The sequence below is a fragment of the Kluyvera cryocrescens NBRC 102467 genome, assembly GCF_001571285.1.
Lineage (GTDB): Bacteria > Pseudomonadota > Gammaproteobacteria > Enterobacterales > Enterobacteriaceae > Kluyvera > Kluyvera cryocrescens.
In genome coordinates this window covers 56,720-114,390 of sequence record NZ_BCTM01000013.1, presented here as the reverse complement: position 1 = coordinate 114,390, position 57,671 = coordinate 56,720, and the positions used below count along the sequence as shown (strand labels likewise).

Sequence of the window (57,671 nt, the reverse complement as noted above, 5' to 3'; positions counted from 1 at the left end):
CGCATGGCTGGCTTCATATTCTTCAAGCGCCAGAAATTCCTGCGTAATCGCCGCTTCGCTGGCATCGGACATAAAATGACGCAGCGTACTCAGCGCCGGTTTACCGTGCAGATAATGACGTACAGCCTGCGCGCTATAGCCCCTGCGAACCGCCCACGCGCTCCATGACGCCTCCACAAATTCCAATGAATTGACCAGCGTGCCGTCTAGGTCAAATAACAATCCACGAAAATGCATATAGCCCCCACTCTGAATCAATCAATATCCTTTATTTCTAGCTCAGCGGAGGTATCGCAATAAATATAAAAAATGTCCTTTTCATAGTAATTTCGTCACCCAAAGGTGATTCCCCTCCGTTTAAATACATTTTTATGATTACGGTCACAAAATAAATATCAGGCCTTTATTTTCGAGCAAACGTCACTTTTTTTCTATTCAAAGTCAGTGGCTCACGGTCAAGGATATATACATGACACGCAGGCACCATCCTGCAAACAAAATTAGCCCGCAGTCGCATACAGTTTTGGGAGTGGTTATGTCGGAATTAATAACTTATAAGTGTGAGCTTAAGGATGGGATCCACGCCAGACCGGCTGGACATATTGAGCGTCTATGTAATTCTTTTCAGGCCGAAGTGTGCTGGAAAAATATTCGCACGGGGCTAGAAGGACGCGCCAAAAGCGCACTTTCTCTCGTCGCCACCGATACTTTGTTTAATGACGATTGTGAAATCACCATAACGGGTGCCGACGCGGCTCAGGCAGCGTCTAAACTCGCTGCGCTGCTCAACAAACTGCCGCAGTTTGAAGTGACCACAAATGAGGAAACACAGGCCCCAGCGGGTTATCTTCCTCGCTCTCTGCGCGAAACGCAGCCCAATTACATTCAGGGCTCACGCATCAGCGGCGGCGTCGCTATTGCTCGCCCGCTGGTTACTCAGGCCCTGACATTTGATGACATCATGGCGCGTGCGCCGATGCAAACCCACCCGGCGGCGCAGGAAAAGCAGAGCTTAAAAACAGGGATTGGAATATTAAAACAGGCCAAACTTGATGCACTCGAAAGCAAAGTTGGCGTTGAGCACGATATTATCCAGGCACATTTATCAATTATTACCGACACCGCTTTTCAAAGTGCCATTATTCATTTTATCGACAATGGTGAAAATAACTGGCGCGCGGTTGTTCTGGCCGCCATGGATTTTTGCGAAATACTCAACCGCTCGTCCAGTAAGTATATTAAAGAAAGAACGCTGGATGTCTTAGATATTACCGTTCAGCTCCTCACCACTCTCTACGGGGAAAATGCGCTGCCACCAAGCGGGCTGCAATTGACCGCGCCGTCGATTATTTTTGCCGATAGCCTGACGCCAAGCAAATTTCTGAGCATTGATAAACAGCTATTGGCAGGGATGGTGCTTTCCGCCACTGGGCAAACCTCGCACACGGCAATTCTCGCCCGCTCGTTGGGGATCCCCACGTTAACCGATATTCCCTTTACCGCACTCGACCTCGATCCTCAGCAGGAGATGATTATCGACGGTGACCCAGGGATCCTAATTATCGCCCCTAACAATCAGGTGCTGCGCTATTACCGCAATGAGATGGCCGTACAGAAAACCATGCAGCAGCAAATGCTGGCTAATGTCCATCAACCGGCAGCCACTGCCGATGGTCATCCTGTGGAAATCGCCGCCAATATCGCCAGTTTTGAAGAAGCCGACGCCGCGTTCGAAATGGGGGCGGAAGGCATTGGCCTGTTTCGTACCGAAATGTCCTTTATGGACCGGGAAACCCCGCCGGACTACGCCGAACTGAGTGATTTGTATACCCGCGTCGTGCTGCGTGCTGAGGGCAAGCCGGTGATCTTCCGCACCTTTGATATCGGCGGCGATAAGCCGGTCGACTACCTTCAGCTCGGTGAAGAAGAAAACCCATTCCTCGGCTATCGCGCGGTGCGTACCTATCCCCGCTACCGCGATCTTTTCGCCATGCAGATGAAAGCCATCCTCAGCGCCTCTGCCGTTGGCAACGCCAAAATCATGATCCCGATGATTGCCAGCGTTGAGGAAGTTCTCTGGTGCCGTGAGGTGCTGGAATCGGTTAAACAGTCGCTGCGCGATGAGTCCCTGCCCTTCAACGATGCTATTTCGCTAGGCGTGATGTTGGAAGTCCCTTCGGTGATCTTCGCCATTCCTGAGATAGCCGAACATGTCGATTTCTTTAGCGTTGGTAGCAATGATCTGACGCAGTACTTTTTTGCCGCCGATCGCGGCAACACGCAGGTGTCGAGCGTTTACGACAACTTTGCGCCGTCATTTTTACGCGCACTACAGCAGGCAATCGATGAAGTGCATCGCGCGGGTAAATGGATTGGCCTGTGCGGAGAACTGGGAGCCAGCAAAGACTTTCTGCCGCTTCTCGCCGGGATGGGGTTTGATGAACTCAGCATGAGCAGTAGCGCTATCCCGGGCGTTAAGCACGCGCTGCGCGAACTGAATTTCGCCCAGTGTCAGCAACTGGCGCAAAACACGCTTGCCCTCACCCGTTCCAGCAACGTGAAAACGGCGCTAAAAAATCCGTCGGTGAAAGCCACCAGCAAGAAAGCGATCATTGCGCCGGAATTTATTCTCTTCCATCTGGATGTCGCCGACAAAAATGAGGCGATAAAACAGATGACCGATAACCTGTGGCTACACCACCGTACCGATAGCCGGGAGCGTCTATGCGATGATATCTGGACGCGCGAGGACTCCTTTTCCACCGCCGTCGGCTATGGCTTTGCCATCCCACATACCAAGTCGGATCACATTACCGACTCCACCATCAGCATGGCGACGCTGGCGCAGCCCATTACCTGGGGTGATCAGCAGGTAGAAACCGTTTTTATGCTGACGGTCAGTAAATCCGCCGCCCCAAACGAGCATATGAAATATTTCTCTACGCTTGCCCGAAAATTAATGAAAGAGGATTTCCGTCATGAAATAAAAAATGCCGATAGCGTCGACGTACTCTACAACCTGATGACCAGAACCTTAGACGTATAAATTCACGGTCAGATATTAGCCTTAACAAAAACAGCCAAATTATAAGACTCAGGAGTCACTCATGAAAATTGTCGGAGTTGCTGCATGTATTACCGGTGTTGCTCATACCTATATGGCGCAAGAGGCCATTGAACAGGAGTGCAAAAAACGCGGTTACGACGTGAAAGTTGAAACCCAGGGTGGCATGGGCATCGAGAACGAATTAAGCGAAGACGAAATTGCTGAAGCCGACGTAGTTATTCTGGCTATCGCGATTGGTATTGAAGGCGTCGAGCGCTTTGAAGATAAAGAAGATGCCGGATTGGTTATTTCACTCAACCCAGCTGAAGTCGTGCGCGACCCTGCCGCTATTATCGACAGGGCTGAGAAGCTGGCGAGTTAATTAAGCACCCTTCCCGGATTAATTTCGGCATCCGGGTCGGGAAATATACCCTAATTTAATTTCTGCGCCCCGTCATTTCTATCACCAGACAATAGGGTCTGGGGGATCGCTACACCTTTATTAAGGTCAGCACCCGATAAAAATACGCAGGCCAGGAGGAAATAAAATGTCGGATAAAATGAAAGCCGTTAAGGACGACCTGGTCAAAGCATTCAGCACCGGCGTCTCCTATATGATGCCCGTGGTGGTGGTCGGTGGTATCTGTCTGGCACTGTCGCTGGTCGGCGGTGAACCGGTCGCGGGCAAAGGGATGGTGGTCACCAACCCATTCTTATTAAACCTCGGCGCTATCGGTAGCGCCGGGCTGGGGATGATGATCCCGGTCCTTGCCGCCTATATTTCCTATTCTATCGCTGGCAAACCGGGCCTGACGCCGGGGCTGATTACCGGCTTTATGGCCAGTACCCCGCTCGGCGCCGATCACGTGGTAACCGGCTTCCTTGGGGCGATGCTGCTCGGCATTCTCAGCGGCTATGTCGCCAAATGGGTGAAAACCTGGAAGGTTGGCAAAGCGTTAATGCCGGTTATGCCGATTCTGATTATCCCTATCGTGTCGACCTGCCTTGTTGGCATGCTCTATCTGTACGTGCTGATTGGGCCGATTGGTGCCGCCATGAAATGGCTGGTGTCGATGCTCTCCAATATGCAGGGCAGCAGCGGTATTGTGCTGGGCTTAATTCTTGGCGCCATGGCCGCGTTCGATATGGGTGGCCCGGTCAATAAAACGGCCACTGCCTTTACTTTGGCTCTGATGGCTGAAGGGATTTATGGCCCGAACGGCGCTTACCGCATCGCCTGCGCTATTCCACCGCTGGGTATCGCGCTCTCCACCTTTATTTCTCAGCGCAAATGGGCCGAGGATGAACGGCGCATGGGCACTTCCGCCGCCTTTATGGGCTTAATCGGTATTACCGAAGGCGCAATTCCCTTCGCGGTGAAAAACCTTAAAACAGTATTACCGTCAATTATTATCGGCAGCGCCGTAGGAGCGGGCCTGGCAATGGTTCACGGCGTCGAATCCATGGTTCCCCACGGCGGATTAATTGCCATCGCCGGCGTGAATAAAGCACCGCTGTGGTACGTCCTCGATATGCTTATTGGCGTCATCGTGACCGCCATCTGCCTACATATATTACGTCCAAATATTAGCGAGCCGGTTAAAAAATCCGACGCTAAAAAAACTGTCACTTCAGATATGAATAAAGCCTAAGGAGTTATCATGAAAAATACCATGAAGCAGTACGTCGATTATATCGTTAAGGGTGGTAAGTCCACGATGCTGGGTATTGGCCCAATGTCTCCGGCGCTTATTCAGGCGTGTTTTGAATTAGGTAAAGAAAAAGATCTGCCGCTGATGTTCATTGCCAGCCGTAATCAGGTCGATGCCGATGAATTTGGCGCAGGCTATGTCAACAACTGGGATCAGTTCCGTTTTGCCGCCGACCTGAAAGCCATGGCGGACAAAGTCGGCTTTGATGGCGACTACTTCCTTTGTCGCGACCACGGGGGCCCATGGCAGCGCGATAAAGAACGTAAAGACCATATTCCGGAAGCGCAGGCGATGGAACTGGCGCGTCGCTCTTATCAAATTGACATGGACGCAGGCTTCGATCTGTTGCATATCGACCCGACCAAAGACCCGTATGTGATGGGGAAAGTGATTGATATTGAGCTGGTATTAAGCCGCACCGTTGAGCTTATTCGTTTCTGCGAAGAGTATCGTAAGAAAAACAACCTGAAAGAGTTCTTCTACGAAGTGGGGACGGAGGAGACCAACGGCGGTCTGACCGATATCAGCGCCTATGAAGGGTTTATTGTTGAGCTGAACAAGCGCCTGAATGATGAAGGTCTGCCGCAGCCGCTGTTTATCGTCGGCCAGACCGGCACTCTGACGCGCTTGACCAAAAACGTCGGCCACTTCAACGACACCCAGTCGGCGGAGCTGTCAGCTATCAGCACTCGCTACGGCGTGGGCTTGAAAGAACATAACGGTGACTACCTGCCGGATGAAATTCTGCTTAAACACCCAGGGCTTGGGATCACCGCCATGAACGTCGCGCCGGCCTACGGCACCATTGAAACCCGCGCCTATCTGAAGCTGGCTGAAGTGGAAAAAGATCTGGCGGCGAAAGGCTTCATTAAGTCCGCTTCTGATTTGAAAACCGTGCTGACCCGCGAGTGCGTTCTGAGCCACAAGTGGGAAAAATGGATGACCGACGAGCATAAAAATAAGTCTGAAGAGCAAATCTTTAGCGAACCCGCGCTGCTCAAAGAGATCCTCGAACTTAGCGGTCACTACAATTACGAAAAACCGCCGGTCGTCAAAGAGATGCAGACCATGTTCGCCAACCTGAAATCCTTCGGCGTTGAACCTGAGCGTTACGTGATTAATAAGATCAAAGACATGATTCAGAACGAAGCCGAGTGCTTTAACATGCCGGGCCTGACCACCCGCGTCGCTCAGGCAAAATAATGAAAGAGTAATCATAAGGAGGGGCCCCTCCTTATGATTTAAACCGAACACAATTAGGTACAGGTTATGAATCAGCTTGAACAGTTAAAGCAGCACACCATTATTGTTGCCGACAGCGGGGATATCGACAGCATCATGGCTTATCAGCCGGAAGATGCCACCACCAACCCTTCGCTTATTTATAAAGCGGCTCAGCTCCCGCAATATCAAAACCTGATAAAAGAGACCGTCGCCGCCGTGAAATCTCGCGCTCAGGACGCAAAGCTCCTGCCGGCGACAATCGCTGACCATCTGGCCGTCAGCATTGGCGCGCTGATCCTGAAAAGCATACCGGGAAGAATTTCCACCGAAGTGGATGCCCGACTCTCTTATGACACTCACGCCAGCATCCGTAAAGCGCGTGAGTTAATTGCCCTTTACGCGGAACAGGGAGTGGCAAAAGAACGCGTGCTGATTAAACTCGCCGCCACCTGGCAAGGTATTCGCGCCGCCGAAGTGCTGGAAAAAGAAGGGATTCACTGTAACCTGACGCTGCTCTTTTCCTTCGCCCAGGCTCGTGCCTGCGCTGATGCAGGGGTATTTTTGATCTCACCGTTCGTCGGGCGAATTTCCGACTGGTATAAGAAAAACAACCCCGCAACGACCTATACCGTTGAGAACGACCCAGGCGTGGAGTCGGTGCGCGCTATCTACCATTTCTACAAAAAATATGGCTATCAAACCGTCGTGATGGGCGCCAGCTTCCGCACGCCGGAGCAGGTTTTAGCCTTAAACGGCTGCGACCGGCTGACCGTTTCGCCGCAGCTATTAGCTCAGCTACAGCAGCGCGATACGCCAGTAGCGGTGCAGCTTCAGCACGCCGGTGAGGCGCAGGAAAAACCGGCGGCTATCGGCGAAGCGGAGTTTTACTGGGCGCACAACCAGGATGCGATGGCGGTAGAAAAGCTGGCCGAAGGCATCCGCCTGTTTGCCGTCGACCAAAATAGCCTGGAAGCGCTGCTCACTGAATATCTTTGACCGTCGTGAAGCCTTTGCGAAGTTGCCGCTCGCAGGTAAAATAACGCGCTGACCCCGGTATCCTTGCCGGGGCATTTCCGCTAGAGGATCTATGGAAACACGACGCGACGAACGAATTGGCCAACTCATTCAGGCACTGAAACGTAGCGATAAGCTGCATTTAAAAGAAGCGGCCGCGCTGCTTGGCGTTTCCGAAATGACGATTCGTCGCGACCTCAACAGCGAAAGCGGCCCGGTTGTACTGCTGGGTGGCTATGTGGTGCTGGAGCCGCGCAGCGTGCCCCACTACCTGTTAAGCGATCAGAAAACGCGTCTGGTTGATGAAAAAAAGCTGGCGGCCCGCCATGCGGCAAAGCTACTGAAAGCGCATCAGATGGCCTTTTTCGACTGCGGCACCACCACGCCGTGGATCATTGATGCCATCGATAACGACCTGCCGTTTACCGCCGTCTGCTATTCACTCAATACTTTCCTGGCACTACAGGACAAACCCCACTGTCGTCCGATCCTCTGCGGCGGCGAGTTTCACGCCAGCAACGCCATCTTTAAGCCCATTAGCGAGCAGGATACGCTGTCGCATCTGTGTCCGGACATCGCGTTTTATTCCGCGGCGGGCATTGATATTGAGATGGGGGCAACCTGCTTTAATCTGGAGGAGCTGCCGGTGAAGCATTGGGCAATGCGCCAGGCGCGCTATCACGTGCTGGTCGCAGATCACAGTAAGTTTGGAAAGGTACGTCCGGCGCGGATGGGGGATTTAACGCGCTTTGACGTGATTGCCAGCGACACCTGCCCGGACGACGAACTGGTGGCACTGGCAAAACAGCAGCAAATTTCGCTGCTGTATTAAGGCGTTATCAGGAGAACCAGCCGCCGAACCACTCGTGGAACTTCATCAGCACGAAGTCCATCATGCGGCTAAAGAACCCGCCCTCTTCAACGGCTTCCATGACGATAAGCGGACGCTGCTCGATGGTTTTATCATTGAGTTTGAAGTCGATGGTGCCCACCACCTGCCCTTTGGTCAACGGCGCCGTCAACTGCGGCTGCGTTAAGGTGTAGCTGGCTTTCAGATTCTTCAACTGGCCGCGAGGGATCGTCACCGAACCGGCTTCCCCGGCGCCCAGCTTCACTTCACTGGTGTCACCGTACCAAACGCGCTGGCTGATAAAGGTGGCATCCGGTTTAATTGGGGTCACGGTCTCATAGAAACGGAAGCCCCAGGTCAGCAGTTTTTCCGACTCGTTAAAACGCACGCGATCGCTTTTGGTACCCAGCACTACCGCAATCAGACGCATATCACCCTGGGTTGCGGATGACACCAGGTTGTAGCCTGCGCCCGCCGTGGTCCCGGTTTTCACGCCGTCAACGTTCAGATTAGAGCTCCACAGCAGACGGTTGCGGTTAGGCTGGCGAATGTTGTTGAAGGTGAACTCTTTCTCTTTATGTACCGCGTACTCTTCCGGCACATCGTGAATCATCGCGCGGGTCAGCAGCGCCATATCGCGCGCGGTACTGAACTGCCCAGGAGCATCCAGACCATGGACGGTTTTGAAGGTGGTGTTGGTGAGGCCGATTTTTTGCGCATAGCCATTCATTAGGCTCACGAATGAATCCTGGCTGCCGGCTACATAGTCAGCAATCGCGATGCTGGCATCATTGCCCGACTGAATAATCACCCCTTTATTGAGGTTCTCAACCGATACCTGCTCGCCCGGCTTCAGGAACATCACCGAAGAGCCGCGCAGCGCCGGGTTACCGGTGGCCCATGCGTCACGGCCGATGGTGACCATGTCCGGCAGTTTAATTTTTCCCGCTTTAAGCGCCTGACCCACCACGTAGCTGGTCATAATTTTGGTCAAACTCGCCGGATCGAGCTTCTCGTCCGCATTGCCCTCGGTCAGCACTTTGCCGCTGGCATAGTCCATCAAAATAAACGCGCGAGCATCAATCGATGGCGCATCAGGGAGCTGATCCGCCGCCTGCACCGCCGGTGCGACTACAAGTAAAAGCGCTGAGCCTGCCAACAGGCTCCGAAAGGCGTTAGTGTTACACATCATAAAAGCCACCCAAGTATCCATTCCCAAAAACACGCCACAACAGCAACCGTACTGCATCAGGCGGTGAGTAATAACGTAGAAACTCTCTTAAAGAAACAGTGAGTTGGTAAAGTTTTTTAAGTTTACGCAAGATCCCCGGGTTGTGCTTAAAACCTGACATTTTTTTTGATCATGATTGCGTAACCGTTAACTTTAGATCACAGTTAATTTCCGCTAAATAAACTGGAGTGGCTATGGTTACGCTGTGGGGTCGCAATAACTCAACGAACGTGAAGAAAGTACGCTGGACGCTGGCTGAACTGGCAGTGCCGTATGAGCAGATTATGGCGGGTCAGGGGTTTGGGGTGAACCACGATGCGGCCTATCTGGCGCTTAACCCAAACGGTCTGGTACCGATGCTCAAAGACGGCGATGACGTGCTGTGGGAATCAAACTCTATCGTCCGCTATCTGGCGGCGCAGTACGGTGCCGAGACGTTATGGCAGGCCGTCCCTATCCAGCGGGCGAAAAGTGAGAAATGGATGGATTGGGCCAATGAAACGCTCTCGCCTGTGCACCGTAAAATTCTGTTCGGGCTGGTGAGAACGCCGGTGGAAAAACGCAATATGGCAGAAATTGAAGCGGCCATGGTTGCCTGCGAACCGCTGTTCGAAATTCTGGATAATACTCTGGCGACGCAGACATGGCTCTCCGGCGACCACTTCGGCGTCGGCGATATCGCCGTGGCGCCGTTTGTCTACAATCTGCTGGAAACCGTGAAAACCTGGCAGCCGAGACCGCATCTGGCGCGCTGGTATCAGCAGCTTGCCGACCGCCCCGCCTTCCGCGACGTGGTGATGATTCCGGTCTCCTGATCCCCTCAGGTGCGCTGGCTGCTGCCGCGCACCTGCAGTTTCCCCACCAGCCTAATATGCGCTGCGGTATCATCGCCATCGCATAAATAGCTCACCGCCATCCGCCCCAGTTCGTTATAGGCCAGCTGTACGCTGGTTAACGCAGGCGTTAGCTGATGCGCAATACGCTGGTCATCGTAACCGCACACCAGCACATCGTTGGGAACGGAAATGTTCAGCGTGGCCAGCGCCTGATAGCAGCCGAGCGTCATCCAGTCGCTGGCGCAGAAAATGGCCTGCGGCGGCTGCGATAGGCGCATCAGCTCCAGCGTGGCGTTGAAAGTGGCATTCAACGACCAATCGGTCTGCTTAATGAGCGTTTCGTCAATTTCGATCCCGGCCTGCTGGAGCGTTTGTCGATAGCCTTCCAGACGCAGCACGCTGGCGTCCATCCACTCGTCGCCCATGATATGCGCGATACGGGTCACGCCCTGCGCAAGCAGATGACTGACAATCTGGCAGGCGTTAGCGCGATCGTCCGGAAGAAAGGTGGGCAACAGCGGCCTATTGGGGTCGTACTGATTGAGCAGCACCACCGGTTTTTTCAACAAAGATTCAAACGGGGAAAAGTCAAATGCGCGGGTTACCGGGCTTGCCAAAATCACCCCTGCGCAGTTGCGCTGATCCAACTGACGCAGGATCTGTTCAACCATCTGCATATCGTCACCGTAGTCGTAGACGCTGAGCAGCATATCCCGCTGCCAGGCAGTGCTGCTGGCTTCGCTGATGGCATCGATAAACGGGTCATAGTTCGGCATGCCGCACAGTAATAACGCAATCTCTTCCTGCCCGTCCGGGCGGTGAGGCACGATGATTTTCTGATATCCCAGCGCCGAGGCGGCGGCATACACCCGCTCGCGCGTGGCGTCACTCAGGCGAATGGCCCGGCTATTATTGAGCACCAATGAAACCGTGGCCTGAGAAACACCGGCTTCCCTGGCGATATCACTCATGGTTATCTTATTTTTTTTCGGCATGTTTACTCCTTGTCGTCGCCGACTATAGCACAGATATCTTTGGCTTTTTTTGTGAACAACTCAGCATATTGATCGTATGGCGATTGCGTCGCGCCTCCTTGGTAATAAATATTAGCTAATAATTATTAGCGACGGAGACAAAGAATGCACACGCAATGGAGCGAATCCCAGGCACAGGCCTGGTATCAGCAGCACGGTTGGGCCTGCGGATTTAATTATCTTCCGCGCAGTGCGGTGAATTGGACCGAAATGTGGCAGGCCGAGACCTTCGACGCGGCCACTATCGATCAGGAGCTGGCTTGGGCACATAACTACGGCTATAACGCCCTGCGCACCAATCTGCCGTTTATCGTCTGGGAGGCTGACCGCGATGGCTTGCTCAAGCGTATCAACACTTTCCTCACACTGGCGGAAAAGCACCAGATTCAGGTGATGCTGACGCTAATGGACGACTGCGCCTTTTCCGGCGATGAGCCGTATCTTGGGCCACAAAAACCGCCGCGCCACGGCGTCCACAACAGTCAGGCCGCAGCCAGCCCCGGCCGTGCAATCGTGATGGACCCCAGCCAATGGCCACGAATAGAAGCCTACGTCCGCGACGTGCTGACGCAGTTTAAAAACGATTCGCGTATCACTATCTGGGATCTCTATAACGAACCGGGCAATCGCGGGATCAACCTTTCGCCGACCGAGTCGACGGAGTATGACGAGGCACTGGAATCCTTTGCGCTGGATCTGATGGTTGCCACCTTTGGCTGGGCGCGCGACGTTGGCCCAAGCCAGCCGCTGACCGTGGGAGCCTGGCATATTGACTATCAGCACTACGGCACGCTTGAGCACCCCATCGATATTGCCGCCCTCAATCTTTCGGACATTATCAGCTACCACAACTATAACAACGCCGCGCGCCAGCTTGGCGTGCTGGAGAGCCTGGCCCAGCGTCATCGCCCGGTATTGTGCACCGAGTGGCTGGCTCGCCATATGGACTGCGGGTTTAGCGAGCAGCTTCCGTTGTTTTGCGCCTTTGATACCGGCTGCTACCAATGGGGGCTGGTACAGGGCAAAACCCAGACCTGGATCCCGTGGACCAGCGTTAATAAAGATCATCCCGCGCCACGCTCACTCTGGTTCCATGATGTTTTGACTCCGGAAGGCAAGCCGTGGTGCGAGCAGGAAATGCAGTTGGTGAAAGGCTTAACCCACTATCGTCATCATCGCAGCTAGTCGTTATTACACGGAGGATTCATCCATGAAAAAGTCGATTTTGTTCCTGCTGGCCTGCTGCAGTTTCAGCGCCATGCCTCTTGCGCATAGCGCCGATCAGGTGGAACTCCGTTTCGCCTGGTGGGGCGGCAAAGCCCGTAACCAGGCAACCTTAAAGGCGCTGGAAGCCTTTGAAGCCAAATACCCCAACATCAAAGTGAAGGCCGAATACACCGGCTGGGACGGCTTTTACTCGCGCCTGACCACGCAGATCAACAGCAATACCGAAGCCGATGTGATGCAGACCAACTGGAACTGGCTGACGCTGTTGTCAAAAACCGGCGATGGTTTTTACGATCTCAATAAACTCAGCCAGCCCATCGGTCTCGATCAGTTCTCCCCTGAGGCGCTGGCCAGCACCACGATCAATGGTAAGGTTAACGCCATTCCGATTTCCGCCAACGTAATGCTGTTCTATTACAACGCAGCTACGTGGAAAAAAGCAGGTGTGGCGCTACCAAAAACCTGGGATGAACTACTTAACGCTGGGCCCGTGTTTAAAGAGAAGCTCGGCGATAGCGCCTTCCCGCTGATTTTGACCGATCAGGATTCACTGCTGCTGCTTAACTCTTATGTTTATCAAGGCAATCAGAAGCCGATGGTTGATGAGAAAACCCGTAAACTGGGCTGGGATCATGCCGACCTGGTGGAGGCCTTTACCTTCTATCGAAAACTGGTCGATGCCCATACGGTGCCGGACGCCAAAACCATGGCCTCATTTGGCAAAGGCGTGGCATATGAAATGAAGCCGTGGCTCAACGGCGAATGGGGCGGCGTGTATAACTGGAACGTGCTGTACACTGCCGAATCGCAAAATCTTAAGGATCCCTCGGACCTGGTGATGGGCAACTACCCGATGCGCGAAGGGGCCAAAGACGCCGGACAGTTTCATAAAACTGCGCTGATGTTCTCTATCAGCAAAAACACGCGTCATCCGCAGGAAGCCGCCATGCTGATTAACTTCCTAATGAGTGAGAAAGCAGGCGTCGAGCCGGTTGGGCTGGAGCGAGGCGTGCCGCTAAGTCAATCTGGGGAGAAAATATTGCGCGATGCTGGGGAGTTGCAAGATAGCGATCCGGTGCTTGCCGGCCTGCTGCAATCGGCCGAATTGCCGAATCAATCGAAGGCTCTGCCCTATCTGGAAGATCCGCAGTTTATCGCCCTGTTTGTCGCCGCACTACAAAATATCGATTACGGCAAAGAGACGATTGACCAGGCGGCGACCACCTTCGAAGAGCAGGCCAACCGAATTTTGCGCCGCATCATGCGCTAACGGCGTTTTTTTATAACGACCGCTTCCCGGGCGGTGGCTGAACGCCCCCCAGGGAAGCGCTGACAAAAAACCTCGCTTTTACAGCTCCCGCGTCAGTACCTCACAGCCCCACGGAGCCAGTGCGAGCTCGGTTTCGACCTTCTCACCGGAAAGCGCATTGTGGAAAACCGCTGTCAACGCGAGCGTCTGCTCCGCGTCCGTATAGTTCTGCACAAATACCCATTCCCACTCACCGTCGGTACGACGCGTGGCGACCACACCGGTCGGCAATTCCGCCTCCAGCGCGCGCGGCAGCGCTAGCTCTTTCGCCAGCATCGCGGTGAAAGCCGTATGGAAGGCATCATCATTACGCGAGGCCACATAAAACGCTTTTCCTTTACCAACCCGATGCTGGGTCAGCGCCGGATAGCCGGCATAAAAGTCCTCGCTGTAGCAGGCTAACACCTCAGCCCCTTGCGGATGGATGATTTCACACAGCTCGCGAGCGCGCCAACTGCCCTGTAGGCCGCTGTCCGGAAGCGCTTCGACGCCGTTGCTTTGCTCATCGGTGAGGCAATCAATCTCCTCGGCCCACACGCCGAGCAGCGGGCGTAACGGCCCAGGGAAGCCGCCGAGATGGCACAAATCACTCTCGTTGACGATCCCGCTCCAGTAGGTTGCGACAAAGTAGCCGCCATCGCGTACAAACGCTTCCGCCCGTTCGGCAAAACCGTCGCGCACCATATACAGCATCGGCGCAATCACCAGGTCATAGCCGCTCAAATCGCTGTCGGCGTTAATCACATCGACGGCAATGCCCTGCTCCCAGAATGGACGGTAGTGATCAACCACCGTTTGTTCATAGTGAATGCCGCAGTTGCGCGGGCCCGCCGCATCGTTCACCGCCCAGCGGTTTTCCCAGTCAAAGATAATGGCCACCCGGGCCTGAGTTTTCGTGCCGACGACAGAGCTGAGCGCCGCAAGCATTTCCCCCAGTTGCGAAACTTCACGCCCGGTGCGGGTATTGAGGTGACCGACATGATCGATAACCGAGCCGTGGAATTTCTCAATGCCGCCGCGGCTTTTACGCCACTGGAAATACTGGACCGCATCAGCACCGTGGGCGACGGCCTGTAAGGATGAGAGAATATGCATTCCCGTTTTTTTCAGCTTGCTGGTCGGCTGCCAGCAGGTTTGTCCCGGGGAAGACTCCATCAGCACAAACGGTTTGTCCTTCAGGGTACGCATTAGGTCGTGGTACATCGCCGTTTTACACGCCACCGCGCGCTCATCTTCCTGCTTATGCCACATCGGGTAGCTGTCCCAACTGACAAAATCGACCACGTCTTTGAGCTGCCAGTAGTCATAATCATTGAAATACCACATGAAATTGGTGGTGGCCGGCAGATCCGGACGTTCGGCTTTCAGCGGCGCGACTTCGGTTTGATAGAACGCTTTCGCCTGGGAAGTCACAAATCGGCGCCAGTCAAGGTTAAGCCCATGAATTGACGTTTCTCCCTGCGGGGCCGGGGATTCTATTTGTGACCAATCGCTGTAGGTGTGGCTCCAGAATCCGGTCCACCAGGCGTGATTTAACGCATCCAGGGTTTGATAGCGCGCCTGTAGCCAGAGACGGAAATCCTGCTGACAGCGGTCACAGTGACACTCGCCGCCGTATTCGTTGCTGATATGCCAGCCCAGCACCGCAGGATGATGAGCGTAGCGCTGCGCCAACTTCTGGTTTATCAACGTCACTTTTTGCTGGTAGACCGGTGACGACAGGCAGTGATTATGCCGCCCACCGTGCAGCGCTTTGACGCGCGCTGCGCTGACGCGCAGGGTTTCCGGATATCGCGCCGCTAGCCACGCGGGTTTACCGCCGCTCGGCGTGGCGAGGAAAACGGATATCCCGCCCGCATGGAGGGTATCCAGCACGTTATCCATCCAGCCAAAGGTAAACTCACCTTCGGCGGGCTCCAGCGCCGACCAGCTAAAAATCCCCACCGACATGATATTACAGCCCGCCTGCTGCATCATGGCGATGTCCTGTTCCAGGATCCCCGGCACGTGTAACCATTGCTCCGGGTTATAGTCCGCGCCGTGCAAAAGCCACGGGGCTGCGGGATTAATTGGCAGATGCTTATCCATGTCGGTTCCCTTATGTCGCATAAAGACAAAAAATGTTATTCGTTCACAATTAGGATTTTCTACGCGTTCCCCCCCGGTTACCGCAACCCATGCCGGCATAAAATGTGATCCATCACGCGTTTTAGGTGATTTATCGCCCAAAACATCCCGCCCCCGCAGTCCTGCCGCTGCTTAGGTGACACGTCCAACAATCGCTCGGGTATACTGTGACAAATCTTTGATGGGGCGAGTATGAAAACCAAAGCAGCAACTCTCGCGGATGTGGCGCGCCACGCCGATGTGTCGTATCAGACGGTCTCCCGCGTGCTCAATAATTCCGCCAACGTATCGGCGAAAACGCGCAAGAAAATTGAACAGGCCATTGCTGAGCTGAAGTACGTTCCTAACCGCGTCGCCCAGCAGCTGGTGGGCAAAGAGAGTAAAACGCTGGGTCTGGTGACCACATCGCTGGCGCTGCACGCGCCGTCGCAAATCGCCGCCGCGGTGAAGAAATACGCCGGTGAACAGGGCTATCAGGTGCTGATTGCAATGATTGATGACGCCAGCGATAGCAGCATTCAGGCCGCCATCAATGAACTCAAATCCCAGCGCGTGGAACGGGTTTTCGTCAACGCCCCGCTCGAAACGCCGGTGGCGGAAAGTCTGGTCGACGAAAACCCGGACGTGCTGTGCCTGTTCCTCGACGTTGACCCCTATAGCTCCGTGTTCAACGTGACCTTCAACCCGGCAGAAGGCGCGCGCGCCAGCGTCAAGCACCTGTACGATCTCGGCCATCGCCAGTTCTGTCTGCTTTCCGGCCCAGAGGATTCGGTCCCTGCCCGCCTGCGTTTAAACACCTGGCGCGACACGTTGGCCTCCTACCAGCTCAACCCGTTGGCGGTACATCATGGCCAGTGGGACGCGCAAAGCGGCTATCTGGCTACGTTGCAAATGCTGCGCGAAACCCCGCAGGCGACGGCGTTGCTGATTGCCAATGACCAGATGGCGCTGGGTGCGCTCAGTGCATTGCATCAGCAAAAACGCAAAATCCCGCAGGACATTTCACTTATTGGTTACGACGATACCTACGAGAGCGCCTTCTTCGAACCGGCATTAACCACCGTCGCTATTGATTTTGATTTGCAAGGAAAAATGGCCGTTCAGCAGTTGCTTCAGTCGGTAGATTCACCGCAGACTTTACGCGCATCGACCATCCTGCCAAGCCGTCTGGTGGTGCGAAATTCGGCGGGGCCGCTGCATAATTCCGAGACCGACCTGTTAAGTATTGCCGATCAACTGCGATCGCTGGCGGATAAACTGACGCCGAAGATTTAGTAAAGTCATACGTTCTCATAAATCAATAAGTGATCGTTATCGCTAATCACAGCTAAATCCCGCATACATTTGTGAAACAAATCACAATTAACCGCCATAGGCATTGCTTGCCTATGGCGTTCAGATGTCAGATTAAAACAGAAATTGTTAACGTATGACATTTTTACAACGAGACATACCAAAACAATATTCAGTGGGCACAGGCAATTGCTATGTGCCAAGGGGATGGCCTGATATTTGATGAGGATGTGGCGATGCTACTACCCGGCAAACGAAATTATATACTGCTCAGCATATTCGATTTTCTCTACCTGTTCGCCTGGTCAGCAACCATGGCGTTCTTTGTTATCTGGACCACGCAGCATCTGGGGATCAGCGCGACGCAAACCGGGCTGCTCTACGCCACTAACGCCTTTATCGCGCTGCTGATGCAGCCATTCTTTGGCTTTATTTCCGATAAGTTTGGCCTGAAAAAACAGCTCATCTGGATTATCCTCGCGCTCCTGCTCCCCGTTGGCCCGTTCTTTATTTACGTCTACGCCCCGCTGCTGGTTCACAGCTTCTGGCTTGGCGCCATTTTCGGCGGGGTCTACCTCGGCATCATCTTTAACTCCGGCTGCGGCGTTATTGACTCGTACATTGATAAAATTTCCCGTCGCTATAGCTTTGAATATGGCCGGGTGCGCATGTGGGGATCGCTGGGTTGGGCAGCGGCCGCGTGGATTGTCGGTAAATATATCGACACCCTGCCTAACCTCTCCTTCTGGCTTGCCAGCTGTGCGATCATTGTGGCAGCGCTGTGCTTTATGATGACCAAAATCGAGCTGACCGATGCGGAAATCCAAAAGACCAACTCGCTGAAAGTGGTCCATGCGCTGGAGCTGGCGAAAAACGGACAGTTCTGGATGCTGCTGATCTTTACTCTGTTCGTCACGCAGATTTACGACACCTATGACCAGCAGTTTGCCCAGTATTTCTCCATGCAGTTCCCGACCAAAGAGGAAGGCAACCACTGGTATGGGATTTTAGCCTCTATTCAGGTATGCGGTGAGACGCTGTTCCTGTGCCTGATGCCGTGGTTTGTTAACCGTACCGGGGCCAAATGGGCGCTGGTGATTGCCGGGACGATAATGTCCGTGCGTATTGCCGGTTCCGCGATGCAACTGGGCCCAGTTTGGATTGCCGCGGTCAAAATGCTGCACGCCATCGAAAAACCGCTGATTCTGGTCTCCGTGTTTAAATTCATCTCTGCCAATTTCGACAACAAGCTACTGTCCACGGTCTACCTGCTGGTGCTGTTCGTCGCCTCTATCGCGACCGCCGTCTATTCACCGATTGCCGGTTACCTGTATGACACGATTGGTTTTGCCGACACCTACCTGATTCTGGGCGCGATTGCCGGGTTCTTTACCCTCGTATCGGTCTTTACGCTGCGGGATTCGCGCGCGGATAAACCCGCCGCGGTGCAGCCGCAGGGTTCCACCCTCGCGGGATAAGATGACAGGGGGACGCATGTCCCCCTGATTTCAGGCGAGCGTCATTGACGACTCAGCGTCCAGCTTCTGAATGCTTTTGGCCAGTGCGGCCAGACAACGATCAAGCGTCACCACATTTACCGCAATGTAAGACGGGCAGTCGTAGCGCCCGCTCATCAGACAAACCGCTGCAGAGGCAATCGCCTCGCCCGCCTGCCGAAAAATATCCAGTTCGGTCGGCGAACTACCGCGTTTAAGCGCTATGACGCTCCTCCGTAATTCACCACACAATTCGAGCAGGTTAGTACGCAAATGATCGTTATCACTGACTGACATATACCCTTTTGCCTTTCGAAGCTGCAAATAGGCATCCAGGTCATTTCGCGCGTTGATGAGCTGCCCCATCAGCCGGCGTTTCAGTTTGCTTTCCGTCATGCATTTACCTCCCTTGCCACCCATTGGCCTTGTCATTATGAGGTTACTTAACGAACAGCATGCTGCGCGATATCAATAAATCATCATTAGCAACAATTTTAACAACACAACAACTTTGCCGGATGCCGCGAAACGCACAACGTAGCAGTAGAGAGTCGACGTAAAGCCGTGTAGAATCGCCCGGTTTTTATTTTCTGTTTACTTTGTGAGCGTACTAGAATGCAACAACCGCGAATTGGATTCGTCTCCCTCGGCTGCCCAAAAAACCTGGTGGATTCCGAGCGTATCCTGACCGAACTGCGCACTGAAGGTTATGACGTAGTGCCAAGTTACGATGATGCCGATATGGTTATCGTCAATACCTGTGGTTTTATCGACAGCGCAGTCCAGGAGTCACTGGAAGCCATCGGTGAAGCGCTGAAAGAAAACGGCAAGGTGATTGTGACCGGTTGCCTGGGTGCCAAAGAAGATCAAATTCGCGAAGTGCACCCAAAGGTTCTGGAAATCACCGGCCCGCACAGCTACGAGCAGGTACTGGAACACGTTCACCACTACGCGCCAAAACCGCAGCACAACCCGTTCCTGAGCCTGGTGCCGGAACAAGGCGTGAAACTGACCCCGCGCCACTACGCCTATCTGAAAATTTCCGAAGGCTGTAACCACCGCTGCGCGTTCTGCATCATTCCATCGATGCGTGGCGATCTGGTTAGCCGTCCGATTGGCGAAGTGCTGGCAGAAGCCAAACGTCTGGTCGATGCGGGGGTAAAAGAGATTCTGGTGATCTCCCAGGACACCTCCGCCTACGGCGTTGACGTCAAGCATCGCACCGGTTTCCACAACGGCGAGCCGGTTAAAACCAGCATGGAAAGCCTGTGCGAGCAGCTGTCTAAACTCGGCGTTTGGGTGCGTCTGCACTACGTTTACCCGTATCCGCACGTGGATAACGTTATCCCGCTGATGGCCGAAGGCAAAATCCTGCCATATCTGGATATTCCGCTGCAGCACGCCAGCCCGCGCATTCTCAAACTGATGAAACGCCCAGGCTCCGTTGACCGCCAGCTGGCCCGTATCAAACAGTGGCGCGAGATCTGCCCTGAACTGACGCTGCGCTCCACCTTTATCGTCGGCTTCCCGGGCGAAACGGAAGAAGACTTCCAGATGCTGCTCGACTTCCTGAAAGAAGCCCGCCTCGACCGCGTAGGCTGCTTCCAGTACAGCCCGGTTGACGGTGCGTCGGCAAACGATCTGCCGGATCAGGTACCAGATGACGTGAAAGAAGATCGCTGGAACCGCTTCATGCAGCTGCAGCAGCAAATTTCCGCCGAGCGCCTGCAGGAAAAGGTCGGCCGCGAAATTCTGGTGATGATCGATGAAGTTGACGAAGAAGGCGCCATTGGCCGCAGTATGGCCGACGCCCCGGAAATCGACGGTGCGGTGTATCTGAATGGTGAAACCGAGGTGAAACCGGGTGATGTGGTCCGCGTGAAGGTTGAAAACGCGGACGAATATGACCTGTGGGGCAGCCGGGTTTAAGACGACGCCTCATCACGGTAGGTCAGCTTCTCTGGCCTACCGCTTTACCCGGTAGCGTTATACGCAACCGGGTATTTTCCTCTCTACCCCTTCAGCTTCGGATCCAGCGCATCGCGCAGACCATCACCCAGCAGATTAAACGCCAGCACCGTCAGGAAAATCGCCAGCGCCGGGAATATCGCGACGTGAGGTGCAATCACCATATCCGCACGCGCTTCGTTAAGCATCGCGCCCCACTCTGGCGTCGGCGGCTGCGCGCCGAGACCGAGGAACGACAGGCTGGCCGCCGAGATTATCGATACCCCAATACGCATGGTGAAATAGACCACAATCGATGACACCGTGCCGGGCAGAATATGCTGGAACAGAATCACGCTATCGCTGGCACCAATGCTGCGCGCCGACTCAATAAAGGTCTGTTGCTTGAGCACCAGGGTGTTGCCACGCACCAGCCGCGCAAACGCCGGAACGGAGAATATCGCTACCGCAATAATCACGTTGGTCATCCCGCTGCCCATAATCGCCACCACCGCAATCGCCAGCAGAATACCAGGGAAGGCAAACAGTACGTCGCAGATACGCATGATGATGCGATCCCACCAGCCTTCGTAATAGCCCGCCAGCAGACCCAGCACCGTGCCGATTACCGAACCAATCAGTACGGCAAACACCCCGGCGGTCAACGAGATTTGCGCCCCCACCAGCACCCGGCTGAAAATGTCACGGCCCAGCGAATCGACGCCAAACCAGTGCATCAGCGACGGCCCTTCGTTCAGGCGGTCGTAGTCAAAATAGTTTTCGGCATCAAATGGCGCTATCCACGGCGCCACCACCGCCACCGCAATCAGCAGCAGCACGAAAATGCCCGAGGCCATCGCTACCGGCTGCTGGCGGAAACGCCGCCAGAACTCGCGCCACGGCGTGCGTTGTTTCCCCGTTTGCATCACCGGCATGGCATTGAGTACCGCCTGCCTGCGCCAATTCAATAATCGCACGTTATTTATACCTGATAGCTGGGTTAATGGCGGCGTAAAGCACATCCACCACTAAGTTGATAAGAATAAACTCCAGTGAAAACAGCAGTACTTCGGCCTGAATGACCGGGTAGTCGCGCATCTCCACCGAATCAACCAGCAGGCGCCCCAGCCCCGGCCAGTTAAACACTTTTTCGACCACAATCGAGCCACCGAGCAGGAAGCCGAACTGTAGGCCCATCATGGTCACCACCGGGATCATCGCGTTGCGCAGGCCGTGCTTAAGCACCACCACCTTTTCGCTCACCCCTTTGGCACGCGCGGTGCGCATGTAGTCTTCATTCAGCACATCAACAAACGAGGCGCGGGTAAAGCGCGCCATCACCGATGCCACGGCCGCACCCAGCGTTATCGACGGTAGAATGTAGTGCTGCCAGCTGTCGGCACCGACGGTGGGCAGCCATCCCAGCTCGACGGAGAAGATCTGCATCAGCAGCATCCCAAGGGCAAACGCCGGGAAGGAAATACCGGTGACCGCCAGCGCCATCCCTAAGCGATCCGGCCAGCGATTACGCCAGACGGCGGCCGCAATACCCGCCGCCATCCCGAACACCACGGCCCAGGCCATACTGGCCAGAGTTAACCACAGCGTCGGCAGAAAACGGCTGGCAATCTCTTCTGAAACCGGCCGGCGCGAAACCATCGAGGTACCAAAATCGCCCTGCACGGCGTGGCTGATATAGTGCCAGAACTGCACGTACAGCGGCTGATCCAACCCCAGCTGCTGGCGCACCATCGCAATCACCTGTGCGTCGGCCTCTGGCCCGGCAATCAAACGCGCCGGGTCACCCGGTAGCATGTGGACAAATAAAAATACCAGCACAGCCACGATAAACAGCGTGGGGATCAGGCCGAGCAGGCGTTTAATTACATAGTTGAGCATGACTCTCCTTGCCGCAGGGCCCCTGCTTACAGGTGAAGCAGGGGCACCTCTCTTACTTCAGATCCGCATCATCAAAGCTAAAACCGGTGTCCGGCATAATGTAGAACCCGGACAAAGACTTGCTGTGCGCTGAAACCAGTTTTTCCACCACCAGCGGCACCCACGGCGACTCTTTCCAGATAGTATCCTGGGCCTCTTTGTACAGCCGCGCTTTTTCCTTCGCGTCGGTGGTTTGCAGCGCCGCCGTCAGATCTTTATCAACCTGTGGATTGCCGTAGAACGCGGTATTGAACTGAGTTGGCGGCCAGTTAGACGAGGCGAACAGCGGCGACAGCGCCCAGTCAGCTTCGCCGGTCGATGCCGACCAGCCGGTGTAGAACATCCGCACACCGCTCTCTTTCTGCCCTTTGCCTTCCACTTCTGCCGCGCGCTGACCGGCATCCATCGCCGTGACCTGCGCCTTAATGCCAATCTGCGCCAACTGCTGCTGGGTAAACTGCAGAACCTTTTGCGCGGTACTGTGGTTATGCGATGACCACAGCGTGGTGCTAAATCCGTTCGGATAGCCCGCTTCTTTTAACAGCTCGCGCGCTTTAGCCGGATCATACGGCCACGGCTGGTACTGCTGTGCGTAGGCGATAGACGGTGGCACCACCCCGGTTGCCGGCGTCGCGTAACCGGCAAAGGCCACCTTCACCAGCGCCTGGCGGTTAATCGCGTAGTTGATGGCCTCGCGGACTTTAGGATTATCAAACGGTTTTTGCGTCACGTTCATGCTGATGTAGCGCTGCATGATGGACGGGCTCGCCACCAGTTCAAGCTGGCTGTTTTTCGCCAGCAGCGCGGCCTGCTCGTAAGGGATCGGGAAAGCGAACTGCGCTTCACCGGTTTGCAGCATCGCCGCGCGGGTGTTGTTATCAACCACCGGGCGCCAGGTAATGGAGTCCAGCTTCGGCAGCCCTTTTTGCCAGTAGTTGGCAAATTTGCTCACCTTCACAAAGTCAGTTTGGTTCCAGGTATCCAACTGATACGGCCCGGTTCCTACCGGATGGAAGCCAATCTCGTTACCGTATTTTTTCAGCGCCGCGGGCGAAATCATTGCCGTTGCCGGGTGAGCAAGAATATTGATAAACGCCGAGAACGGCTGTTTTAACGTGATTTTCACCGTACTGGCGTCCACCGCTTCGGTCTTATCGATATTTTTGTACAGGTTGTAGCGCTTAAGGTGGCTTTCCGGGTTGCTGGCGCGGTCGAGGTTAATCTTCACCGCTTCGGCATTGAAATCAGTGCCGTCCTGGAATTTCACTCCCTGACGCAGCTTAACGGTATAGACCTTACCATCGTCAGAGACGGTGTAGCTTTCCGCGAGGACGTTTTGCAGCTTCATCTCTTTATCCAGGCCAAACAGCCCCTGATAGAAGGATTTGGCTACCGCCTGCGACAGCGTGTCGTTGGCGTCATACGGATCCAACGTGGTGAAGTTGGACCCCACCGCTACCACTACATCTTTTGCCGCGAACGCGGGAGAGGCGGCAAGCGCGGACGCTACCCCCAGTGCAACCAGCCATTTACGTGAAATGCGTTGTGTCATGTTGTCCCCTGCCTGTCGTTTTATTATCGATTTCTGCCCGTTATCTATCACGTGAGCGGCGTAAGGCCGCCGTTCCATGATGTCACACGAATTATTTCGGCTCTCTTAGCGCACTGCTTATTGGTTCGCGGGCCACATAGTGCCCCGGCGAGATCTGCTGCAAATGAACGGGTTCGATCGCCTCGCCCCGTCGATAGATATTCCCCGGTAGCTCATCCGACAGCAGCACGCGCTGCGGGCGACGATGCGCGGGATCGGCCACCGGCACGGCGGCCAGTAGCTTACGCGTATAGGGATGCTGCGGATTTTCAAAGATAGCCCGACGCGGGCCGATTTCCACAATGCGCCCGCGGTACATCACCGCCACGCGGTGGCTAATACGTTCTACCACCGCCATATCATGGGAAATAAACAGAAATGCAATGCCCATTTCCCGCTGCAAGGAGAGCAGCAGATTGATGATCTGCGCGCGAATAGAGACATCCAGCGCCGACACGGATTCATCGGCAATCACCACCTTCGGCTCCAGCGCGAGGGCGCGAGCGATGCAAATGCGTTGGCGCTGCCCGCCGGAGAACTCATGCGGATAGCGCCACGCATGTTCCGGCAGCAGGCCCACGCGCTGCAACAGCCACTCGACGCGCTGCTGAAGCGCCTCGCCTTCCAGCACGCCGTGAATACGCAGGGGTTCCATAATCGAGAAACCGACCGTGTGCCGCGGGTCGAGAGAGGCGAAAGGATCCTGGAAGATAAACTGGATGTCGCGACGCAGCGGTTGAAGCTGGTTTGCTGAAAGCGTATCAATCCGCTCGCCGTTAAAAGTGATTGTCCCGCTTTGCGATTCCACCAACCGCAGCAGCGCGCGCCCGGTGGTTGATTTCCCGCAGCCTGACTCGCCGACCAGCGACAACGTTTCTCCCGGCCAGAGGTCAAAACTGACGTTTTCCACCGCATGGACCTCCCGGGTCACGCGGTTTAATAATCCACCGCGCAGCGGGAAGCGGGTCACCAGGTCCCGAACCTGGAGAATCGGTTTGCCTTCCACCACCGTATTTTGCCGCTGCGGCGCAATGTGCGGCGCGTTGAGTTCGGGAAAACTCTGCGGAAAATCGCTGCCGCGCATCGCGCCCAGCCGGGGCACCGCCGCCAGCAGGCGTTGGGTATAGGCGTGCTGAGGAGCGTTGAAAATCGCCTCGACGCTGCCGGTCTCCACCGCGTTACCCTGGTGCATTACCAGCACCCGATCGGCTATTTCCGCCACGACGCCCATATCATGGGTGATAAAAATAACGCCCATCGACATCTCTTTTTGCAGCACGTCGATAAGCTGGAGGATTTGCGCCTGGATAGTGACATCCAGCGCGGTGGTCGGCTCATCGGCGATCAGCACCGCTGGGCGGCACGACAGCGCCATGGCGATCATCACCCGCTGGCGCATCCCGCCGGAGAGCTGATGCGGATAGCGTGAGAGCATGGTTTGCGCTTCTGGAATGCGCACTTTATCGAGCATTCGCTTGGCTTCAGCCAGCGCCTCTTCCCGTCCGAGCCCCTGGTGCAGGCGAATCGACTCGGCAATCTGCTCGCCGATGGTGAACACCGGATTCAGTGAGGTCATCGGCTCCTGGAAAATCATCGCCACATCCGCTCCGCGGATGCCACGCATCTGCGCTGGGGTCTGCTCCAGCAGATCAACCACCTCACGATTGCGCCGACGCAGCAGCATCTGCTCACAGGAGACCTGCCCGCTTCCCTGCTCCAGTAGACGCATCAGCGCCAGCGCGGTGACCGATTTCCCCGAACCTGATTCGCCGACAATCGCCAGGGTCTCGCCCCGATTAAGATGAAACGAGAGCTGGTGTACGACGCCAACGGACTGTTTATCCTGACGAAAGGCGACATTCAGGTTCTGAACGCTCAGCACCTGAGAAACAGCAAGCTCATCGGAATGCGGCACGGTAGCTCCTTCTATTCCTTGTAAATACCAATGGTCGGCGTATCGCCGGCATAGGCCCAGGCGCGATACATACCTTCGCTGTTAAACGGCAGCACGACGTTGCCTTCACGATCAATGGCAATCAATCCACCGCTGCCGCCGAGCGCCGGGAGTTTCTCCATCACCACGCGCTCACAGGCCTCGAGCAGGCTGAGATTGCCATACTCCATTAAGGCCGCGATGTCATAGGCCGCCAGCGTGCGAATAAACACTTCGCCAGTGCCGGTACAGGAGACGGCAACGCTGGCGTTATTGGCATAGCATCCCGCCCCCACCAGCGGACTATCGCCGACCCGGCCCGGTAGTTTGTTGGTCATCCCACCGGTGGATGTGGCGGCCGCCAGGTTGCCGTTAACGTCCAGCGCCACGGCCCCTACGGTGCCCATTTTCTGCCGCTCATCAAGCGGTGCATCATGGTCGAGAATAAATTGGCCATGGCTGCGCGCCTCCAACAGCTGTTGAAAACGCATATCGGTGGAAAACAGCGCGTTGTCCACCCGCGCCATGCCTTCTGCTTCAGCAAAGGCTTCAGCGCCTTCGCCAATCATCATCACATGCGGGCTTTTTTCCAGCACCAGCCGGGCTGCCAGCACCGGATTACGCAGGTGTTTCACTCCGGCAACGGCTCCCGCCTGCAGCGAATGACCATCCATCACGCAGGCGTCGAGCTCATGGGTTTCCGCCGCAGTAAAAACTGAACCGATGCCCGCGTTAAACAGTGGACACTCTTCCAGAAGGCGCACCGCTTCGGTCACCGCATCCAGCGCGCTGGCTCCGGACTCCAGCATTTTCTGCGCGCTTTCGACGATATCGGACAGCGCCGTCACGTACTCGTGCTCTTTTTGCGCCGACATCTGTTGGCGGCTGATGGCCCCCGCCCCGCCGTGAATCGCAATGACTGCCTTGCCCATTCGCTATCCCTTAGGTCATTTTATTTATAAATATCATTATAGTGGCTCTGCTCCTATATCAATTTTGAATATAGAAAGAGCATCCGGAAATCATCAACTCAATACTTCAGGCCGTACAAGGTACACCACAGGTGGCATACAGTCTGCGGGGCTTTTCTGCCATAATGTGCGCATTCGAACGTTTCCCGCAGGAGTTTACCCATGGATTTTACCGCCGGATTGATACCGCTTGATACCGCGCTAACGCAAATGCTTAACCAGATAACCCCGCTACACGACAGCGAGTCGGTGCCTCTGCTGCAGGCGTTTGGCCGCATTACCGCCAGCGATATCACCTCTCCACTGGACGTACCGGGTTTTGATAACTCGGCAATGGATGGCTATGCGGTGCGTCTGGCTGATATCGCCGCGCAAACGCCGCTGGCGGTCGCGGGGAAAGCCTTCGCCGGGCAGCCGTTCCACGGTGAATGGCCTGCGGGCACCTGCATTCGTATTATGACCGGCGCACCGGTTCCGGCTGGCTGCGACGCGGTGGTGATGCAGGAAGAGACCGAGCAAACCGACGCCGGCATCCGTTTTATTGCCAACGTGAAGCCCGGGCAAAATATTCGCCGTCGCGGTGAGGATATTGCCGATGGCGCGGTGGTCTTCCCTGCCGGGACGCGCCTGACGGTGGCCGAATTACCGGTGCTGGCTTCGCTGGGCATCGCGGAAGTTAGCGTGGTGCGCAAAATCCGCGTCGCGCTGTTCTCCACCGGCGACGAACTCCAGCTCCCAGGCCAACCGCTGGGCGATGGACAAATCTACGATACCAACCGTCTGGCGGTGCATCTGATGCTCGAGCAGCTCGGTTGCGAAGTTATTAACCTCGGCATTATTCGCGATGACCCGGAACAGCTGCGACAGACCTTTATCGAAGCCGACAAGCTGGCAGATGTAGTGATTAGCTCCGGCGGCGTTTCCGTTGGTGAAGCGGACTACACCAAAACCATCCTCGATGAGCTGGGCGAAATCAGCTTCTGGAAGCTGGCGATTAAACCGGGTAAACCGTTCGCCTTCGGCAAGCTCAGCCATAGCTGGTTCTGCGGCCTGCCGGGCAACCCGGTCTCTGCCGCATTAACCTTCTATCAACTGGTGCAGCCGCTGCTGGCAAAATTGAGCGCCGGTAGCGCCGCCACTCAGGCTCCGCGCCTGCGCGTGCGTACCACGGACGTGCTGAAAAAGTCTCCAGGTCGTCTCGACTTCCAGCGCGGTCTGCTGACCCGCAATGAAAACGGTGAACTCACCGTCGCCACCACCGGCCATCAGGGCTCGCACATTTTCAGCTCCTTTAGCCAGGGCAACTGCTTTATCGTACTGGAGCGCGAACGCGGTCGCGTGGAAGCGGGTGAATGGGTTGAAGTTGAGCCGTTCAACCATCTGCTGGGTGGCCTGTAATGGCCGTAGAGCTTAGCGACAGCGAGATGCTGCGCTACAACCGGCAAATCATCCTGCGCGACTTTGATTTCGACGGCCAGGAAGCGCTGAAGGCCTCGCGCGTACTGGTTGTCGGACTGGGCGGGCTGGGCTGCGCCGCCGCGCAATATCTGGCGGCGGCAGGCGTGGGGAAGATGACGCTGCTGGATTTTGACACCGTCGCGCTTTCCAATCTGCAACGCCAGACGCTGCACAGCGATGCCACCATCGGTCAGCCGAAAGTAGACTCCGCGCGCGAGGCGCTGGCGCGGATTAACCCGCACGTTGAGTTGGTAACCCTCAATGCGCTGCTCGAGGAAGAGGCGCTGTCGGCGCTGATTGGCGAACAGGATTTAGTGCTCGACTGCACCGACAACGTAACTATCCGCAACCAGCTTAATCGCGGCTGCTTCCAGCATAAGAAACCGCTGGTCTCAGGGGCGGCGATTCGCATGGAAGGCCAGATTTCGGTCTTTACCTATCAGGAAGGCGAGCCGTGTTACCGCTGTCTGAGCCGTCTGTTCGGGGAGAATGCGCTCACCTGCGTCGAAGCAGGCGTCATGTCGCCGCTGGTCGGAGTGATTGGCGCGATGCAGGCGATGGAGGCGATCAAAGTGCTGGCCCATTACGGCACGCCGGCTGCCGGAAAGCTGGTGATGTATGACGCAATGCGCTGCCAGTTCAGAGAAATGAAATTGATGCGTAACCCGACCTGCGAGGTGTGCGGCTAGCCTTCGGCCTAGCCGTCTTTTCCCTCTCCTTGACGGAGAGGGAAAACAAACCCGTTTACAGCGACGTACGACCAAACGCCGTTTGCCAATCCTGCTCAAACTTCGCCACCGCCGCATCGACCGCCGGGCTGCTGATTAACTGCTGCGCGACATCCAGCGGCAGCGTAATCGACTGACAGCCGGCCAGCAGACAATCCAGCGCCTGACGCGGGGTTTTAAAACTCGCCGCCAGCACTTTTGACTGCGGAACATGCAGAGTCAGCAGATCCTGCAATTCGCACACGGTCTGAATACCGTTGCCGCCCTGCGCATCCAGGCGATTGACGTATGGCGCCACATACTCGGCCCCCGCCAGCGCGGAGAGCAGCCCCTGCGACGCGCCGTACACCGCAGTGCCCAGGGTCGGAATGCCTTCGGCAGTCAGCAATTTAATCGCCGCCAACCCTTCTGCCGTGACCGGAATCTTCACCACCAGATCGGGAATAATCGCCCGCAGCTTATGCGCATCGGCCACCATGCCGTCGGCGGTGGTCGCCATCACCTGGGCAAATAAACGCCCTTTGCCGCCCATGGCATCAAGTAACTCAGGCAGCAGCGCATCCAGCGGTTTCTTGCCTGCCGCCACAATGCTGGGATTGGTCGTGACGCCCGCCAGCGGAAAGATTCGCGCCAGCTTCTTTACCGCTGCGACGTCTGAAGTGTCGAGATAGAGTTCCATGATGTGTCCTTAAACCGTGATATTGAGCATGGATTAACACTACCACAGCAAAACCTCTGCTTAAGTTGACGCACGTCAAAATAACTTTCATTCGAAAGTATTTAAATCTTTATACGAAAGTAGAGGGCTTATTATGATTTTCAACATTCAGCGCTATTCCACCCATGATGGTCCAGGCATCCGCACCGTTGTCTTCCTGAAAGGCTGCTCGCTTGGCTGCCGCTGGTGTCAGAATCCAGAAAGCCGCGCCCGGCAACAAGATCTTCTGTTTGATCCCCGCCTGTGTCTTGACGGCTGCGATCTGTGCCAGAAAGCCGCGCCAGAGGTCATCGAACGGATGATAAACGGTCTGGTTATCCATCGGGAAAGGCTGAATGACGATTCGCTCCGAGCTCTCAACGAGTGTTGCCCAACCCAGGCGTTGAGCATCTGCGGTGAGGAAAAGTCGGCCAACGAGATCATGGCGACCGTGCTGCGCGACAAGCCATTCTACGAACGCAGCGGCGGCGGCATGACGCTGTCCGGCGGTGAGCCGTTTATGAACCCAGAGCTGGCGCTCCAGCTACTGAAAAGTGCGCATGAAAACGGAATCCATACGGCGGTGGAAACCTGCCTGCACGTGCCATGGCGCTACCTGGAGCCGGCACTGCCCTATATCGACCTGTTTCTCGCCGACTTAAAACACGTGGATGACGCGCTCTTTAAAGAGTGGACCGATGGGTCTGCCAAACGGGTGCTCGATAATCTCAAGCGCCTGTCCGCCGCCGGGAAACAGATAACCCTGCGCGTCCCGCTGATTCAGGGCTTTAACGCCGACGAAGCGTCGATTAAAGCGATTACCGATTTTGCCGCCGGGCAGCTTACCGGCGTGCGCGATATTCATTTTCTGCCGTACCACACGCTGGGCATCAATAAGTATGCGCTGCTCGGCCAACCCTACTTTGCACCCGATAAGCCGCTCAACGACCCAGCGCTGTTGGATTTCGCCCAACGGTACGCTCATGAACATGGGTTAACGGCGACACTACGAGGATAAAACTGATGACCACGCTGACTCTCGATAAATTAACCGCCCGCATTCAGGCCCACAAAAACGCGCTGGTGCATATCGTTAAGCCGCCGGTGTGTACCGAACGCGCGCGCCACTATACCGAAGCCTACCAGCAGCACATGGATAAGCCGATTCCGGTGCGCCGTGCGCTAGCGCTGGCCCATCATCTGGCAGAACGCACCATCTGGATAAAACACGACGAGCTGATTATTGGCAACCAGGCCAGCGAAGTTCGCGCCGCGCCGATCTTCCCGGAATATACCGTCAGTTGGATCGAAAAAGAGATTGATGATTTAGCCGATCGCCCGGGAGCCGGGTTTGCCGTCAGCGAAGAGAACAAGCGCGTGCTGCATGAAGTCTGCCCGTGGTGGCGCGGCCAGACCGTGCAGGACCGCTGCTACGGGATGTTTACCGACGAGCAAAAAGCGCTGCTGGCCACCGGTATCATCAAAGCTGAAGGCAATATGACCTCCGGCGACGCCCACCTGGCGGTTAACTTCCCGCTGCTGCTGGAGAAAGGGCTCGACGGCATGCGCGCGAAAGTCGCCGAACGCCGCACCCGCATTAACCTGACGGTGTTGGACGATCTGCACGGCGACCAGTTCCTGAAAGCGATTGATATCGTGCTCGACGCGGTCAGCCTGCATATCGTGCGCTTCGCCGAGCTGGCGCGCCAAATGGCCGCCGAAGAGATCCGTGAAAGCCGCCGTGACGAACTGTTGGCAATGGCGGAAAACTGCAATGTCATTGCCCACCAGCCGCCGAAAACCTTCTGGCAGGCGCTACAGCTGTGCTATTTCATCCAGTTGATTCTGCAAATTGAGTCCAACGGCCACTCGGTATCGTTCGCCCGTATGGACCAGTATCTGTACCCGTTCTACCGCCGCGACGTTGAGCTGGAGCAGTCGCTGGGCCGTGAACAGGCCATCGAGCTGCTGCACAGCTGCTGGCTGAAGCTGCTGGAAGTGAACAAAATTCGCTCCGGTTCGCATTCAAAAGCCTCTGCCGGCAGCCCGCTGTACCAAAACGTCACCATCGGCGGACAGAAATTAGTTAACGGCGAAGCGCAGGACGCGGTTAACCCGCTTTCCTACGCCATTCTCGAATCCTGCGGCCGCCTGCGATCCACCCAACCAAACCTGAGCGTGCGCTACCATGCAGGGATGAGCAATGACTTCCTCGACGCCTGCGTGCAGGTGATCCGCTGCGGCTTCGGGATGCCGGCCTTTAACAACGATGAAATTGTGATTCCTGAATTCATCAAACTGGGCGTAGAGCCGGAAGACGCATATGACTACGCGGCGATCGGCTGTATTGAAACCGCCGTCGGCGGCAAGTGGGGCTACCGCTGCACCGGCATGAGCTTTATCAACTTCGCCCGCGTGATGCTGGCGGCGATGGAAGGCGGCCGCGATGCCACCAGCGGCCAGGTGTTCCTGCCGCAGGAGCATGCGCTGTCGAAAGGTAACTTTGCCAACTTCGAACAGATGCTGGCTGATTGGGATCGCCAGATTCGTTACTACACCCGGAAGTCGATTGAGATTGAATACGTGGTCGACACCATGCTCGAAGAGAACGTGCACGATATTCTGTGTTCCGCGCTGGTGGATGACTGCATCGAACGAGCAAAAAGCATCAAGCAAGGCGGCGCGAAGTACGACTGGGTGTCTGGCCTGCAGGTGGGGATTGCCAACCTCGGCAACAGCCTGGCAGCCGTGAAAAAACTGGTCTTCGATCAGGGCATGATTGGCCAACAGGCGCTGGCAAAAGCGCTGGCAGAAGATTACGACGGCCTGACTCACGAGCAGCTGCGTCAGCGCTTGATCAACGGCGCGCCGAAGTACGGTAATGATGATGACAGCGTCGACACCCTGCTGGCACGCGCCTACCAGACCTATATCGACGAGTTGAAGCAGTATCACAACCCGCGCTACGGCCGCGGCCCGATTGGCGGCAACTACTACGCGGGGACGTCGTCCATTTCGGCCAACGTGCCATTCGGCGCCCAGACCATGGCCACGCCGGATGGCCGTAAGGCGAAAACCCCGCTGGCGGAAGGCGCAAGCCCGGCCTCCGGCACCGATCACCTCGGCCCAACGGCGGTGATAAGCTCCGTCGGTAAGCTGCCCACCTCAGCGATTCTCGGCGGCGTGCTGTTAAACCAGAAGCTGAACCCGGCAACGCTGGAAAACGAAAGCGATAAGCAAAAGCTGATGGCGCTGCTGCGTACCTTCTTCGAGGTGCACAAAGGCTGGCACATTCAGTACAACATCGTGTCGCGCGAAACACTGCTTGAGGCGAAGAAACATCCGGACCAGTACCGCGATCTGGTAGTCCGCGTTGCCGGCTACTCCGCCTTCTTTACCGCGCTGTCGCCGGATGCCCAGGACGATATTATCGCCCGTACCGAGCATACGCTGTAACGCAGGACTCGTCCTTTCCCCTCTCCCTCCCCGGGAGAGGGGCTAAATCGCCCCGCTTTTCTTTCGAATGAAATTAAATTTGTGCTTTAGCTCACATTGTAATTAAATTGCTGCTGGCCGGATTTACCCCAGGAGCATCCCGTATGACCGTTAAAGTTATCGTCACAGATATGGACGGAACTTTTCTTAATGACGCCAAAACCTATGACCGTTCGCGGTTTCTGGCGCAGTTTGAACAGCTTCAACAGCGTGGCATTGAATTCGTCGTCGCCAGCGGCAACCAGTACTATCAGCTGATCACCTTCTTCCCTGAGATCCGCGACAGGATTTCCTATGTCGCCGAAAACGGTGCGTTGGTCTACGAGCACGGCCAGGAACTGTTCCACGGTGAACTGACCCGCCACGAGTCGCAAACGGTGTTCACCGAGCTACTGAAAGATCCGCAGCTGAAATTCGTCGCCTGTGGGCTTGAAAGCGCCTATATCAGCGATAGCGCGCCGGACGATCTCGTGGCGCTGATGTCGAAGCACTACTACCGCTTAAAGCGTGTGGCGAACTATCACGATATCGACGACAAGATTTTTAAATTCTCACTGAATCTGCCGGACAGCGAAATCCCAGAGCTGGTCGATAAGCTGCACGTCTCGCTCGACGGTATCATGAAGCCAGTGACCAGCGGCTTTGGCTTTGTAGACCTGATTATCCCCGGCCTGCATAAAGCCAACGGTATCAGCCGTCTGCTCAAACGCTGGCAGGTTTCGCCGCAGGAGTGTGTGGCAATTGGCGACAGCGACAACGATGCGGAAATGCTGAAGCTGGTGAAATATTCCTTCGCCATGGATAACGCCGCCTCCCGCATTAAAGAGATCGCCCACTATCGGACTGATGATAACAACCACCACGGCGCGCTGAACGTGATTCAGGCTGTGCTGGATGGCACAACGCCCTTCTAATTCCCCCCTTTGCCGATTCGATAAATGCAGCGCCACCGGGCACATCGCCGGGTGGTGGCGTTGCTTTATTTGCCCGCCCCTAGCCCCTCTTTCCCGGCCCTCAAGCCGCATAAAATTTAAACTTGCATTAACTTTATTTTAACTTAAAGTATCACCTGTAATTCATTTTACTTTCGAATGAAAGATTTTGAGGTTGATATGCCGATTACCTTTACCCACGAAACGCTGCCCGCCGACCCGAAAGCGGCTATTCGTCAAATGAAGCAGACGCTGCGCGCGCAGATTGGCGATGTCCAGGCGGTTTTCGACCGTCTGAGCGCCATTATCGAAGCGCGAGTGGCGGAAATTAATGCCCTGAAGGCGCAGGGGCAGCCGGTATGGCCGGTGATCCCATTTGCCGATATCGCCGCGGGGAAAGTCAGCGACGCAACGCGCGCCGAAGTGAAGCGCCGGGGCTGCGCGGTCATCAAAGGCCACTTCCCGCGCGAACAGGCGCTGGCGTGGGATCGCGCAATGCTCGACTACCTCGACCTCAACCGTTTCGACGACGTCTATCAAGGCCCCGGCGACAGCTTCTTCGGCTCACTCGACGCCTCGCGCCCGGAGATCTACCCGATCTACTGGTCGCAGGCGCAGATGCAGGCGCGGCAAAGTGAGGAAATGGCGCAGGCGCAATCATTCTTAAACCGCCTGTGGCAGGTGGAAAGCGAAGGCCAGCAATGGTTTAACCCAGACATCAGCGTGATTTACCCGGACCGTATTCGCCGCCGGCCGCCGGGTACAACGTCCAACGGACTTGGCGCGCACACCGACTCCGGCGCGCTGGAACGCTGGCTGCTGCCGGCCTATCAGAAGGTGTTCGCCAGCGTGTTTAGCGGCAACGTCGAGCAGTACGATCCATGGAACGCGGCGCATCGCACCGAAGTGGAAGAATATACGGTGGACAACACCACCAAGTGCTCAGTGTTCCGCACCTTCCAGGGCTGGACGGCGCTGTCCGATATGATCCCGGATCAGGGGCTACTGCACGTCGTGCCAATCCCGGAGGCCATGGCCTACGTGCTACTGCGACCGCTGCTTGATGACGTGCCGGATGACGAACTGTGCGGCGTCGCACCGGGCAAAGTGCTGCCGATTTCCGAGAAGTGGCACCCACTGCTGATAAGCGCGCTGACCTCGATTCCCGCGCTACAGGCCGGTGATTCCGTCTGGTGGCACTGCGATGTGATTCATTCCGTCGCTCCGGTGAATAACCAGCAGGGATGGGGCAACGTGATGTACATTCCCGCCGCCCCGATGTGCGCGAAAAACCTCGCCTATGCACATAAGGTGAAAGCCGCGCTGGAACGCGGTGCGTCGCCCGGGGACTTCCCGCGGGAAGATTATGAAGCCACCTGGCAAGGACGTTTTACCCTTGCCGACCTCAATATTCACGGTAAACGCGCGCTGGGTATCGACGTCTGATTGTCGTACAGTCCTTCGCGTTCCACGGCGGTGTGCCCTTTTCCCGGGCGCACCCGCCTGACCGATTCTCGCACCGCCAGACGACCATGCAGCAGCAGTGACCCCACCGGTGCATCCGGACGAATCAAGCGCTGCTGGAGCATCTGCACCGCTTCAATGCCCAATTCATCACGCGGCACATGGACGGCGGTCAGCGGCACATCTTCAATCGCCGCAAGGTTAAACCCATCGATGCTCATTACCGACACATCCTGCGGCACCCGCAGACCGCGCTGGCTAAGTGCATTGATGGTACCCGCGGCCATAAAATCGCCGCCGACCAGAAACGCCGTCGGCATCGCCCGACCGTTTAACGCATCCAGCCACTGCCCAACTTTTTCCTCTGCGCCTTTGGCGCTGAAGCTACTGATATTGAGCAGATCGCGCTCATGTTCAAACACCAGATTATGCTGCCGCCACGACTCTTTAATCCCCGCAAGCCGCTGCTCCATGGTGTAGCGGCGCAGGCACATGACATTCATCACTTCACGATGCCCCATCTCAAACAGGTAGCGGGCCGCAAAGGCGCCAATCATCCGATGATCCGGGGCGATCGCCGGAAGGCGCATGCGTTCATCACGGCAGTTGATCAACACGCAGGGTTTGCCGAGATCGGCGGCCAGATCGTGAATATGCGGATCGTCAATACCGAGCAGGATCGCCGCCTGAGTCTCCGCTTCATTCATGCGTGACAGGAACAGCGACGGGTCGCTGTCGTTCTCCTCCAACGGACAATAGCGCAAACGCACCTCGTGCGCGGAGAGGGCTTTGGTAATGCTTTGGATCACGCGATAGTAAAAGATATCAGAACGTTCATCAAAGGCCCGGGGTGGCGCAAAGATAATCAGATTATTCAGCAGCATACGACCCGCAGCCAGGCCGTCCATCACCCCTAATTCACGGGCGCAGGCCAATACTTGCTCGCGCGCCCGGGCGCTGGTATTGGCCTTCCCTGCCAGAACCCTGGAAACCGTGCTAGCAGACAGCCCTGTCCGCCCGGCGATTTCAGCGATTTTCAGCTTCTTTTCCATTATGTGATCCGCATCTAATTCAGAAATGAAAGAATTTTCATGACTTAAAAACCCTGTTTTATCTGGCTTTAAGTACGTATGCGTAATGTATATCAGCCCTTCATGAAAAAACGTGCATAAAACCCACTTTCCTCGAATTTTGTTGTCGCCTACTGTGAATTGGTAGAACAACTTCCATACAAGAATGATGGAAGGCCGTAAAAATAAAATAAATAAATATCAAATGATTAGAAAAAGTGGTGTGACAACTCTCCACCGAGTTGCCCCACCGTTCCCTACATCTTTCTGTGGAGATCCCTATGAGTCAGGGTATCAATAACGATATGGCCGTGAGTAAACCGCGCCGAATAGTCAAAAACTTACGCTGGTGGGTACTGGTCCTGTTTTTACTGGGCGTCACCGTCAACTACATCACCCGTAACTCGCTGGGGATCCTCGCCCCGGAACTGAAAACCAGCCTCGGTATCACCACCGAACAATATTCCTGGATCGTCGGCGCCTTCCAGCTGGCCTACACCCTCTTCCAGCCGCTGTGCGGTTGGCTGATTGACGTTATCGGCCTGAAGCTTGGCTTTATGATTTGCGCCGGGCTTTGGGCGCTGACCTGCCTGCTGCACGCCGGTGCCGGAAACTGGCTGCATCTGGCAATTTTGCGCTTCTTTATGGGTGGCGCAGAAGCGGCCGCCACGCCGGCTAACGCCAAAACCATCGGTGAATGGTTCCCGAAATCCGAGCGTCCGGTGGCTGCTGGCTGGGCAGGCGTCGGCTTCTCTATCGGTGCGATGCTGGCACCGCCCATTATCTACTTCGCGCACGCTTCGTTCGGCTGGCAGGGTGCATTTATGTTCACCGGCGTGCTGGCTGCGGCATGGGTGGTGCTGTGGTGGGCGTTCTACCATAACCCGGATAAACACCCGAACCTGAGCAAAGAAGAGCTGGAATTCATTCGCCAGGATAATGAACCACCAGCGGTCAAGTTACCGTTCCTCACCGCGCTGAAAACCGTCGGTAAAAATAAACGCTTCTACGGCATCGCGATTCCAGCCTTTATGGCGGAACCGGCCTGGGCGGTGATGAGTTTCTGGGTGCCGCTGTATCTGTCTAAAGCCTATGGCATGGATCTGAAGCAGATTGCCCTCTTCGCCTGGCTACCGTTCCTCGCCGCCGACCTTGGCAGCGTTGCCAGCGGCTATCTGACCAAACTGTACGTTCGTCTGTTCGGCTGCTCCCGCGTGAACTCCATCGTGGCTTCCTCGGTCAGCGGCGCGTTCCTGATGATCTCGCTGGCAGCCATGGCCTTTACCAATAACCCGTATGTCGCCATTGCGCTGATCTCAATTGGCGGCTTTGGCCACCAGATTATCTCCTGCATGCTCAGCGCCCTGGTGGTGGAGTCCTTTGATAAAGGCCAGATGGCTACCGTCAACGGCATGCGCGGGTCCGCTGCGTGGATCGCCAGCTTCGCTTTCTCCCTGATTATCGGGGTGACCGCCGACAAAATCGGCTTCAACCCATTATTTATCGCCATGGGTTTCTTTGACCTGATTGGCGCTTGCTTCCTGGTCACCTTTATTGCTGAACGTCGCGCAAAACGCGCCTGAGAGTGGATGTAAACATGAAAACGCTGAAAAACTGGACCCTGCAAAAACAGTCAACCCATCACGTCGAACTGTGCGTTGATGGCCAGCACACGCTGTGTCTGTACGTACTGGAAGAAAATCTGTTTCGCGTGCTGCTAAAACGCAAAGGCGAACTGGCGCTGAATCGCACCTGGAGCATCGCGCCACAGCAGGATGTTCCGTGGGAAGGCCGCGACCGCGAAGATCTCAGCGGCTTTACCCTGCCCGGCTGGACGCTCATTCAGCAGGACGACACCCTTGTGGTCGCCACCGAATCCCTGCGCGCCACCGTCCACCAGCCGCTGTGGATTGAGTGGCACTATCGTAATGCCGAAGGTCAATGGCAGCCGCTGGTGAGCGACCGTCCGACCAGCGCCTATTTGGTCAACGCCCACGGAGACGGCGTAGCCCACTACCAAAGCCGTCGTAAGGACGAGCGCTTCTACGGCCTGGGCGATAAAGCGGGCGACCTGCAGCGCGGCGGCAAGCGCTACGAGATGCGCAACCTTGATGCCATGGGCTATAACGCCGTCAGCACCGACCCGCTGTACAAACATATTCCGTTCACCATCACCCGCCGTGACGATGTGAGCTTCGGGCTGTTTTACGATAACCTGAGCAGCTGCTGGCTGGATCTGGGTAACGAAATTGATAATTATCACACCGCCTATCGCCGCTGGCAGGCCGAGGCCGGTGATATCGATTACTACCTGTTTACCGGCGAGCGCGTGCTGGATGTGACCAAAGCGTTCGTCCGTCTGACCGGTAAAACCCTGTTTGGGCCAAAATGGAGCCTCGGCTACAGCGGCTCGACGATGCATTACACCGATGCGCCGGACGCGCAAAACCAGCTGATGAACTTTATTCGCCTGTGCGACGAGCATGCGATCCCGTGCGATTCATTCCAGCTCTCGTCCGGCTACACCTCTATAAACGGCAAGCGCTACGTCTTTAACTGGAACTACGACAAAGTGCCGCAGCCGAAGGTCATGAGCCAGGCATTCCACGATGCGGGGCTGCATCTGGCTGCCAACATCAAGCCGTGTCTGCTGCAGGATCACCCGCGCTACGAGGAAGTGGCCAAGGGCGGGCTCTTTATCCGCGACTCCGAAAGCGACGGTCCGGAACGTTCCAGCTTCTGGGACGATGAGGGTTCGCACCTCGACTTCACCAACCCGAAAACCGTGGCCTGGTGGCAGGAAGGTGTGACCCAGCAGCTGCTGGAGCAAGGTATCGACTCCACCTGGAACGACAATAACGAGTTTGAAGTGTGGGACGGCGAAGCCCGCTGCTATGGCTTTGGCCACGAAATCGCTATCAAACACATTCGTCCGGTGATGCCGCTGTTGATGATTCGCGCCTCGCTGGAAGCGCAGCAGCGTTTTGCTCCACACAAACGCCCGTACCTGATTTCCCGTTCCGGCTGCGCCGGGATGCAGCGTTACGTGCAAACCTGGAGCGGCGATAACCGCACCAACTGGGACACCCTGCGCTACAACATCCGTATGGGGCTGGGTATGAGTCTGTCAGGGCTGTACAACCTGGGTCACGATGTGGGCGGCTTCTCCGGCGATAAGCCGGATCCAGAGCTGTTTGTCCGCTGGGTGCAAAACGGGGTGATGCACCCGCGCTTTACCATTCACTCCTGGAACGATGACCATACGGTCAACGAGCCGTGGATGTATCCAGCCATTACCCCATGCATTCGTGAAGCGATTGAACTGCGCTATCGTCTGATGCCGTACCTCTACTCCTTACTGTGGCAGGCGCACGTCGACGATGAGCCGATGCTGCGCCCAACGTTCCTCGACCACGAGCACGATGAAAAAACCTTCTCCGAGTGCGATGACTTCCTGCTGGGTCGCGATCTGCTGGTCGCCAGCGTAGTGGAACAAGGCCAGCGCCAACGCCCGGTATGGCTGCCCGACAATGAGCACGGCTGGTATGATTTCTATACCGGTGAGTGGTTCTCAGGCGGTCAACATATCGTCATCGACGCGCCGCTGGAGAAACTGCCGCTGCTGGTCCGCGCGGGCGCGGGTCTGCCGCTGAGCGAGCGGATCTCCTTTGTTAACGCTGCTGAAGATACCCAGCGTGAACTGAAGCTGTTCCCGGTAAAAGGTGTCGGCGCAACCACCGGCCAACTGTTTGAAGATGACGGCGAAACCTGGGGCTATCAGCAAGGCAATGCGCTGTGGCTGGATTGGGAGATGGTTTGCACCGGCAGCACTATCGACCTGAAGGTCAACGCACGCGGAGATTACCGCCCGGCGTGGAAAGCACTGAAAGTCACGCTGCCTGCAGGGGAGAAACGTCAGCTACGGATTAACGGCGCTGCCGCCAGCGAGTGGTTGCCAGACTAACGTTTTATCCGCCGCAAGCGGCGTAACGCTGTTTCTTGTCCACCTGTAACAAAGTACGCCATGTGTGTAACAGCACATGGCGTTTTTGATGGCGGACAGATAACGTTAGAGTGACCTCTAACTCGCGGACATTCATCATGAAAGCATTACCCGTTCTTACCGTTGCTCTGATTCTGAGTTCAACGAGCGCGCTGGCTTTTCAGGAGAAACCATCACCAGAGGCCGTGGCGGCTAGCGCAACGGTCAAAACCACTGCGCTCAGCCGTTTTTCAGCGGACGAAAATGACGGTTCGATTACCCAGGTTTATAGCCCAGGCACCTTTAGCAACAATACCTATACCGCAAACGGCTACCCGGTGCCTGTTCCCCATCATCATCATTAATGCCCCGAGTGTGGCTATCCAGCCGTGGGGCTCAGTTTCTTGCCCGCTTCCTAAGCCCCATCGCGCGATTCACAATCCAGCTCACCATGACGAACCGCCAGGATTTTGGCTGACGCGAAGCTCTACGTCGACAATGTGACAAACACTCCTGTAACACCTCATGGCGGGTGATATTCCGCAACTCCTTTTGACCGAGATATTCCATCTCGGTATCGTTTTTCATCTGGCTGATGGTCACATAGAAAACGGAGTCGTACTGCCGAACGTAGTAGCAGTAAAGGGTCCGTTCATCCGCACGGGTATAAAACGTGAATTCCTGCATCGCGCAATCCCCTGATACATCGATAGCAGCCATTCTTCACAAAATTGTGCAGGAAATATGGGGCGAAAAAGGAGTTATTGGCGTGTTGTGGAAAGGTTGAAGAATGCGAAAGGCGATGGATGGGGAGAATAATCTCCCCGGAGCGGCGAACCCGCACCGGGGAGAGAACGGCTTAGTTGTCGATACCTTTACTGCGCAGGTAATCTTCGTAGTTACCGGTGAAGTCGACGACGCGTTCTGGCGTAATTTCAATCACGCGGGTCGCCAGCGAGCTGACGAATTCACGGTCGTGAGATACGAAGATCAGGGTACCCTGATACATTTCCAGCGCCATGTTCAGCGATTCGATAGATTCCATATCCAGGTGGTTGGTTGGTTCATCCATCACCAGAATGTTTGGTTTCTGCATCATCAGCTTACCAAACAGCATACGGCCCTTCTCACCACCGGACAGAACTTTCGCCGGCTTTTTAATATCGTCCTGGCTGAACAGCAGACGGCCGAGGAAGCCACGAACCACCTGCTCGTCGTCGCCTTCTTGTTTCCACTGGCTCATCCAGTCAAACACGGTCAGATCGTTATCGAAATCTTCCGCATGATCCTGCGCGTAGTAACCAATTTGCGCATTCTCGGACCATTTCACCGTGCCGTGATCCGCTTCCAGCTCGCCCACCAGCGTTTTCAGCATAGTGGTTTTACCCACGCCGTTGGCGCCAAGAATCGCAAGCTTTTCACCCACTTCCAGCAGCAGGTTAACGTTCTTAAACAGCGGGCCGTTGTCAAAGCCTTTGGTCAGCTCTTCCACCGCCAGCGCGTTACGGAACAGTTTCTTATCCTGCTCGAAGCGGATGAACGGGTTCTGACGGCTGGAGGCTTTCACTTCGTCCAGCTTGATTTTATCAATCTGACGAGCACGGGAGGTGGCCTGACGTGATTTAGAGGCGTTGGCGCTAAAGCGGCTAACGAAGGATTGCAGGTCAGCAATCTGCGCTTTTTTCTTGGCGTTATCCGCCAGCAGACGTTCGCGCGCCTGGGTGGCCGCCGTCATGTATTCGTCGTAGTTGCCCGGGTAAACGCGCAGTTCACCGTAGTCCAGATCCGCCATGTGGGTACAGACCATGTTCAGGAAGTGACGGTCGTGCGAGATGATGATCATGGTGCTGTCACGCTCGTTGAGCGTCTGCTCCAGCCAGCGAATGGTGTCGATGTCCAGGTTGTTGGTTGGTTCATCGAGCAGCAGAATATCTGGGTTAGAGAACAGCGCCTGCGCCAGCAGTACACGCAGCTTCCAGCCCGGTGCCACTTCGCTCATCAGACCGTAGTGCTGTTCAACGGGAATACCCACGCCCAGCAGCAGTTCGCCCGCACGGGCTTCCGCAGAGTAACCATCCATTTCGCCGTAGAGCACTTCGAGATCAGCCACTTTGTAGCCATCTTCTTCACTCATTTCCGTCAGACCGTAGATGCGGTCGCGCTCTTGCTTCACTTCCCACAACTCGCCGTGGCCCATGATCACCGTATCAAGCACGGTGAACTCTTCGAAGGCGAACTGATCCTGACGCAGCTTACCGATGCGCTCGTTTGGATCGATGGAGACGTTGCCCAGCGTCGGTTCTAAATCGCCGCCGAGGATTTTCATAAAGGTGGATTTGCCGCTCCCGTTGGCGCCAATCAGGCCGTAACGGTTGCCGCCGCCAAATTTGACGGAGATATTTTCGAACAGCGGCTTACTGCCAAACTGCATGGTGACGTTGCTGGTAACTAACACGGGAGTATCCTGAAGAATGTGACAAACCGCCTATTGTGCCACAATTCCGAATAAAAAGCGCCCGCCATCGCAAGACGCTAAACTGTAACTGAAGTGAAAAAAATGTGATTTAGTACACATCCGAATTCCATGCGGCAAGGAATGCACATATAATGCGCTTCTACCAACAGGCTGAATTCCTCAACAACCGCCGTAATGGCACTGATACCTCGCACAACATGAACATGAAATTAAAAATGATTTTCGCTGCAGCGCTTGCTGTCGTGGGCTTCTGTAATTCGGCATCCGCGGTGACGTATCCGCTGCCGACCAACGGTAGCCGCATTGTCGGTCAGAACCAGGTTATCACCATTCCTGAAGACAATAAGCAACCGCTGGAATACTTCGCGGCCCAGTATCAGATGGGTTTGTCTAATATGCTGGAAGCAAACCCAGGCGTAGATACCTACCTGCCAAAAGGCGGCACCGTGCTGAATATTCCTCAGCAGCTGATCCTGCCGGATACGGTGCATGAAGGTATTGTGATTAACAGCGCCGAAATGCGTCTGTACTACTACCCGAAAGGCACCAACACCGTGATCGTGCTGCCAATCGGTATCGGCCAGCTGGGCAAAGATACGCCTATCAACTGGACTACCAAGGTCGAACGTAAGAAAGCCGGTCCAACCTGGACGCCAACGGCGAAAATGCATGCGGAATATATTGCTGCAGGTAACCCACTGCCAGCCGTTGTTCCCGCCGGCCCGGATAACCCGATGGGGCTGTACGCGCTGTACATTGGCCGTCTGTATGCTATCCACGGTACTAACGCCAACTTCGGTATCGGCCTGCGCGTAAGCCACGGCTGCGTACGTCTGCGTAACGAAGACATCAAATTCCTGTTCCAGAACGTGCCAGTGGGCACCCGCGTACAGTTTATTGATGAGCCAGTGAAAGCAACCACCGAGCCAGATGGCAGCCGCTTCATTGAGGTTCACAACCCGCTGTCCACCACCGAAGCGCAGTTCGAAGGTGGCGAGATTGTGCCAATTTCGCTGACTCAGGCGGTGCAGAAAGTGACCAGCCAGTCTGACGTTGACCAGAGCATCGTTGACCAGGCGGTTAAAAACCGTTCCGGTATGCCGGTTCGTCTGAACTAATTCAGGCAACAGATGTGAAAATGGCGGGTTAATCACCCGCCATTTTTTTTTAGCTATTATTCACGATAACAATGCCACCATGATCGTAGCGATAATGGCAGTGCGCGTATTCCAGCGGCGTTCCGTCGTCCAGGTAGATCACCTGTTCCACTTCCAGCACCGGATCGCCTGGCTCACAGCTAAGATGCTGCTGATCGAGCTCACCCGGTTTTATCGCCCGCACCACCCGATAAGACCCCATCATCTTAAGCCCCAGATTATCCTGTACGTAGCGAAACACCGAGCTTTCGAGATGACCTTTGCTGAGCCCCGGCACCAGCGATACCGGCATGACCGTGATGTCCAGCGACAGCGGCTCACCGTTAAGCAGCCGCAGGCGGACAAAATCGTACACCGGTGCGTCAGCATCAACCAGCAATGATGCCTGCTCTTTCTCGGTAGGGAAACGCAGCTCAAAGCGGATAACCTGGCTCTCCACTTTCCCCAAATGCCCCCAGGTTTCCGTGGCGCCTGAATAGTCGCTGCCGGGTACGTCCCACTGCGATAGCTGGAGAAAGTTTTTGCGTACAAACGTCCCCTGCCCCTGGCGGGTATACACCAGCCCTTCGACGATCAGCTGGCGCATGGCCTGTTGGATAGTCATGCGGCTAGTGCCAAACTCCGCCGCCAGCGCAAACTGGTCGGGCAAAGGATCGGAAGCGGGATACTGCCGACTGATGATCCGCTTTTTAATTTCCCGCGCTATCGCGATGTACTTCGCTGCCATGACCCGCCTCTGTTTTTCCGTCATTACATCTCTTCACCGTTGCTATGAATGGCCTTTTTCAGCCAGGCGTAGCTTTTCTTCGGCACGCGACGCAAATCTTTTAAATCGTGGTTTTCACGGTTGACGTACACCACGCCGTAGCGTTTACGCATATCGCCCTGTGAACTCAGAATATCAATGAGCCCCCAGCCCAGGTAGCCAATCACCTGCGCACCATCTTCAAAAATCGCCTCTTTCATGGCGTTGATATGGTCACGATGATAGGCAATGCGGTAATCGTCAGCAATCTGGTTCTCACCATCCCATGACTCAATCACCCCGATGCCATTTTCAATCGGGAAGACCGGCAGACGCCAGTCGTTGTAATAGCGGGTAATAATGCTACGAAAACCGAGCGGGTCGATCTGCCAGTTCCATTCGGTGGCTTTCAGATGCGGATTCGGTTTATCGCCGAACAGCATGTAATTATTGACCGGCGTATCTTTAGGGATCGGATCGCTATCCAGCGTGCGGCTGGCATAGTAGCTAAACGCCATATAGTCGTTCTTCATGGTGGCCAGCACAGCCAGATCCTCATCAAGATAGATATCGCGCAGCCCCGCTTTCTCGACAAAATGCATCACTTCCGGGCTGTAGCCTTCGCCCGCGAAGGCGCGCAGTAGGTTCTGATTGAAAAACTCATCCAACTGCTGAGCGCAGAAAACATCGCGCGGTTTACAGGTTGCCGGATAAACCTGAGCGTGTGCCAGCATGCCGCCCATCAGTTTTCCCGGTTTGGTCTGGTGCAGGTAATTCGTCAGATGCGCATGCGCCATCATCACGTGATGCTGAATCTGGTAGAGCTCGCGCAGGGTTTTATCGCCACGCATATAGCCGGAAATCAGGAAAGCTTCCGGCATGTGGTACAGGTTTTGCTCATTGAAGGTCAGCCACCAGGTGACGCGGTCGCCGAAGCAATCGATCATTTTTTTGCCGTAGCGAATAAAGGCTTCCAGCACGCGGCGATCGGTAAAGCCGTTGTATTTTTCCGCCAGCGCCAGCGGCATGTCGAAGTGGTAGAGGCAGATCATCGGCTCAATGCCGCGCTCAATAAGCCCGGTAATGAAGCGCTCGTAGAAAGCAATCCCCTCTTCATTAAACTCACCGTCACCGGTCGGGCAGACGCGGCTCCAGGCAATCTGAAAGCGGTAGCAGTTCATGCCCAGATCTTTCATTAAATCGAAATCTTCTTCAAAGCGGTGGTAGGAATCCGTTGCCACCTTCCAGTCGGAGGCAAACTCTTTCGGCTCACGAATATCATAAACCGACATCCCTTTTCCGCCCTCATTCCAGGCGCCTTCGGTCTGCATGCTTGACACAGAGTTGCCCCACAGGAAGTTGGCGGGCAGTGATGATTTCATGGTTCGCTCCTATATGACTAGTCATTTAAAGTTAATGACTAGTCATATAGCCAAAAGCCGAATGAAACCGCAACCGCGAGGATCGTTTTTTGTGAGATCGAAGGAAATTTCCCGGGCGAACAACGAGTGCCCGGGAACCGTCAGCGGAGGATCAACAGCAGCCCATATCCGGTTGCCACCGCCCACAGCAGCATCGGGATTGAGTAAAGATGGAAGCGCCACCAGATGCGGCGATCCGCCGCCATCCGCAGGGCGATTAGGTTGGCCAGCGATCCGGGCAGCAAACCAAAGCCGCCGACATTTACCGCCCAGGCCAATAGCAGCGACGGGGGGACGTAGTTCAGCAGTAAAATGGTAGATGGCACGTTGCTAATCACCTGCGACAAGCCAATCGCCGTCAGCCACAGCTGACCGTCAGAAAGTGTCCCGACACCGCTAAGCGCATGATTCAGAGCCGGCAGTTGAGTCAGCAAATGGACATCGATAAACATCGCCATAAACACCAGCAGCAGCGTCCAGTCGACGCTAAACACCACCCGGCGCGCCAGCAGCAAGAAACCGACAGCAACGATCGCCAGCCCCGCCAGCTCCTGCTTCATTTCGAGCGCCGCGAGGAAGACCAGATAGAATGCCAGACAGCTCCACACCAGCAGCGGTTGCCAGCCTGGCGTGCGGTCGCTACTTTGAAATTCGAGCTTTTTCGCCGGGAAACAAAACCAGCACAGCACCAGCAGCGTCACCATCATCGCCAGCGCAAGCGGCAGCATTTGCAGCGTGAAGGCCGGGAATGAAAGGCCGGAGCGCCCCCACAACAGAATATTTTGCGGATTGCCGATAGGCGTTAATAGCGATCCGGCATTGACCGCTAGCGCCTCGAAAATAATCAGCCGGTTAATGGGCAACGCGCACCATTTCTTCAGCGTCAGGGTCAGCGGCACCACGATAAACAGCGCCACGTCGTTAGTCAGAAAGGTCGATAGCAGCGCGGCGGCCAGCACCATAAACAGCGCTAGCTGGCGTTCGGTCACAAAACGACGCGCCATTTTGCGTCCTAGCACATCAAAGTAGCCGCTCTGCTCAACGCCCTTGGTCAGCAGCATCAGGCCGCTTAAGGTAATAATGGTGTGCCAGTCGATAGCCGCGGGCCAACTGGCCGGCTGAAAGGGAACCCAAAAACTCAGCCCAGCGCCAATAATTATCAGCAGATGTAAAAAACGGTCGCGCATTAGCGACCGTATAAAAGGGAGATTCATTCAGCCTGTTGCCCACGCTGTTGGGTAAACTGACGGAACATGTCCAGCGTCTCTTCGCTAACATGATGTTCGATGCCTTCCGCATCACGACGCGCCGTGTCAGCGCTCACGCCGAGCACCAGCAGGAAGTTTTCCACCACCTGATGACGCTCGCGGCTCTCCTGCGCCAGCTTCTCGCCTTCCGGCGTCAAAAATACGCCGCGCCAGGGGATCTGTTCAATCAACCCCACGCCGGCCAACCGCTTAAGCATTTTCGCCACCGTCGGCTGAGAGACTCCCAGACGGGCGGCCATATCAACCTGCCGCGCTTCGCCGACTTCGTTGATTAAATCGGAAATCAGCTCAACGTAGTCATCAATCAGCTCACGACGGTGCGCTTCACGAACCTGACGAAACCCTTCAACGTGCTCTTCGACATTAACCAGCTGCGTCACTTTTTTTGTTGTTGGCGTACCTGCGCGACGACCCATAGAACTTCCTCATCAAGTGTGACGCCAGAACGCGCCATATCAAGTGAGCCCATTGTAATGGATTGTGACCCAAGCACAAAAATTTAACGTTTTAGCCATAGCTATAAAATATAGCCTGTGCTATATCTGTATGTAATACGAACGCTCATCAAGGATTGACGAGCTGAATGGAGGAGGAACCATGAACGAATTCAAGAGGTGTATCAGCGTGTTTAGCCACTCTCCTTTTAAAGTACGCTTAATGTTAATCGGTATGCTGTGTGACCTGATCAACGGCAAACCCCAGAAGGACACTCCGTCCCGCTAAGCGGCGTCGCGACGCCGCTTCATCATCCTGTCACACTTTGCTGGCAAGCTGCCCGTTTGGCCTAAAATCCCCGCCTTTTTTCTGGTTTTGTAATCGCCATCCCAAAACAATTCGTTATCAGCAGTTGACCCAATAATAAGCTGGCTTTATCTTCTTGCAGCCCTGTACTTTGCTTCCCCCTCTTCACGCATCGTCTGGTCAATAAAGAACCCTTGACGCCAGGGGACGCACATGGCGTTTTTATAGTTGCGATCTATGAATCTAACCCTGAAAGACACCCTTGCCGCACGTGGGCTTACCGTTAGCCCGTGGACGGGTTTTTATTTTTTACAATCCATTCTGATAAACCTGGCACTGGGCTATCCGTTTAGTCTGCTGTATGCGGTGGCGTTTACCTGCGTGTTACATCTGCTGTGGCGCACGCTGCCAAAAGTGCAAAAGGTGATCCTGGGGGTTTATTCACTCGTCGCCGCGCTCTATTTCCCGTTCAGCACGGCCTACGGCGCACCAAACTTTAATACCCTGCTGGCGCTGCACTCCACCAACATGGAAGAGTCGACGGAAATCTTCACTATTTTCCCGTGGTACAGCTACCTGGTGGGGATCTTCATTTTTGTGCTCGGCGTGATTGCCGTTCGACGCAAACCGGTCGCCAAAACGCGCTGGAAGCTGATGGATACGCTGTGCCTGCTGTTCAGCATCGGCGTCTTTTTCGTCCAGCCGATTCAAAATCAGCTTTACGGCGGCGTTTTTAAACTCAAAGACAGTGGCTACCCAGCGTTTCGCTTTGTGAAAGACATTATCGTCAACAATAACGAAGTGCTGGACGAGCAAAAGCGCATGGCCGAGCTTTCCGGGGTAAAAGATACCTGGAACGTTATCGCGGTGAAGCCTAAATACCACACCTACGTGGTGGTGATTGGCGAGAGCGCACGCCGCGACGCCCTCGGGGCTTTTGGTGGGCACTGGGACAACACGCCGTTCGCTAGCTCGGTTAACGGTAACCTGTTTACTGACTACGTGGCCGCCAGCGGCTCTACGCAAAAATCACTGGGCCTGACGCTCAATCGGGTGGTCGATGGCAAACCGCTGTACCAGGATAACTTTGTCACGCTGGCCAACCGCGCAGGTTTCCAGACCTGGTGGTTCTCAAATCAGGGCCAGATTGGTGAGTATGACACGGCGATTGCGAGTATTGCTAAACGCGCCGATGAGGTTCATTTCCTGAAAAGCGGAGACTTTGAAGCGGATAAAAACACCCGTGACGAGGCGCTGCTGAAAATGACCGCACAGGTGCTTTCGACCCAACGCAGCCAGCCGCAGCTGATTGTGCTACACCTGATGGGTTCGCACCCGCAGGCCTGCGATCGCACCGAGGGCAAGTATGCGCAATTTGTGCAATCTAAAGAGACCTCCTGCTATCTCTATACCATGACGCAAACCGACAACCTACTGAGTCAGCTGTATAGCCAACTGCGCAGTAACACCGACAGCTTCTCGCTGGTCTATTTTTCCGACCACGGTCTGGCGTTTAAAGAGCGCGGTAAAGCGGTGCAATACCTGGCGCATGACGATAAGTACCAGCAGAATTTCCAGGTACCCTTTATGGTGCTTTCCAGCGACGATAAAACCCATAACGTGATTAAAGCGCGCCGTTCGGCGAATGATTTCCTGAGCTTCTTCTCACAGTGGACCGGTATCCAAACCAAAGAGATCGTGCCGAAATATCGTTTTATCTCGAAGCAAAAAGCCGGAAAAGTCTTCATCACCAACTTCCAGTTACAAAAAGTGGACTACGATACGCTGAAGACCGATCTGTTTGATCCGAAAAGCTAAATCCTGCGACTTTTCTCTCGCTATCCGTTGACCGCCGGTTCAGGTTAACGGATAGCGCATAACCCATACGTTGCATTACTATACTGTCCTCAAGACCTTCTACCGCAGGCCAACCGATGACAGTACAACGCCTCAATATCGACTGGCGCCTTCCCACCGCAGGGCTGACAACGCTTCTGCTGCTTGCCGCCGCGTTCACGCTGCATGCACATTGGGGGGCGTTTATTCAGTGGTGCCTCGCCACGCAAATTACCCTGCATCGTTATCTGGTGATGTATCTGCTGCAGCTGAATAATCATGAGTACAGCGGCGGATTATGGCTGCTGACCGGCGCTTTTTTCTATGGCGTGCTACACGCTATCGGGCCGGGGCACGGTAAATTCATCGTCACCACCTACCTCAGTACCAATAAAGAGAGTCTGTTTGCCGCCCGCGCGGTGCCGTTTATCGGCAGTCTGATGCAGGGCGTTAGCGCGATTCTATTTGTCTTTATCCTGGTGGTCGGTTTTAACCTCGCCTCAGGGGATCTCAGTACCAGCCGCTGGTATGTAGAGAAAATCAGCGCGGTGATGATTGGTTTATTTGGCGTGTTTGTGATTTACCAGGCGTGCAAACATTTGCGCCCGCGCAGAATGTTCATCTCATCACTTAAACCACTCCATGCGCATGATGAACGTTGCGGCTGTGGGCATCACGGCGTAGGGGCGTCCCTGGCTCAGGCCGACTGGAAAACCCGTCTCGGCGTGGTTTTAGCCATTGGCGCACGGCCGTGCAGCGGAGCGATCATGATTTTAATGTTTGCCAATACGCTCGGTATCGTCAGTTGGGGAATTGCCGCGGTGATGACCATGGCGCTGGGAACCGCGTTATCTATTCTGGGGCTTTCCCTTGCCGTGCGCTACGCGCGTGAACGGACTGTTGCGTTCTTCGGTGACTCAGCGGGAAATGGCTGGATCATGCCAGCGGTCAAAATTGCGGGGGGCGTAATGCTGATTCTCTTCGCCAGCATTCTGTTCCTGACGGTGATCCCCATCAGTGCCAACGGTGATTACATTGCCGCAGGGTGTTGAACCGGGAAGGAAATAGGTTTACAAAGGGCATTAAAAAAGGGGTCATAATGACCCCTTTTATTATCACCGAAGTGATTAGAAGCGGTAACCTGCACCAACAATCCAGGTACCCACGTCAACGCTACGAATGCGAGACTGCTCGTAAGAGAAGTCCAGAGCAACGTTTTCGATTGGGTTGAACTGCAGGCCTGCACCGTAGGAGAAGCCGTAGTCGCTGGTGCTGTCGTTGTTAGGGAACTGGTTGCCCTGTGCTTTACCGTAGCCCAGACCAATTACACCGTAGATGCTTGCCCAGTCGTTCAGACGGTAAGCTGGACCAGCAGTGATGCCGTAGTACTGGCCTTTAGTGTACACGCCGTTCTGGGTGTCGCTTTTTTCGGTGTAGGTGAAGGAGCTGATCACGCCCAGTGGGTTGTTATCAGCTTCGTAGCGATATTTCAGGTTGAAGCCGCCAGCTTTGTTAGCGACGCCCTGCATATCACTCTGAGCGTAACCACCGGTCACGGTGGAAGTTGCAGCTACGGCAGTACCTGCGGAAACAGCCAGAACTGCGGCCAGTGCTGAAAGACATGCAATTTTTTTCATAACCACCTCAAATGTGCTTCTAATAAGTCCGTAAGTTTTAAATATATCAAAAATTGTTAAGAAACTCTTTCGGCCTGATGATGTCTAAGGGCATCTTTGATGTAACAATTCTTTTCCATATTACGATATCCCTTTCATTAGTAACGTGTTTTTTCGTTAAATCTTCTCGCTATTGCGGTAAAAACATCACGCCACTTTCCAGACAATTCCTAATTTGACAGACGAAATAATCATCGACTACGCAAAGTTTACTCGTTCCATGTCGTTTTTTTTTCAACAAATCCTCAACCGTTGCGCACTATTTCAATTACACTGCCGGTTTTACCTCGTTTGACAAAAATTGACAGGAATAAGATGTCCGGCATGTCTCGCAAGCTACCGTCATGGTTACCTATACTCGTCATCTTAATCTCGATGATCTCCATTCAAAGCGGTGCTTCGCTCGCTAAGTCATTGTTTCCAATGATTGGCGCCCCGGGCGTCACGGCGCTGCGACTCGCACTGGGCACGCTGATCCTGGTGATTATCTTTAAACCCTGGCGTCTTCGTTTTGCGAAAGAGCAGCGTCTTCCCCTACTGTTTTACGGTTTGTCCCTCGGGGCAATGAACTATCTGTTCTATCTCTCTTTACAGCGGATCCCATTGGGCATTGCGGTAGCCCTTGAGTTTACCGGGCCACTGGCGGTCGCGCTGTTTTCCTCACGCCGACCGGTCGATTTTATCTGGGTGATTCTGGCAGTCACCGGCTTATGGTTCCTGCTGCCTTTGGGCCAGGACGTGGCGCATGTTGATTTGACCGGTGCACTACTGGCGCTCGGTGCCGGGGCCGGTTGGGCGGTCTATATCCTGGCGGGACGCCGTGCGGGCGAGGAACATGGGCCTGCAACGGTCGCAATGGGATCGCTCATTGCCGCCATCGTGTTTGTCCCGCTCGGTGCGTTTCAGGCCACCGAGGCGCTGTGGCACTGGACGCTGCTGCCGGTCGGTTTGGCTATTGCCATTCTTTCAACCGCTCTGCCCTATACGCTTGAGATGATCGCGTTAACGCGTTTACCTACACGTACATTCGGTACATTGATGAGTATGGAGCCCGCCATCGCGACGCTGTCCGGCCTGATCTTCCTTGGGGAAACCCTCACCTTTAGCCAAACAATGGCATTAGGAGCCATTATTTTGGCATCGATGGGTTCCACGCTGACCATGCGCCAGGAAACAAAAGTCGAAAAAGTCGATATCGGATAATTCTATTTATTATGCATAGTGTGTACCACTATGCATAATATCCAATAGTAACTTAGTGGTTATTTATCAGAGATCAAAAAGCATCGTCATAAAATAGACACAAATTAACAAATTAATATTAAACCACTGTTTATCAATCACTTTTTCACATCAACATGCGCTCACTATCAAACCCATAGGCACAACCGAAAAATACATCGCTGTGACGGTGCTATACTTGTTTTCGTTAATTCATGAGGACGCAGATACACCGAGCTTTATATGTGTATCGGATCAAGAGGATATATGATTATGAGTACTGCAAAACTGGTCAAAACTAAAAACGCCCAACTTCTCTATACGCGTAACGATGTTCCGGAAAGCGAAAAACAGGCTACCGTTGCGTTACTCAACCGTCAGGTTCTTCAGTTTATCGATCTGTCACTGATTACCAAACAGGCGCACTGGAACATGCGTGGCGCAAACTTTATTGCCGTACATGAAATGCTGGATGGCTTCCGTACCGCGCTGACCGACCATTTGGATACCATGGCCGAACGTGCCGTACAGCTTGGCGGTATCGCGCTGGGTACCACCCAGGTGATTAACGCGCAAACCCCGCTGAAAAGCTACCCGTTGGATATCACCAGCGTCCAGGATCACTTAAAAGCACTGGCCGAGCGCTACGCGATTGTCGCCAACGACGTACGTAAAGCCATTAGCGAAGCGAAGGATGAAGACACCGCTGATATCTTCACCGCCGCCTCCCGCGATTTAGATAAGTTCCTGTGGTTTATCGAAGCGAATATTGAATAACCATAAGTAATACTTATCCCCCTCCCGCCCCCGTGGCGGGAGGATTTGCACTATAAAAGTGCACCCCCAGCGCTTTAAACCCCGCAAAAGTAAACAACTTGTAATAGTCACCTCACACAATCGTTAATAAAAGATTGTTTTCCCCCCTGCGTTTGCGCTAAAAAACACCATACTTAACAACGCATTTTTCATGCACCACTTTGGCGCCCCAATATGGTGCACATAGACATTTATTCTGCCGCTATTGTGCGGAGAGAAAAGCATTATCTGTTAAGAAACAACACATTGTGAAGTTGGCACGATTTTTTCATAAGCCGATTGTTCTCGCAGGGGATCGCCCCGTGGATATAAAAGGAAATGCTATGAAGTCAATGTTTAAAGTTTCACTGGCTGCACTCACCCTGGCTTTTGCGGTTTCTTCTCAAGCAGCTGAGAAACAACTGGTTGTCGCAACGGATACTGCTTTCGTTCCGTTTGAATTCAAACAGGGCGACAAATATGTTGGTTTCGATGTGGATCTGTGGGCCGCTATTGCCAAAGAGCTGAAGCTGGATTACACCCTGAAGCCAATGGACTTCAGCGGCATCATCCCTGCACTGCAAACCAAAAACGTCGATCTGGCGCTGGCGGGCATTACTATCACCGAAGAGCGTAAAAAAGCAGTCGACTTCTCCGACGGCTACTACAAAAGCGGCCTGCTGGTAATGGTGAAAGCCAACAATAACGACATCAAGAGCGTAAAAGATCTGGATGGCAAAGTGGTTGCCGTTAAGGGCGGCACCGGGTCTGTTGATTACGCGAAAGCTAACATCAAAACCAAAGACCTGCGCCAGTTCCCGAACATCGATAACGCGTACATGGAATTAGGCACCAACCGTGCTGACGCCGTTCTGCACGACACGCCAAACATCCTGTACTTCATCAAAACTGCCGGTAACGGTCAGTTCAAAGCGGTTGGTGAGTCTCTGGAAGCACAGCAGTACGGTATTGCTTTCTCTAAAGGCAACGACGCACTGCGCGAAAAAGTGAACGGCGCGCTGAAAACGCTGCGCGAGAATGGCACCTACAACGAAATTTACAAAAAATGGTTCGGTACTGAGCCAAAATAATAAGACAGACCTGCCGATTGCCGCCAACGGGCTTTCCATTGGCGGCTAGCTGGCGATTCCCCAGCCCTGGCTGGGGATTTATTTTTTCACCACGGTAACAGGAACGTATTATGCAGTTTGACTGGAGTGCCATCTGGCCCGCCATTCCGCTTTTGATCGAAGGCGCCAAAATGACCTTGTGGATCTCGATCCTTGGTCTTATCGGTGGCTTGTTCATTGGCCTGGTTGCGGGTTTCGCCCGCTCTTTCGGTGGTTGGATTGCCAACCATATCGCGCTGGTCTTTATCGAAGTGATTCGTGGGACGCCCATCGTTGTGCAGGTGATGTTTATTTACTTCGCCCTGCCAATGGCGTTTAACGATCTGCGTATCGACCCGTTCTCCGCTGCCGTGGTCACCATTATGATCAACTCCGGCGCCTACATTGCGGAAATTACCCGCGGCGCGGTGCTGTCGATTCATAAAGGCTTCCGCGAAGCCGGCCTGGCGCTGGGGCTGTCCCGTCGCGAAACCATTCTCCACGTGATCCTGCCGCTGGCGCTGCGTCGTATGCTGCCACCGCTCGGCAACCAGTGGATTATCAGTATTAAAGATACCTCGCTGTTTATTGTTATCGGTGTGGCTGAGCTGACGCGTCAGGGCCAGGAAATTATCGCCGGCAACTTCCGTGCGCTGGAAATCTGGAGCGCCGTCGCCGTCTTCTACCTGATCATTACGCTCGTCCTGAGCTTTATTCTGCGCCGTCTGGAAAGAAGGATGAAAATCCTGTGATTGAATTTAAAAACGTCTCTAAGCACTTTGGCCAAACCCAGGTGCTGCACAACATCGACCTCGACATCAAACAGGGTGAAGTGGTGGTGATTATCGGTCCTTCTGGATCTGGTAAATCGACCCTGCTGCGCTGCATCAACAAGCTGGAAGAGATCACCAGCGGTGACCTGTTCGTTGATGGTCTGAAGGTGAACGATCCGAAAGTAGATGAACGCCTGATCCGCCAGGAAGCCGGGATGGTATTCCAGCAGTTCTACCTGTTCCCACATCTGACTGCGCTGGAAAACGTGATGTTTGGCCCAACCCGTGTTCGTGGTCTGAAAAAAGACGCCGCCGAGAAGCTGGCCAAAGATCTGTTAGCCAAGGTCGGCCTCGCCGAACGCGCGCATCACTACCCTTCAGAGCTGTCCGGTGGCCAGCAGCAGCGCGTGGCCATTGCTCGTGCGCTGGCGGTCAAGCCGAAAATGATGCTGTTTGATGAGCCAACCTCTGCGCTGGATCCGGAGCTGCGTCATGAAGTGCTGAAGGTAATGCAGGATCTGGCGGAAGAAGGGATGACGATGGTTATCGTGACCCACGAAATCGGCTTTGCCGAAAAAGTGGCTTCTCGACTGATCTTTATTGATAAAGGGCGTATTGCCGAAGATGGCAACCCACAGGAGCTGGTGAAGAACCCACCAAGCCAACGTCTGCAGGAATTCCTACAGCACGTGTCCTGATACAACGCCGTTTATCCCATCCGGGGTAAACGGCGTTTTCTCTTAGCGTTTACGCGCCAGGAAACGACGACGCTGATCGTCATCCATAAAGGACCAGGCAATAAAGCGACTCTGCTTCTGCCCCTGCGCCATCTCTTTTTTCACCACCTTCACGGCCCCCACGTCGGTTAACGCGCGGTACAGCGGCGGCAGATTTTCGCCTTTGGACACCAGCGAGGTGAACCACATCACCTGACGGCCAAACTCCTGGCTCTCGGCAATCATCTGTTTGATAAAGGCCACTTCGCCGCCTTCACACCACAGCTCCTGCTGCTGGCCGCCAAAGTTCAGCGCCGCATCACGATCCTGACCAAGGTTACGGCGCTTACGCTCACCGCCTGCGCGCGCAGCGGCGGCAGAATCATGGAACGGTGGGTTACACAGCGTGGCATCAAACTGCTCGTTTTTATGAATAATGCCGCTGAACATAGCGGTGATATCTTTCTGACGACGCAGACGGATCATACGATTCAGCGAAGGGTTCGCGCTGAGGATCGCCTGAGCGCTGGCAAATGCCTGAGGGTGCGTTTCGCTACCGGTAAAGCGCCAACCGTACTCATGCGCGCCAATTAATGGATAAATACAGTTTGCACCAACGCCAATATCCAGAATGCTGGCGCCTTTCACCACTTCGCCACGTTCATCACTGAGCAGATCGCTAAGATGGTGGATATAGTCGGCGCGCCCCGGAACCGGCGGGCAAAGGAATCCTTCCGGGATATCCCACTCTTTCACTGCGTAAAAATGGGCCAGCAGGGCTTTATTCAGCGTTTTTACCGCCTGCGGGTCTGCGAAATTGATGGTTTGCTCCCCAACCGGGTTGAGGGTAATAAAATCGCTCAGCGTCGGGCAGGCTTCACAGAGCGCCGCCAGATCGTAGCGATTATGATGACGGTTGCGTGGATGCAACCCCGGTTTTTGGGTAGTCATGACTTTCTCCTGTCGTATTGCCGCGTAAGATACCCGTTGACGGCGGTGCGGTAAATAAGGGAGTCTGGTTTCCTGCGATTAAATGACAGGTGTGCTATGTATTTTTATCAGCCTTCACAGGGGCACGGTCTGCCGCATGACCCGCTCAACGCGATTGTCGGGCCACGGCCTATCGGCTGGA

51 protein-coding genes (2 of these 51 running past the window's edge) are annotated in these 57,671 nt (G+C 54.9%); 31 read left to right on the top strand and 20 right to left on the bottom strand.

Annotated features, from left to right (window positions below; all coding sequences use genetic code 11):
- Positions 1-237, bottom strand: partial view of an HAD-IA family hydrolase gene (locus KCR01S_RS10955; RefSeq protein ID WP_061282782.1) — the 5' portion only. 417 nt of this gene lie to the left of the window's left edge; the window shows 237 of its 654 coding nt (coding positions 1-237); it begins with the start codon at positions 235-237; its stop codon lies beyond the left edge, outside the window.
- A gap of 298 nt (positions 238-535) precedes the next feature.
- Here KCR01S_RS10955 and ptsP point away from each other — a divergent pair, with 298 nt between their 5' ends.
- From ptsP to deoR, 6 genes are all read left to right on the top strand, one after another.
- A complete protein-coding gene (gene ptsP / locus KCR01S_RS10950; protein WP_061282850.1) occupies positions 536-3,046 on the top strand; it encodes a phosphoenolpyruvate--protein phosphotransferase in 2,511 nt (836 codons plus the stop codon).
- Positions 3,047-3,107: 61 nt separating this feature from the next.
- Positions 3,108-3,428, top strand: a complete 321-nt coding sequence (locus tag KCR01S_RS10945; RefSeq protein WP_061282781.1) for a PTS fructose transporter subunit IIB — start codon at positions 3,108-3,110, stop codon at positions 3,426-3,428.
- Between the two features lie 166 nt (positions 3,429-3,594).
- A complete protein-coding gene (locus KCR01S_RS10940; protein ID WP_061282780.1) occupies positions 3,595-4,698 on the top strand; it encodes a PTS fructose transporter subunit IIC in 1,104 nt (367 codons plus the stop codon).
- 9 nt (positions 4,699-4,707) lie between these two features.
- Entirely contained in the window at positions 4,708-5,961 is a 1,254-nt protein-coding gene (locus KCR01S_RS10935; protein WP_061282779.1) for a class II D-tagatose-bisphosphate aldolase non-catalytic subunit, read from the top strand.
- Between the two features lie 66 nt (positions 5,962-6,027).
- The gene (gene tal / locus KCR01S_RS10930; protein ID WP_061282778.1) at positions 6,028-6,978 is read left to right on the top strand and encodes a transaldolase; all 951 of its coding nucleotides are present in this window, start codon (positions 6,028-6,030) and stop codon (positions 6,976-6,978) included.
- Between the two features lie 91 nt (positions 6,979-7,069).
- Positions 7,070-7,828: a DNA-binding transcriptional repressor DeoR gene (gene deoR / locus KCR01S_RS10925; protein WP_061282777.1), complete on the top strand. Its 759-nt coding sequence runs from the start codon at positions 7,070-7,072 to the stop codon at positions 7,826-7,828.
- A gap of 7 nt (positions 7,829-7,835) precedes the next feature.
- On the opposite strand, the gene dacC is transcribed toward deoR, so the two are convergent.
- Positions 7,836-9,038, bottom strand: a complete 1,203-nt coding sequence (dacC, locus tag KCR01S_RS10920) for a serine-type D-Ala-D-Ala carboxypeptidase (protein WP_061282849.1) — start codon at positions 9,036-9,038, stop codon at positions 7,836-7,838.
- Between the two features lie 233 nt (positions 9,039-9,271).
- Here dacC and KCR01S_RS10915 point away from each other — a divergent pair, with 233 nt between their 5' ends.
- Complete coding sequence (locus tag KCR01S_RS10915) at positions 9,272-9,892, top strand: glutathione S-transferase family protein (protein ID WP_061282776.1); 621 nt, start codon at positions 9,272-9,274, stop codon at positions 9,890-9,892.
- A gap of 5 nt (positions 9,893-9,897) precedes the next feature.
- Here the strand turns inward: KCR01S_RS10915 and KCR01S_RS10910 are convergent, their stop codons facing one another.
- The gene (locus KCR01S_RS10910) at positions 9,898-10,908 is read right to left on the bottom strand and encodes a LacI family DNA-binding transcriptional regulator (RefSeq protein ID WP_061282775.1); all 1,011 of its coding nucleotides are present in this window, start codon (positions 10,906-10,908) and stop codon (positions 9,898-9,900) included.
- Between the two features lie 144 nt (positions 10,909-11,052).
- Here KCR01S_RS10910 and KCR01S_RS10905 point away from each other — a divergent pair, with 144 nt between their 5' ends.
- Both KCR01S_RS10905 and KCR01S_RS10900 read left to right on the top strand, forming a co-directional pair.
- A complete protein-coding gene (locus tag KCR01S_RS10905; protein WP_061282774.1) occupies positions 11,053-12,132 on the top strand; it encodes a glycoside hydrolase 5 family protein in 1,080 nt (359 codons plus the stop codon).
- A gap of 25 nt (positions 12,133-12,157) precedes the next feature.
- Positions 12,158-13,444 (top strand): ABC transporter substrate-binding protein, encoded by a 1,287-nt coding sequence (locus KCR01S_RS10900; protein WP_061282773.1) that lies wholly within the window; start codon positions 12,158-12,160, stop codon positions 13,442-13,444.
- 78 nt (positions 13,445-13,522) lie between these two features.
- Here KCR01S_RS10900 and KCR01S_RS10895 read toward each other — a convergent pair whose 3' ends face one another.
- Positions 13,523-15,571 carry a beta-galactosidase gene (locus KCR01S_RS10895; RefSeq protein WP_061282772.1) on the bottom strand — a complete coding sequence of 683 codons (2,049 nt, stop codon included), beginning with the start codon at positions 15,569-15,571 and terminating at the stop codon, positions 13,523-13,525.
- 231 nt (positions 15,572-15,802) lie between these two features.
- Here KCR01S_RS10895 and KCR01S_RS10890 point away from each other — a divergent pair, with 231 nt between their 5' ends.
- Together KCR01S_RS10890 and KCR01S_RS10885 are read left to right on the top strand one after the other, a co-directional pair.
- On the top strand, positions 15,803-16,885 hold the full coding sequence (locus KCR01S_RS10890; protein WP_061282771.1) for a LacI family DNA-binding transcriptional regulator: 1,083 nt from the start codon (positions 15,803-15,805) through the stop codon (positions 16,883-16,885).
- A gap of 254 nt (positions 16,886-17,139) precedes the next feature.
- Positions 17,140-18,381, top strand: coding sequence for an oligosaccharide MFS transporter (locus KCR01S_RS10885; RefSeq protein WP_061282848.1), 1,242 nt, complete (start codon positions 17,140-17,142; stop codon positions 18,379-18,381).
- Positions 18,382-18,411: 30 nt separating this feature from the next.
- Here the strand turns inward: KCR01S_RS10885 and KCR01S_RS10880 are convergent, their stop codons facing one another.
- On the bottom strand, positions 18,412-18,795 hold the full coding sequence (locus KCR01S_RS10880) for a biofilm formation regulator BssR (RefSeq protein ID WP_061282770.1): 384 nt from the start codon (positions 18,793-18,795) through the stop codon (positions 18,412-18,414).
- 219 nt (positions 18,796-19,014) lie between these two features.
- Here KCR01S_RS10880 and rimO point away from each other — a divergent pair, with 219 nt between their 5' ends.
- Positions 19,015-20,328, top strand: a complete 1,314-nt coding sequence (gene rimO / locus KCR01S_RS10875; protein ID WP_061282769.1) for a 30S ribosomal protein S12 methylthiotransferase RimO — start codon at positions 19,015-19,017, stop codon at positions 20,326-20,328.
- An 83-nt stretch (positions 20,329-20,411) separates the two neighbouring features.
- On the opposite strand, the gene gsiD is transcribed toward rimO, so the two are convergent.
- The 5 genes from gsiD to iaaA all read right to left on the bottom strand — a co-directional run bounded on the left by gsiD (position 20,412) and on the right by iaaA (position 26,740).
- Positions 20,412-21,323, bottom strand: coding sequence for a glutathione ABC transporter permease GsiD (gene gsiD / locus KCR01S_RS10870; protein ID WP_072277136.1), 912 nt, complete (start codon positions 21,321-21,323; stop codon positions 20,412-20,414).
- A gap of 1 nt (position 21,324) precedes the next feature.
- Entirely contained in the window at positions 21,325-22,245 is a 921-nt protein-coding gene (gene gsiC, locus KCR01S_RS10865) for a glutathione ABC transporter permease GsiC (protein WP_061282767.1), read from the bottom strand.
- 52 nt (positions 22,246-22,297) lie between these two features.
- Positions 22,298-23,836: a glutathione ABC transporter substrate-binding protein GsiB gene (gene gsiB / locus KCR01S_RS10860; RefSeq protein ID WP_061282766.1), complete on the bottom strand. Its 1,539-nt coding sequence runs from the start codon at positions 23,834-23,836 to the stop codon at positions 22,298-22,300.
- 91 nt (positions 23,837-23,927) lie between these two features.
- Positions 23,928-25,790, bottom strand: a complete 1,863-nt coding sequence (gsiA, locus tag KCR01S_RS10855) for a glutathione ABC transporter ATP-binding protein GsiA (RefSeq protein WP_061282765.1) — start codon at positions 25,788-25,790, stop codon at positions 23,928-23,930.
- Positions 25,791-25,801: 11 nt separating this feature from the next.
- Positions 25,802-26,740, bottom strand: a complete 939-nt coding sequence (gene iaaA, locus KCR01S_RS10850; RefSeq protein ID WP_061282764.1) for a beta-aspartyl-peptidase — start codon at positions 26,738-26,740, stop codon at positions 25,802-25,804.
- A 201-nt stretch (positions 26,741-26,941) separates the two neighbouring features.
- Here iaaA and moeA point away from each other — a divergent pair, with 201 nt between their 5' ends.
- Both moeA and moeB read left to right on the top strand, forming a co-directional pair.
- Complete coding sequence (gene moeA / locus KCR01S_RS10845; protein WP_061282763.1) at positions 26,942-28,177, top strand: molybdopterin molybdotransferase MoeA; 1,236 nt, start codon at positions 26,942-26,944, stop codon at positions 28,175-28,177.
- A complete protein-coding gene (moeB, locus tag KCR01S_RS10840; RefSeq protein ID WP_061282762.1) occupies positions 28,177-28,926 on the top strand; it encodes a molybdopterin-synthase adenylyltransferase MoeB in 750 nt (249 codons plus the stop codon). Before moeA ends, moeB begins: the two co-directional genes overlap by 1 nt.
- A 55-nt stretch (positions 28,927-28,981) precedes the next feature.
- Here the strand turns inward: moeB and fsa are convergent, their stop codons facing one another.
- Positions 28,982-29,644, bottom strand: coding sequence for a fructose-6-phosphate aldolase (gene fsa, locus KCR01S_RS10835; RefSeq protein ID WP_061282761.1), 663 nt, complete (start codon positions 29,642-29,644; stop codon positions 28,982-28,984).
- Between the two features lie 133 nt (positions 29,645-29,777).
- Between fsa and KCR01S_RS10830 the strand changes: the two genes are divergently transcribed.
- The 4 genes from KCR01S_RS10830 to KCR01S_RS10815 all read left to right on the top strand — a co-directional run bounded on the left by KCR01S_RS10830 (position 29,778) and on the right by KCR01S_RS10815 (position 35,535).
- On the top strand, positions 29,778-30,680 hold the full coding sequence (locus tag KCR01S_RS10830; protein WP_061282760.1) for a glycyl-radical enzyme activating protein: 903 nt from the start codon (positions 29,778-29,780) through the stop codon (positions 30,678-30,680).
- A 5-nt stretch (positions 30,681-30,685) separates the two neighbouring features.
- Positions 30,686-33,118, top strand: coding sequence for a formate C-acetyltransferase/glycerol dehydratase family glycyl radical enzyme (locus KCR01S_RS10825; protein WP_061282759.1), 2,433 nt, complete (start codon positions 30,686-30,688; stop codon positions 33,116-33,118).
- 143 nt (positions 33,119-33,261) lie between these two features.
- A complete protein-coding gene (locus KCR01S_RS10820; RefSeq protein WP_061282758.1) occupies positions 33,262-34,071 on the top strand; it encodes a Cof-type HAD-IIB family hydrolase in 810 nt (269 codons plus the stop codon).
- A 198-nt stretch (positions 34,072-34,269) separates the two neighbouring features.
- Positions 34,270-35,535, top strand: a complete 1,266-nt coding sequence (locus tag KCR01S_RS10815; protein WP_061282847.1) for a DUF1479 domain-containing protein — start codon at positions 34,270-34,272, stop codon at positions 35,533-35,535.
- Here the strand turns inward: KCR01S_RS10815 and KCR01S_RS10810 are convergent.
- Positions 35,502-36,605, bottom strand: coding sequence for a LacI family DNA-binding transcriptional regulator (locus tag KCR01S_RS10810; protein ID WP_061282757.1), 1,104 nt, complete (start codon positions 36,603-36,605; stop codon positions 35,502-35,504). The genes KCR01S_RS10815 and KCR01S_RS10810 overlap by 34 nt on opposite strands.
- A gap of 299 nt (positions 36,606-36,904) precedes the next feature.
- On the opposite strand from KCR01S_RS10810, the gene KCR01S_RS10805 reads away from it, so the two are divergent.
- The 3 genes from KCR01S_RS10805 (at position 36,905) to KCR01S_RS10795 (ending at position 40,970) form a co-directional block, all read left to right on the top strand.
- A complete protein-coding gene (locus tag KCR01S_RS10805) occupies positions 36,905-38,206 on the top strand; it encodes an MFS transporter (protein ID WP_052284248.1) in 1,302 nt (433 codons plus the stop codon).
- 14 nt (positions 38,207-38,220) lie between these two features.
- Complete coding sequence (locus tag KCR01S_RS10800) at positions 38,221-40,587, top strand: glycoside hydrolase family 31 protein (RefSeq protein WP_061282756.1); 2,367 nt, start codon at positions 38,221-38,223, stop codon at positions 40,585-40,587.
- A 137-nt stretch (positions 40,588-40,724) separates the two neighbouring features.
- Positions 40,725-40,970 (top strand): hypothetical protein, encoded by a 246-nt coding sequence (locus tag KCR01S_RS10795; RefSeq protein ID WP_061282755.1) that lies wholly within the window; start codon positions 40,725-40,727, stop codon positions 40,968-40,970.
- Positions 40,971-41,001: 31 nt separating this feature from the next.
- Here the strand turns inward: KCR01S_RS10795 and KCR01S_RS10790 are convergent, their stop codons facing one another.
- On the bottom strand, positions 41,002-41,292 hold the full coding sequence (locus KCR01S_RS10790) for a hypothetical protein (protein ID WP_061282754.1): 291 nt from the start codon (positions 41,290-41,292) through the stop codon (positions 41,002-41,004).
- A gap of 172 nt (positions 41,293-41,464) precedes the next feature.
- Positions 41,465-43,060: an ABC-F family ATPase gene (locus KCR01S_RS10785; RefSeq protein ID WP_061282753.1), complete on the bottom strand. Its 1,596-nt coding sequence runs from the start codon at positions 43,058-43,060 to the stop codon at positions 41,465-41,467.
- A 218-nt stretch (positions 43,061-43,278) separates the two neighbouring features.
- Between KCR01S_RS10785 and ldtB the strand changes: the two genes are divergently transcribed.
- The gene (gene ldtB / locus KCR01S_RS10780) at positions 43,279-44,199 is read left to right on the top strand and encodes a L,D-transpeptidase (protein WP_061282846.1); all 921 of its coding nucleotides are present in this window, start codon (positions 43,279-43,281) and stop codon (positions 44,197-44,199) included.
- 49 nt (positions 44,200-44,248) lie between these two features.
- Here ldtB and KCR01S_RS10775 read toward each other — a convergent pair whose 3' ends face one another.
- The 4 genes from KCR01S_RS10775 to mntR all read right to left on the bottom strand — a co-directional run bounded on the left by KCR01S_RS10775 (position 44,249) and on the right by mntR (position 48,088).
- Positions 44,249-44,965 (bottom strand): GntR family transcriptional regulator, encoded by a 717-nt coding sequence (locus KCR01S_RS10775; RefSeq protein WP_061282752.1) that lies wholly within the window; start codon positions 44,963-44,965, stop codon positions 44,249-44,251.
- A gap of 23 nt (positions 44,966-44,988) precedes the next feature.
- A complete protein-coding gene (locus KCR01S_RS10770; protein ID WP_061282751.1) occupies positions 44,989-46,365 on the bottom strand; it encodes a glycoside hydrolase family 1 protein in 1,377 nt (458 codons plus the stop codon).
- A 140-nt stretch (positions 46,366-46,505) separates the two neighbouring features.
- The gene (locus tag KCR01S_RS10765; RefSeq protein ID WP_061282750.1) at positions 46,506-47,618 is read right to left on the bottom strand and encodes an anion transporter; all 1,113 of its coding nucleotides are present in this window, start codon (positions 47,616-47,618) and stop codon (positions 46,506-46,508) included.
- Positions 47,615-48,088: a manganese-binding transcriptional regulator MntR gene (mntR, locus tag KCR01S_RS10760; protein WP_061282748.1), complete on the bottom strand. Its 474-nt coding sequence runs from the start codon at positions 48,086-48,088 to the stop codon at positions 47,615-47,617. Before mntR ends, KCR01S_RS10765 begins: the two co-directional genes overlap by 4 nt.
- 181 nt (positions 48,089-48,269) lie before the next feature.
- On the opposite strand from mntR, the gene mntS reads away from it, so the two are divergent.
- The 3 genes from mntS to KCR01S_RS10745 all read left to right on the top strand — a co-directional run bounded on the left by mntS (position 48,270) and on the right by KCR01S_RS10745 (position 51,301).
- Positions 48,270-48,395 carry a manganase accumulation protein MntS gene (gene mntS / locus KCR01S_RS10755; protein WP_052284756.1) on the top strand — a complete coding sequence of 42 codons (126 nt, stop codon included), beginning with the start codon at positions 48,270-48,272 and terminating at the stop codon, positions 48,393-48,395.
- Between the two features lie 255 nt (positions 48,396-48,650).
- Positions 48,651-50,231, top strand: a complete 1,581-nt coding sequence (locus KCR01S_RS10750) for a phosphoethanolamine transferase (RefSeq protein WP_061282746.1) — start codon at positions 48,651-48,653, stop codon at positions 50,229-50,231.
- Positions 50,232-50,347: 116 nt separating this feature from the next.
- Positions 50,348-51,301, top strand: a complete 954-nt coding sequence (locus KCR01S_RS10745; protein WP_061282744.1) for a nickel/cobalt transporter — start codon at positions 50,348-50,350, stop codon at positions 51,299-51,301.
- 75 nt (positions 51,302-51,376) lie between these two features.
- On the opposite strand, the gene ompX is transcribed toward KCR01S_RS10745, so the two are convergent.
- On the bottom strand, positions 51,377-51,886 hold the full coding sequence (gene ompX / locus KCR01S_RS10740) for an outer membrane protein OmpX (protein WP_061282742.1): 510 nt from the start codon (positions 51,884-51,886) through the stop codon (positions 51,377-51,379).
- A 354-nt stretch (positions 51,887-52,240) separates the two neighbouring features.
- Here ompX and rhtA point away from each other — a divergent pair, with 354 nt between their 5' ends.
- The 5 genes from rhtA (at position 52,241) to glnQ (ending at position 56,521) form a co-directional block, all read left to right on the top strand.
- Complete coding sequence (gene rhtA, locus KCR01S_RS10735) at positions 52,241-53,128, top strand: threonine/homoserine exporter RhtA (protein WP_061282741.1); 888 nt, start codon at positions 52,241-52,243, stop codon at positions 53,126-53,128.
- Positions 53,129-53,419: 291 nt separating this feature from the next.
- Complete coding sequence (gene dps / locus KCR01S_RS10730) at positions 53,420-53,923, top strand: DNA starvation/stationary phase protection protein Dps (RefSeq protein ID WP_052284751.1); 504 nt, start codon at positions 53,420-53,422, stop codon at positions 53,921-53,923.
- A 362-nt stretch (positions 53,924-54,285) separates the two neighbouring features.
- Positions 54,286-55,032: a glutamine ABC transporter substrate-binding protein GlnH gene (gene glnH / locus KCR01S_RS10725; RefSeq protein ID WP_061282739.1), complete on the top strand. Its 747-nt coding sequence runs from the start codon at positions 54,286-54,288 to the stop codon at positions 55,030-55,032.
- Positions 55,033-55,142: 110 nt separating this feature from the next.
- Complete coding sequence (gene glnP / locus KCR01S_RS10720; RefSeq protein ID WP_061282737.1) at positions 55,143-55,802, top strand: glutamine ABC transporter permease GlnP; 660 nt, start codon at positions 55,143-55,145, stop codon at positions 55,800-55,802.
- On the top strand, positions 55,799-56,521 hold the full coding sequence (glnQ, locus tag KCR01S_RS10715; RefSeq protein ID WP_061282735.1) for a glutamine ABC transporter ATP-binding protein GlnQ: 723 nt from the start codon (positions 55,799-55,801) through the stop codon (positions 56,519-56,521). Before glnP ends, glnQ begins: the two co-directional genes overlap by 4 nt.
- A 42-nt stretch (positions 56,522-56,563) precedes the next feature.
- Here the strand turns inward: glnQ and rlmF are convergent, their stop codons facing one another.
- A complete protein-coding gene (gene rlmF / locus KCR01S_RS10710; RefSeq protein WP_061282732.1) occupies positions 56,564-57,490 on the bottom strand; it encodes a 23S rRNA (adenine(1618)-N(6))-methyltransferase RlmF in 927 nt (308 codons plus the stop codon).
- A 96-nt stretch (positions 57,491-57,586) separates the two neighbouring features.
- Here rlmF and KCR01S_RS10705 point away from each other — a divergent pair, with 96 nt between their 5' ends.
- Positions 57,587-57,671, top strand: partial view of a flavin reductase family protein gene (locus KCR01S_RS10705; RefSeq protein WP_061282730.1) — the start only. The gene runs 536 nt beyond the window's last position; only the first 85 of its 621 coding nucleotides appear in the window; it begins with the start codon at positions 57,587-57,589; its stop codon lies beyond the right edge, outside the window.

Excerpts from the sequence above, each read along its gene's own strand:
- ptsP (WP_061282850.1), top strand. The coding sequence starts at position 536 with ATGTCGGAATTAATAACTTATAAGTGTGAGCTTAAGGATGGGATCCAC.
- KCR01S_RS10945 (WP_061282781.1), top strand. The coding sequence starts at position 3,108 with ATGAAAATTGTCGGAGTTGCTGCATGTATTACCGGTGTTGCTCATACC.
- KCR01S_RS10940 (WP_061282780.1), top strand. The coding sequence starts at position 3,595 with ATGTCGGATAAAATGAAAGCCGTTAAGGACGACCTGGTCAAAGCATTC.
- KCR01S_RS10935 (WP_061282779.1), top strand. The coding sequence starts at position 4,708 with ATGAAAAATACCATGAAGCAGTACGTCGATTATATCGTTAAGGGTGGT.
- tal (WP_061282778.1), top strand. The coding sequence starts at position 6,028 with ATGAATCAGCTTGAACAGTTAAAGCAGCACACCATTATTGTTGCCGAC.
- deoR (WP_061282777.1), top strand. The coding sequence starts at position 7,070 with ATGGAAACACGACGCGACGAACGAATTGGCCAACTCATTCAGGCACTG.
- dacC (WP_061282849.1), bottom strand. The coding sequence starts at position 9,038 with ATGATGTGTAACACTAACGCCTTTCGGAGCCTGTTGGCAGGCTCAGCG.
- KCR01S_RS10915 (WP_061282776.1), top strand. The coding sequence starts at position 9,272 with ATGGTTACGCTGTGGGGTCGCAATAACTCAACGAACGTGAAGAAAGTA.
- KCR01S_RS10910 (WP_061282775.1), bottom strand. The coding sequence starts at position 10,908 with ATGCCGAAAAAAAATAAGATAACCATGAGTGATATCGCCAGGGAAGCC.
- KCR01S_RS10905 (WP_061282774.1), top strand. The coding sequence starts at position 11,053 with ATGCACACGCAATGGAGCGAATCCCAGGCACAGGCCTGGTATCAGCAG.
- KCR01S_RS10900 (WP_061282773.1), top strand. The coding sequence starts at position 12,158 with ATGAAAAAGTCGATTTTGTTCCTGCTGGCCTGCTGCAGTTTCAGCGCC.
- KCR01S_RS10895 (WP_061282772.1), bottom strand. The coding sequence starts at position 15,571 with ATGGATAAGCATCTGCCAATTAATCCCGCAGCCCCGTGGCTTTTGCAC.
- KCR01S_RS10890 (WP_061282771.1), top strand. The coding sequence starts at position 15,803 with ATGAAAACCAAAGCAGCAACTCTCGCGGATGTGGCGCGCCACGCCGAT.
- KCR01S_RS10885 (WP_061282848.1), top strand. The coding sequence starts at position 17,140 with ATGCTACTACCCGGCAAACGAAATTATATACTGCTCAGCATATTCGAT.
- KCR01S_RS10880 (WP_061282770.1), bottom strand. The coding sequence starts at position 18,795 with ATGACGGAAAGCAAACTGAAACGCCGGCTGATGGGGCAGCTCATCAAC.
- rimO (WP_061282769.1), top strand. The coding sequence starts at position 19,015 with ATGCAACAACCGCGAATTGGATTCGTCTCCCTCGGCTGCCCAAAAAAC.
- gsiC (WP_061282767.1), bottom strand. The coding sequence starts at position 22,245 with ATGCTCAACTATGTAATTAAACGCCTGCTCGGCCTGATCCCCACGCTG.
- gsiB (WP_061282766.1), bottom strand. The coding sequence starts at position 23,836 with ATGACACAACGCATTTCACGTAAATGGCTGGTTGCACTGGGGGTAGCG.
- iaaA (WP_061282764.1), bottom strand. The coding sequence starts at position 26,740 with ATGGGCAAGGCAGTCATTGCGATTCACGGCGGGGCGGGGGCCATCAGC.
- moeA (WP_061282763.1), top strand. The coding sequence starts at position 26,942 with ATGGATTTTACCGCCGGATTGATACCGCTTGATACCGCGCTAACGCAA.
- moeB (WP_061282762.1), top strand. The coding sequence starts at position 28,177 with ATGGCCGTAGAGCTTAGCGACAGCGAGATGCTGCGCTACAACCGGCAA.
- fsa (WP_061282761.1), bottom strand. The coding sequence starts at position 29,644 with ATGGAACTCTATCTCGACACTTCAGACGTCGCAGCGGTAAAGAAGCTG.
- KCR01S_RS10830 (WP_061282760.1), top strand. The coding sequence starts at position 29,778 with ATGATTTTCAACATTCAGCGCTATTCCACCCATGATGGTCCAGGCATC.
- KCR01S_RS10825 (WP_061282759.1), top strand. The coding sequence starts at position 30,686 with ATGACCACGCTGACTCTCGATAAATTAACCGCCCGCATTCAGGCCCAC.
- KCR01S_RS10820 (WP_061282758.1), top strand. The coding sequence starts at position 33,262 with ATGACCGTTAAAGTTATCGTCACAGATATGGACGGAACTTTTCTTAAT.
- KCR01S_RS10815 (WP_061282847.1), top strand. The coding sequence starts at position 34,270 with ATGCCGATTACCTTTACCCACGAAACGCTGCCCGCCGACCCGAAAGCG.
- KCR01S_RS10810 (WP_061282757.1), bottom strand. The coding sequence starts at position 36,605 with ATGGAAAAGAAGCTGAAAATCGCTGAAATCGCCGGGCGGACAGGGCTG.
- KCR01S_RS10805 (WP_052284248.1), top strand. The coding sequence starts at position 36,905 with ATGAGTCAGGGTATCAATAACGATATGGCCGTGAGTAAACCGCGCCGA.
- KCR01S_RS10800 (WP_061282756.1), top strand. The coding sequence starts at position 38,221 with ATGAAAACGCTGAAAAACTGGACCCTGCAAAAACAGTCAACCCATCAC.
- KCR01S_RS10795 (WP_061282755.1), top strand. The coding sequence starts at position 40,725 with ATGAAAGCATTACCCGTTCTTACCGTTGCTCTGATTCTGAGTTCAACG.
- KCR01S_RS10790 (WP_061282754.1), bottom strand. The coding sequence starts at position 41,292 with ATGCAGGAATTCACGTTTTATACCCGTGCGGATGAACGGACCCTTTAC.
- ldtB (WP_061282846.1), top strand. The coding sequence starts at position 43,279 with ATGAACATGAAATTAAAAATGATTTTCGCTGCAGCGCTTGCTGTCGTG.
- KCR01S_RS10775 (WP_061282752.1), bottom strand. The coding sequence starts at position 44,965 with ATGGCAGCGAAGTACATCGCGATAGCGCGGGAAATTAAAAAGCGGATC.
- KCR01S_RS10770 (WP_061282751.1), bottom strand. The coding sequence starts at position 46,365 with ATGAAATCATCACTGCCCGCCAACTTCCTGTGGGGCAACTCTGTGTCA.
- KCR01S_RS10765 (WP_061282750.1), bottom strand. The coding sequence starts at position 47,618 with ATGAATCTCCCTTTTATACGGTCGCTAATGCGCGACCGTTTTTTACAT.
- mntR (WP_061282748.1), bottom strand. The coding sequence starts at position 48,088 with ATGGGTCGTCGCGCAGGTACGCCAACAACAAAAAAAGTGACGCAGCTG.
- mntS (WP_052284756.1), top strand. The coding sequence starts at position 48,270 with ATGAACGAATTCAAGAGGTGTATCAGCGTGTTTAGCCACTCTCCTTTT.
- KCR01S_RS10750 (WP_061282746.1), top strand. The coding sequence starts at position 48,651 with ATGAATCTAACCCTGAAAGACACCCTTGCCGCACGTGGGCTTACCGTT.
- KCR01S_RS10745 (WP_061282744.1), top strand. The coding sequence starts at position 50,348 with ATGACAGTACAACGCCTCAATATCGACTGGCGCCTTCCCACCGCAGGG.
- ompX (WP_061282742.1), bottom strand. The coding sequence starts at position 51,886 with ATGAAAAAAATTGCATGTCTTTCAGCACTGGCCGCAGTTCTGGCTGTT.
- rhtA (WP_061282741.1), top strand. The coding sequence starts at position 52,241 with ATGTCCGGCATGTCTCGCAAGCTACCGTCATGGTTACCTATACTCGTC.
- dps (WP_052284751.1), top strand. The coding sequence starts at position 53,420 with ATGAGTACTGCAAAACTGGTCAAAACTAAAAACGCCCAACTTCTCTAT.
- glnH (WP_061282739.1), top strand. The coding sequence starts at position 54,286 with ATGAAGTCAATGTTTAAAGTTTCACTGGCTGCACTCACCCTGGCTTTT.
- glnP (WP_061282737.1), top strand. The coding sequence starts at position 55,143 with ATGCAGTTTGACTGGAGTGCCATCTGGCCCGCCATTCCGCTTTTGATC.
- rlmF (WP_061282732.1), bottom strand. The coding sequence starts at position 57,490 with ATGACTACCCAAAAACCGGGGTTGCATCCACGCAACCGTCATCATAAT.